Source organism: Acidimangrovimonas sediminis, assembly GCF_002871005.1.
Classification (GTDB): Bacteria; Pseudomonadota; Alphaproteobacteria; order Rhodobacterales; family Rhodobacteraceae; genus Acidimangrovimonas; species Acidimangrovimonas sediminis.
Window position 1 is genome coordinate 1 of record NZ_PHSN01000028.1, and the last position, 56,080, is coordinate 56,080.

54 protein-coding genes (1 of these 54 cut by a window edge) are annotated in these 56,080 nt (G+C 67.6%); 12 read left to right on the plus strand and 42 right to left on the minus strand.

Annotation, left to right across the window (positions count from 1 at the left end):
• Window positions 1-76: 76 nt before the first annotated feature.
• The 11 genes from CVV76_RS20835 to CVV76_RS20885 form a co-directional block, all read right to left on the minus strand.
• A complete protein-coding gene (locus CVV76_RS20835; RefSeq protein ID WP_233193070.1) occupies window positions 77-991 on the minus strand; it encodes a sugar phosphate isomerase/epimerase family protein in 915 nt (304 codons plus the stop codon).
• Window positions 992-1,004: 13 nt separating this feature from the next.
• On the minus strand, window positions 1,005-1,289 hold the full coding sequence (locus CVV76_RS20840; RefSeq protein ID WP_102226620.1) for a putative quinol monooxygenase: 285 nt from the start codon (window positions 1,287-1,289) through the stop codon (window positions 1,005-1,007).
• A 55-nt stretch (window positions 1,290-1,344) separates the two neighbouring features.
• Entirely contained in the window at window positions 1,345-2,373 is a 1,029-nt protein-coding gene (locus CVV76_RS20845) for a Gfo/Idh/MocA family oxidoreductase (protein WP_102226621.1), read from the minus strand.
• A gap of 15 nt (window positions 2,374-2,388) precedes the next feature.
• Window positions 2,389-3,330 (minus strand): sugar phosphate isomerase/epimerase family protein, encoded by a 942-nt coding sequence (locus CVV76_RS20850; protein ID WP_102226622.1) that lies wholly within the window; start codon window positions 3,328-3,330, stop codon window positions 2,389-2,391.
• A gap of 26 nt (window positions 3,331-3,356) precedes the next feature.
• A complete protein-coding gene (locus CVV76_RS20855) occupies window positions 3,357-4,529 on the minus strand; it encodes a Gfo/Idh/MocA family protein (RefSeq protein WP_102226623.1) in 1,173 nt (390 codons plus the stop codon).
• A 19-nt stretch (window positions 4,530-4,548) separates the two neighbouring features.
• A complete protein-coding gene (locus CVV76_RS20860) occupies window positions 4,549-5,574 on the minus strand; it encodes a Gfo/Idh/MocA family oxidoreductase (RefSeq protein WP_102226624.1) in 1,026 nt (341 codons plus the stop codon).
• Window positions 5,571-6,476 carry a sugar phosphate isomerase/epimerase family protein gene (locus tag CVV76_RS20865; protein WP_102226625.1) on the minus strand — a complete coding sequence of 302 codons (906 nt, stop codon included), beginning with the start codon at window positions 6,474-6,476 and terminating at the stop codon, window positions 5,571-5,573. The genes CVV76_RS20860 and CVV76_RS20865 overlap by 4 nt, the downstream gene beginning before the upstream one ends.
• A gap of 31 nt (window positions 6,477-6,507) precedes the next feature.
• Window positions 6,508-7,320 carry an ATP-binding cassette domain-containing protein gene (locus CVV76_RS20870; RefSeq protein ID WP_102226626.1) on the minus strand — a complete coding sequence of 271 codons (813 nt, stop codon included), beginning with the start codon at window positions 7,318-7,320 and terminating at the stop codon, window positions 6,508-6,510.
• 10 nt (window positions 7,321-7,330) lie between these two features.
• A complete protein-coding gene (locus tag CVV76_RS20875) occupies window positions 7,331-8,329 on the minus strand; it encodes an ABC transporter permease (protein ID WP_102226627.1) in 999 nt (332 codons plus the stop codon).
• A gap of 10 nt (window positions 8,330-8,339) precedes the next feature.
• Window positions 8,340-9,395 (minus strand): ABC transporter permease, encoded by a 1,056-nt coding sequence (locus CVV76_RS20880; protein ID WP_102226628.1) that lies wholly within the window; start codon window positions 9,393-9,395, stop codon window positions 8,340-8,342.
• Between the two features lie 140 nt (window positions 9,396-9,535).
• Window positions 9,536-10,510, minus strand: a complete 975-nt coding sequence (locus tag CVV76_RS20885) for a sugar ABC transporter substrate-binding protein (RefSeq protein ID WP_102226629.1) — start codon at window positions 10,508-10,510, stop codon at window positions 9,536-9,538.
• Between the two features lie 161 nt (window positions 10,511-10,671).
• On the opposite strand from CVV76_RS20885, the gene CVV76_RS20890 reads away from it, so the two are divergent.
• Complete coding sequence (locus CVV76_RS20890; protein ID WP_102226630.1) at window positions 10,672-11,706, plus strand: LacI family DNA-binding transcriptional regulator; 1,035 nt, start codon at window positions 10,672-10,674, stop codon at window positions 11,704-11,706.
• A gap of 23 nt (window positions 11,707-11,729) precedes the next feature.
• Here the strand turns inward: CVV76_RS20890 and CVV76_RS20895 are convergent, their stop codons facing one another.
• From CVV76_RS20895 to CVV76_RS20925, 7 genes are all read right to left on the minus strand, one after another.
• On the minus strand, window positions 11,730-12,356 hold the full coding sequence (locus CVV76_RS20895) for a cysteine hydrolase family protein (RefSeq protein ID WP_102226631.1): 627 nt from the start codon (window positions 12,354-12,356) through the stop codon (window positions 11,730-11,732).
• 18 nt (window positions 12,357-12,374) lie between these two features.
• Window positions 12,375-13,706: a glutamine synthetase family protein gene (locus tag CVV76_RS20900; protein ID WP_102226632.1), complete on the minus strand. Its 1,332-nt coding sequence runs from the start codon at window positions 13,704-13,706 to the stop codon at window positions 12,375-12,377.
• An 84-nt stretch (window positions 13,707-13,790) separates the two neighbouring features.
• A complete protein-coding gene (locus tag CVV76_RS20905; protein ID WP_102226633.1) occupies window positions 13,791-14,978 on the minus strand; it encodes an ABC transporter substrate-binding protein in 1,188 nt (395 codons plus the stop codon).
• Between the two features lie 5 nt (window positions 14,979-14,983).
• Entirely contained in the window at window positions 14,984-16,033 is a 1,050-nt protein-coding gene (locus tag CVV76_RS20910; protein WP_102226634.1) for a branched-chain amino acid ABC transporter permease, read from the minus strand.
• The gene (locus tag CVV76_RS20915; RefSeq protein ID WP_102226635.1) at window positions 16,030-16,932 is read right to left on the minus strand and encodes a branched-chain amino acid ABC transporter permease; all 903 of its coding nucleotides are present in this window, start codon (window positions 16,930-16,932) and stop codon (window positions 16,030-16,032) included. Before CVV76_RS20915 ends, CVV76_RS20910 begins: the two co-directional genes overlap by 4 nt.
• A complete protein-coding gene (locus CVV76_RS20920; protein ID WP_233193071.1) occupies window positions 16,929-17,675 on the minus strand; it encodes an ABC transporter ATP-binding protein in 747 nt (248 codons plus the stop codon). Before CVV76_RS20920 ends, CVV76_RS20915 begins: the two co-directional genes overlap by 4 nt.
• On the minus strand, window positions 17,662-18,438 hold the full coding sequence (locus tag CVV76_RS20925) for an ABC transporter ATP-binding protein (RefSeq protein ID WP_199178665.1): 777 nt from the start codon (window positions 18,436-18,438) through the stop codon (window positions 17,662-17,664). Before CVV76_RS20925 ends, CVV76_RS20920 begins: the two co-directional genes overlap by 14 nt.
• Window positions 18,439-18,646: 208 nt before the next feature.
• Between CVV76_RS20925 and CVV76_RS20930 the strand changes: the two genes are divergently transcribed.
• Complete coding sequence (locus CVV76_RS20930) at window positions 18,647-19,528, plus strand: MurR/RpiR family transcriptional regulator (RefSeq protein ID WP_158243210.1); 882 nt, start codon at window positions 18,647-18,649, stop codon at window positions 19,526-19,528.
• Between the two features lie 20 nt (window positions 19,529-19,548).
• On the opposite strand, the gene CVV76_RS20935 is transcribed toward CVV76_RS20930, so the two are convergent.
• Window positions 19,549-20,232 (minus strand): cysteine hydrolase family protein, encoded by a 684-nt coding sequence (locus CVV76_RS20935; RefSeq protein ID WP_102226637.1) that lies wholly within the window; start codon window positions 20,230-20,232, stop codon window positions 19,549-19,551.
• A 118-nt stretch (window positions 20,233-20,350) separates the two neighbouring features.
• Here CVV76_RS20935 and CVV76_RS20940 point away from each other — a divergent pair, with 118 nt between their 5' ends.
• The 7 genes from CVV76_RS20940 (at window position 20,351) to CVV76_RS20970 (ending at window position 28,316) form a co-directional block, all read left to right on the plus strand.
• Window positions 20,351-21,130: an N-formylglutamate amidohydrolase gene (locus tag CVV76_RS20940; protein ID WP_102226638.1), complete on the plus strand. Its 780-nt coding sequence runs from the start codon at window positions 20,351-20,353 to the stop codon at window positions 21,128-21,130.
• 75 nt (window positions 21,131-21,205) lie between these two features.
• Window positions 21,206-22,162: a helix-turn-helix domain-containing protein gene (locus CVV76_RS20945; RefSeq protein WP_102226639.1), complete on the plus strand. Its 957-nt coding sequence runs from the start codon at window positions 21,206-21,208 to the stop codon at window positions 22,160-22,162.
• A 171-nt stretch (window positions 22,163-22,333) separates the two neighbouring features.
• The gene (gene adh / locus CVV76_RS20950) at window positions 22,334-23,854 is read left to right on the plus strand and encodes an aldehyde dehydrogenase (RefSeq protein ID WP_102226640.1); all 1,521 of its coding nucleotides are present in this window, start codon (window positions 22,334-22,336) and stop codon (window positions 23,852-23,854) included.
• Window positions 23,855-24,131: 277 nt separating this feature from the next.
• Window positions 24,132-25,457, plus strand: coding sequence for a sn-glycerol-3-phosphate ABC transporter substrate-binding protein UgpB (gene ugpB / locus CVV76_RS20955; RefSeq protein WP_102226641.1), 1,326 nt, complete (start codon window positions 24,132-24,134; stop codon window positions 25,455-25,457).
• A gap of 67 nt (window positions 25,458-25,524) precedes the next feature.
• Window positions 25,525-26,403 (plus strand): sn-glycerol-3-phosphate ABC transporter permease UgpA, encoded by an 879-nt coding sequence (gene ugpA / locus CVV76_RS20960; RefSeq protein WP_102226642.1) that lies wholly within the window; start codon window positions 25,525-25,527, stop codon window positions 26,401-26,403.
• A 10-nt stretch (window positions 26,404-26,413) separates the two neighbouring features.
• Window positions 26,414-27,262 (plus strand): sn-glycerol-3-phosphate ABC transporter permease UgpE, encoded by an 849-nt coding sequence (gene ugpE / locus CVV76_RS20965; protein WP_102226643.1) that lies wholly within the window; start codon window positions 26,414-26,416, stop codon window positions 27,260-27,262.
• A gap of 4 nt (window positions 27,263-27,266) precedes the next feature.
• A complete protein-coding gene (locus tag CVV76_RS20970) occupies window positions 27,267-28,316 on the plus strand; it encodes a sn-glycerol-3-phosphate import ATP-binding protein UgpC (protein WP_102226644.1) in 1,050 nt (349 codons plus the stop codon).
• Between the two features lie 66 nt (window positions 28,317-28,382).
• Here the strand turns inward: CVV76_RS20970 and xseA are convergent, their stop codons facing one another.
• The gene (gene xseA, locus CVV76_RS20975) at window positions 28,383-29,966 is read right to left on the minus strand and encodes an exodeoxyribonuclease VII large subunit (RefSeq protein ID WP_102226645.1); all 1,584 of its coding nucleotides are present in this window, start codon (window positions 29,964-29,966) and stop codon (window positions 28,383-28,385) included.
• An 82-nt stretch (window positions 29,967-30,048) separates the two neighbouring features.
• Here xseA and purD point away from each other — a divergent pair, with 82 nt between their 5' ends.
• Complete coding sequence (purD, locus tag CVV76_RS20980; protein ID WP_102226646.1) at window positions 30,049-31,311, plus strand: phosphoribosylamine--glycine ligase; 1,263 nt, start codon at window positions 30,049-30,051, stop codon at window positions 31,309-31,311.
• Window positions 31,312-31,504: 193 nt separating this feature from the next.
• Here purD and clpX read toward each other — a convergent pair whose 3' ends face one another.
• From clpX to CVV76_RS21075, 19 genes are all read right to left on the minus strand, one after another.
• Window positions 31,505-32,776: an ATP-dependent Clp protease ATP-binding subunit ClpX gene (gene clpX / locus CVV76_RS20985; protein ID WP_102226647.1), complete on the minus strand. Its 1,272-nt coding sequence runs from the start codon at window positions 32,774-32,776 to the stop codon at window positions 31,505-31,507.
• Window positions 32,777-32,934: 158 nt separating this feature from the next.
• A complete protein-coding gene (locus tag CVV76_RS20990) occupies window positions 32,935-33,567 on the minus strand; it encodes an ATP-dependent Clp protease proteolytic subunit (protein WP_102226648.1) in 633 nt (210 codons plus the stop codon).
• Between the two features lie 423 nt (window positions 33,568-33,990).
• A complete protein-coding gene (locus tag CVV76_RS20995) occupies window positions 33,991-34,473 on the minus strand; it encodes a hypothetical protein (RefSeq protein ID WP_102226649.1) in 483 nt (160 codons plus the stop codon).
• A gap of 2 nt (window positions 34,474-34,475) precedes the next feature.
• A complete protein-coding gene (locus CVV76_RS21000) occupies window positions 34,476-34,862 on the minus strand; it encodes a response regulator (RefSeq protein ID WP_102226650.1) in 387 nt (128 codons plus the stop codon).
• Window positions 34,853-35,761 (minus strand): CheR family methyltransferase, encoded by a 909-nt coding sequence (locus CVV76_RS21005; protein ID WP_102226651.1) that lies wholly within the window; start codon window positions 35,759-35,761, stop codon window positions 34,853-34,855. Before CVV76_RS21005 ends, CVV76_RS21000 begins: the two co-directional genes overlap by 10 nt.
• Window positions 35,758-36,267, minus strand: a complete 510-nt coding sequence (locus CVV76_RS21010) for a chemotaxis protein CheW (protein WP_102226652.1) — start codon at window positions 36,265-36,267, stop codon at window positions 35,758-35,760. The genes CVV76_RS21005 and CVV76_RS21010 overlap by 4 nt, the downstream gene beginning before the upstream one ends.
• A gap of 4 nt (window positions 36,268-36,271) precedes the next feature.
• Window positions 36,272-38,500, minus strand: a complete 2,229-nt coding sequence (locus CVV76_RS21015; protein ID WP_102226653.1) for a chemotaxis protein CheA — start codon at window positions 38,498-38,500, stop codon at window positions 36,272-36,274.
• A complete protein-coding gene (locus CVV76_RS21020) occupies window positions 38,497-38,877 on the minus strand; it encodes a response regulator (RefSeq protein WP_102226654.1) in 381 nt (126 codons plus the stop codon). Before CVV76_RS21020 ends, CVV76_RS21015 begins: the two co-directional genes overlap by 4 nt.
• The gene (locus CVV76_RS21025) at window positions 38,874-39,185 is read right to left on the minus strand and encodes an STAS domain-containing protein (protein WP_102226655.1); all 312 of its coding nucleotides are present in this window, start codon (window positions 39,183-39,185) and stop codon (window positions 38,874-38,876) included. The genes CVV76_RS21020 and CVV76_RS21025 overlap by 4 nt, the downstream gene beginning before the upstream one ends.
• 219 nt (window positions 39,186-39,404) lie before the next feature.
• On the minus strand, window positions 39,405-39,947 hold the full coding sequence (locus CVV76_RS21030) for a chemotaxis protein CheD (RefSeq protein WP_102226656.1): 543 nt from the start codon (window positions 39,945-39,947) through the stop codon (window positions 39,405-39,407).
• A 94-nt stretch (window positions 39,948-40,041) separates the two neighbouring features.
• On the minus strand, window positions 40,042-42,744 hold the full coding sequence (locus CVV76_RS21035) for a methyl-accepting chemotaxis protein (RefSeq protein WP_102226657.1): 2,703 nt from the start codon (window positions 42,742-42,744) through the stop codon (window positions 40,042-40,044).
• 64 nt (window positions 42,745-42,808) lie between these two features.
• Complete coding sequence (locus CVV76_RS21040; RefSeq protein ID WP_233193072.1) at window positions 42,809-43,405, minus strand: hypothetical protein; 597 nt, start codon at window positions 43,403-43,405, stop codon at window positions 42,809-42,811.
• Window positions 43,406-43,536: 131 nt separating this feature from the next.
• Complete coding sequence (locus CVV76_RS21045) at window positions 43,537-44,349, minus strand: ABC transporter permease (RefSeq protein WP_102226658.1); 813 nt, start codon at window positions 44,347-44,349, stop codon at window positions 43,537-43,539.
• On the minus strand, window positions 44,346-45,224 hold the full coding sequence (locus tag CVV76_RS21050; RefSeq protein ID WP_102226659.1) for an ABC transporter permease: 879 nt from the start codon (window positions 45,222-45,224) through the stop codon (window positions 44,346-44,348). The genes CVV76_RS21045 and CVV76_RS21050 overlap by 4 nt, the downstream gene beginning before the upstream one ends.
• Before the next feature lie 7 nt (window positions 45,225-45,231).
• Complete coding sequence (locus CVV76_RS21055; RefSeq protein WP_102226660.1) at window positions 45,232-46,488, minus strand: polyamine ABC transporter substrate-binding protein; 1,257 nt, start codon at window positions 46,486-46,488, stop codon at window positions 45,232-45,234.
• A gap of 56 nt (window positions 46,489-46,544) precedes the next feature.
• Window positions 46,545-47,633 (minus strand): ABC transporter ATP-binding protein, encoded by a 1,089-nt coding sequence (locus tag CVV76_RS21060; RefSeq protein WP_199178666.1) that lies wholly within the window; start codon window positions 47,631-47,633, stop codon window positions 46,545-46,547.
• 408 nt (window positions 47,634-48,041) lie between these two features.
• Complete coding sequence (locus CVV76_RS21065; RefSeq protein WP_102226662.1) at window positions 48,042-49,079, minus strand: NAD(P)-dependent alcohol dehydrogenase; 1,038 nt, start codon at window positions 49,077-49,079, stop codon at window positions 48,042-48,044.
• A gap of 115 nt (window positions 49,080-49,194) precedes the next feature.
• Window positions 49,195-50,046 carry a formate/nitrite transporter family protein gene (locus CVV76_RS21070; protein WP_102226679.1) on the minus strand — a complete coding sequence of 284 codons (852 nt, stop codon included), beginning with the start codon at window positions 50,044-50,046 and terminating at the stop codon, window positions 49,195-49,197.
• Window positions 50,047-50,120: 74 nt separating this feature from the next.
• Window positions 50,121-50,471, minus strand: coding sequence for a helix-turn-helix transcriptional regulator (locus tag CVV76_RS21075; protein WP_102226663.1), 351 nt, complete (start codon window positions 50,469-50,471; stop codon window positions 50,121-50,123).
• A 167-nt stretch (window positions 50,472-50,638) separates the two neighbouring features.
• Between CVV76_RS21075 and CVV76_RS21080 the strand changes: the two genes are divergently transcribed.
• Window positions 50,639-51,847 (plus strand): MFS transporter, encoded by a 1,209-nt coding sequence (locus tag CVV76_RS21080; protein WP_102226664.1) that lies wholly within the window; start codon window positions 50,639-50,641, stop codon window positions 51,845-51,847.
• Window positions 51,848-51,961: 114 nt separating this feature from the next.
• Window positions 51,962-52,867, plus strand: coding sequence for a LysR family transcriptional regulator (locus CVV76_RS21085; RefSeq protein ID WP_102226665.1), 906 nt, complete (start codon window positions 51,962-51,964; stop codon window positions 52,865-52,867).
• A 31-nt stretch (window positions 52,868-52,898) separates the two neighbouring features.
• Here CVV76_RS21085 and CVV76_RS21090 read toward each other — a convergent pair whose 3' ends face one another.
• The 3 genes from CVV76_RS21090 to CVV76_RS21100 all read right to left on the minus strand — a co-directional run.
• Complete coding sequence (locus CVV76_RS21090; RefSeq protein WP_102226666.1) at window positions 52,899-54,482, minus strand: gamma-glutamyltransferase; 1,584 nt, start codon at window positions 54,480-54,482, stop codon at window positions 52,899-52,901.
• A gap of 252 nt (window positions 54,483-54,734) precedes the next feature.
• On the minus strand, window positions 54,735-55,892 hold the full coding sequence (locus tag CVV76_RS21095; protein ID WP_102226667.1) for a GGDEF domain-containing protein: 1,158 nt from the start codon (window positions 55,890-55,892) through the stop codon (window positions 54,735-54,737).
• Window positions 55,889-56,080, minus strand: partial view of a heme NO-binding domain-containing protein gene (locus CVV76_RS21100; protein WP_102226668.1) — the 3' end only. The gene runs 450 nt beyond the window's last position; only the last 192 of its 642 coding nucleotides appear in the window; the start codon falls outside the window, past its right edge — the gene reads right to left on this strand; the stop codon is at window positions 55,889-55,891. The genes CVV76_RS21095 and CVV76_RS21100 overlap by 4 nt, the downstream gene beginning before the upstream one ends.

A 56,080-nucleotide genomic window follows, 5' to 3' on the forward strand; every position in this document is an offset into this window, starting at 1 on the left:
CGACCTGCGCGCCGTAAAGGTCAACTCCAGCCCGACCGATCGTGATGACATCAAGTTTCTTCGTCATGGTCCTTCCTCAGAATCCTGTCTTGCGAAGGAAGTCGCGGCTGGCCGCGAGATCCGAGAGAACGGAGCCGCCGTTTTGCGGGTCGCGCTCCTGTTCGATGGTGATGTAGCCGCCGTATCCCAGCGCGGTCAGCGTTGCGCGCACGGCCCGGTAGTCGAGGCAGCCGTGCCCGATCGGGCACATGACGCCCTCGGCGCAGGCCTCGAAGAAGCGGATCCGGCGCGTCATGATGTCGGCCTGTACTGCCGGGTCGATGTCCTTGAAGTGGAGGTAGTCGAGGCGGTCGGCATAGGTCTTCAGGATCGTCACCGGCTCCATCCCGGCATAGGCGAGATGCCCGGTGTCGAGGCAGAACCCGGCCTCCTCGACCGCGATGTCGCGCGCCAGCCGCGCGATCTCGTCCTCGAACTCGATGTAGCCGCCGGCATGGGGATGGATCACGGCCCGCACCCCGTGGCCGGCCGCCCGTGCGGCGATCGCGCGGATCGTGGCGATCATCCCGTCCCAGGCGGCATCGGCCAGACGCGGTGCGCGGTCTGAGTGGCCCGCGGCATAGTCGCGTTCGTCGTGGCCCCAGTCCATCACCGTCAGGTAGGGCGCGGCAAAGCGCTGCCCCGGATGCGTCGCCGGACGCGGCAGGGCGGTGATGAAGGCGCAGATCTCGTCGGTCTGACGCAGCAGGTTCCCGCGGTTCGCCGGATCCACGAGATCGTCGAAGATCGTGCCCGCGACGATCGACAGGCCGCGCGCCGCGAGCGCCCCGCCCACCTGCGCCACGTCGAGCGGGATGTAGCCGTAGGGGCCCAGTTCCAGCCCGCCGAACCCCGCGCGCGCCGCCTCGTCAAGCACCTTGTCCCATGCCGGCAGATGCGGGTTGGACAGGTCGTCCACCCCCCAGCAGCACGGCGCGCAGGTCACGGTCACGGGATTTTTCATGTCACGCGGCCGGGTTGATGGTCTCGAAGACCAGCTGGCGGTGGAATTGCTCGTGATACGCGATGAAGTCCTTGGTGTGCTGCTGGTCCATGTGAAAGGCATGCGCCGCCTCGTCGCGCCAGCTCTCGACGAAGACCAGCTTTTCGGGGTCGTCGGTGCAGGTGAAGAAATCGTAGGAAAGGCAGCCCGGTTCGGCCCGGGTCGCGGCCTGCGCCGCGGGCGCGCGGGCAAGGATCCTGTCGCGCCCGCCCGGCACGCAGTCGATGGTGATGATGAAGCGGTACATGTGCGTCTCCTCTCCCTTTTCAGGGCCTTGCCCGGACCGTGCCCGGCGCTTGCCGTCAGTCCACGTCCATCGTCCGCCCCTCGACGGCGGAACGGCGCGCCGCGTCGAGCACCGCCAGCACGGCAATCCCCTCCTCGGCCGTCACGGGCAGGGGGGCGCCGTCGCGCACGGCCCTGCCGAAAGCTGCGTAGTAATCGTGGTAGCGGCCCTGTTCGGACGGGACCTTCACGCAGCCCTCCGCCGTGTTCAGCGTGCCCCAGCGTTCCTCGACGTCGTAGCCCCAGCCGGCAAGGTCGTCGGCCGGGCGCTTGCCGGCAAAGATCGCCTGCGCCTGCACGTCGGTCCCCTGCGCCACGTAACTGCCCGCCGCGCCATAGGCACGCAGTTCGCGGCAGACCAGCTTGTTGAGCTTGCTGGCCGAGATATGCGAATGCTGGCCGCTGGTGTGGCGCAGGGTCAGCACGAAGCCCGCATCGGTCGGCCCCTCGGGCAGATCCACCATGTCGAGCTGCGCGTCGACCGAGGCGACGGGCCCCAGCAGCAGCATCGCCTGGTCCACGACATGGCTGCCCAGATCGCGCAGCAGGCCCCCGGTCGGCCCGGCCTCGAGCGTCGCCGGATCGTCGAAATCCATCCGCGAATGCAGCCGCCAGACCGGGCCGAGGCGACCATCGTCGATCACCTTCTTGAGCGTGCGGATATCGGCATCCCAGCGGCGGTTGTGGAACACGCCCAGGAGGACACCCCGTTCCTTCGCCGCGGCCGACAAGTCGCGCGCGGCGGCGGCCGAGGGGGCAAAGGGCTTGTCGGCGATCACGTGCACGCCCGCCGCGATCGCCTCGAGGACAAGTGCCTGGCGGGTCTGCGGCGGCGTGGTGATCGTCACCGCGTCGACCCCGGCGGCAAGCATCTCGGTCAGACTGGCAAAGACCGGCACGCCGGGCAGGTCGGCGCGCGCCTTGGCGACCGTCGCCGGCGCGCGTGCGACCACACCCGCCAGCTCCACCCCCTCGGCGGCAGCGATGAAGGGGGCGTGGAAGTGCTGCCCCCCGGTTCCGTATCCGACGACGCCGATCCGTACCATCTGTCTCTCCTTCGCTTACCGGATGATCGTGGCCTGCAGTGCGTCGATCGACGACTGGATGCCTGCGTTCGTGGACATGGTGAAATCTTCCATCTCCAGCGAAACCCAGCCGTCGTAGCCCATCATGCCCACGACCGAGAAGAACTCCTTCCACCATTGCAGGTCATGGCCCGCGCCGACGGCGACGTAGTTCCACGAGCGGTTCGCCACGTCGGTGACGTCCTTGAGCTCCAGCAGGCCGTTCACGTCGGCCAGGCCGCGTTCGATCCGCGTGTCCTTGCCGTGGACGTGGTGGATCGCGTCGCCAAGGGCGCGGGCCACCGCGATCGGGCAGGCCCCCTTCCAGAACAGGTGCGAGGGGTCGAGGTTCATGCCGACCATCGGGCCCACCTCGTTGCGAAGCCGGAACAGGGTTTCCGGGTTCCACACTAGCATGGCCGAGAAGTTCTCAAGCGCATATTTCTCGACACCGTTGGCCTTGGCATGCGCCACGAGGTCGTGCCAGAGCGGGAAGGCGCGGTCCTCCCACTGGTAGCGGTCGCGCTCGGGCATCTCGGCGGGCCAGGACTTGGTGTAGACCAGCCAGTTGGGTACCATGTCGCCGGGCGCCGCCTCGGGCAGGCCCGACATGGTGACGATCTTGGTCACGCCGATCTCGCCGGCCAGCTGGATCGTCTCCTTCATCTCCTTCAGGTGCCGCTTGCCCATGTCGCCGGGATCGAGCGGGTTGGCCGAGCAGTTGAGCGCGGCGATCTGCAGGCCGCGCGCCTCGATCTCCTTCAGCTTCGACTTCAGCAGACCCTTGTCGGAGAGCAGTTCGTCGGCCCGGAAGTGCGGCGCGGGGGACCAGCCGCCGCCGGTCATCTCGATCCCCTCGACGCCCAGATCGACGCATTTGTCCAGCATGTCGGTGAACGAGAGGTTCCCCATGACATCGGTGCAGATGGAAAGCTTCATGCCTCTAACTCCCTGACCAGAGACGGTTATTCGAAATCGACCCAGGCGGCGCCGGAATCGGCCGACCGCACGCAGTTCTCCAGCCAGCGCACCCCTTCGGTGCCGGCATGGATGCCCGGGTAATGGTGGGTTTCCAGGAACGCGCGATCGCCCGCATCTGCCGCGGCGATGGCCTGCGCGATCCACAGGTAGATATTGGCCCAGCTGTCGCCCAGCCCTTCGGTGTGGAGCGCGCCCATGCGGTCGGCGGCGAGGCTTTCCTCCTCCAGATACGGCATGCCGTGATGCAGGATCCGCTCGGGCTCTCCCTGCACCTGATAGACGATCTGGTCGGGGTGGCTGTCGGACCACGCCACGCTCGCCTTCGAGCCGGTGAAGCGATAGCGCTGCGACCCCATGTTGCCCGCATCGACCGAGCTGACCCAAAGCCGCGCCCGCGCCCCGTTGTCATAGTGCATCAGAACCGTCGCGTGATCTTCCAGCGGTGCGCGCGAGGGGATGAAGGCCTTGCGGTCGCACAGGAGCTTCTCGACCTTGAGGTGCGGCAGCACGACCTCGGACAGGTAGTAGAGGTGGGTGCCGATATCGCCCAGCACGAAGGTCGGACCCGCCGTCCTCGGGTTGGTGCGCCAGACCACCGCCTCGGGCGCGCCGGTGTCGTCGCCCGCGTTGAAGCCGTGGGTATAGGCCATGTCGACCAGCCGGATCTCGCCCAACATTCCCCTGGCCACCATCGCCGCCATCTGGTGCACCATCGGGTGGCCGGTGAAGCCGTAGGTGACGCCGACGATCAGGTTCTTCGAGGCCGCAAGTGCCGCGATCTCGTCGCATTCGGCCACGGTGAAGAACAGCGGCTTTTCGCAGATCACGTGGAAGCCCGCCTCCAGCAGCGCCCTGGTGATCTCGTAATGGGTGAAGTTGGGCGTGGCGACCGAAACGACCTCGACCCCGTCCTCGCGCCCCGCCTCGCCGGCGATCAGCTCCTGATACGTCGCGTAGCAGCGGCTTGCCTCGACCCCCAGGTTGACTCCGAAATCGCGGCCGCGCGCTGCGTCCAGATCGAAGGCCCCGGCCACCAGCCGGTAGGTGCCGTCGCGCAGGGCGCCGGTGCGGTGCTTGTAGCCCACCTGACCTGTGCGGCCGCCACCGACCATTCCCCAGCGCAGCGGGCGCGGGATTCTGCGTTCTCCGTTGATCATCTTCTTCGTCCTTCGCGCCTCAGGCTGCGGCCACCTTGGCCGCGGTGTCGTAAAGTGCAGGCTTGTCGCGCATCGCGATCTCTTCCCGCCCGCCGGAGGTCACCGCGCGCAGCGCGGCGTCGGCGACCAGCGTCGCGGCATAGCCATCCCAGGCCGATGGCCCGGTCGCGGTGCCCTGCCCCGCCGCGACGATCCATTCGCGGAACTCCTGGTCGTAGGCCTCGATGAACCGCTCGCGCCAATCCTCGGGGATCGCCTGGCGGATGCCGAACTGGTCGGACACCACTGGCGCGGGCCGGTTCGGCAGCGCGGCGAGCCCCTTCTCGCAGCTCACCTCGCCGCGGATGTCGTAGCCGTAGGCGATGTTCACCGAGATCTCGACGTCGACGATCGCGCCCGATGCCATGTGCAGCAGCACGAGATGCGGGTCGCGCAACTCGCCGCCCTGACGTGACCGGCGCGGCAGGCGAACCTCGACCGAGGCGATCTCGTCCGACAGGAGCCAGCGGGAGATATCCGCGTCATGCACCAGCGTGTCGTTGAGCGGCATGTCCGAGGTGTAGAGCCCCTCAGGCACCGAGGCGTTGCGATGCTTGGAATAATACATCAGCGGCAGACCCAGCGTGCCACCGTCTATTACCGCCTTGAGGCGCCGGTAATCGGCGTCGAACCGGCGCATGAAGCCCACCTGCACAAGGCGCCTGCCAAAGGCCACCTCGGCGTCGATCACCTTCAGCGCGGCGGCCTCGGAGGTGACCATCGGCTTTTCGCAGAACACCGGCTTGCCGACCGAGATGCAGTCAAGCAGCTGTTCCTCGTGCGCCGGCCCCCAGGAGCAGATCAGCACCGCCTGCACCTTGTCCGAGCGGATCAGCGCCTGCGGCGTGTCGAACACCTCGGCCCCCGCGGGCGCGGCCTGGCCCGCACGGGTGCGGTCGATATCGCTGACCGCCACCACCTCGGCCCCCGACAACACGCGCGTCAGGCGGCGAATGTGGTCCTGACCGATCATCCCGGTCCCGATAACCCCGACTGCCAGGCTCATTTCGTCCCCCAGTACTTGTCGACGTAGCGTTGCATTTCGCTGCGCATGAAGTGGCCGCTCTCGTCCGCCTTCTCTTCCCAGGCGAAGACGCAGGCGGTCATGATCCCGTCGAAGCCGACCTCGTGCAGGGTGCCGAAGAAATCGTCCCACGGGACCTCGCCCTGACCGATGTTCAGGTGCTGGTGGATGCGCGCATTGGTGCCCGGCGGGTTGAGGATGTAGCGCAGCCCGGATGAGGCCTTGTGGTTGAACGTGTCGGCCACGTGGACATGGGCCAGCACGTCAGCGCATTCGCGCAGCATCGCCTTCACGTCGTCACCGAAATGGTAGGTATGCGGCGCGCAGTAGAGGAATTTCACGCGGTCCGAGTTCACCGTGCGGATGATGTCGACCGAGGGCTGGAGCGTTTCCACCCAATCCTCGGGGTGCGGCTCGATATGCAGGTTGATCCCCTCGCGCTCGAAGATCGGCACGAGTTCCTCCATCGAACGCCACCAGGCATCCTCGCAAGCCTCGATCATGGAGCCAGTGTGGCAGCAGTAGCACGAGCCCTTGTCGGGATGCGGGCCGCGCCCGAATTCCGAGTTCATCGTGTCGACTTCCATCTCGATCGCGATCTCGATGGCGCGCTTCCAGTGGCGCACGGCGGCCTGGCGCTCTTCCTCGTCATTCGAGGCCCAGCGGTACATCGGAAGCAGCGTGGCGATGCCGACGTTGGCGTCCTTCAGCGCCTTCTTGAACCGCTTGATGCGGTCGGGGAAGACGCGGGGGGCCTTGAACCATTCGAGGAAATCGCCGCGCGGCGACATCTCGATCCAGTCGAAGCCCAGCTCCGCCACCTTCGAGGGAAGCTCCTCGAGCGACAGGTGACGGTGCATGAACGGGTCAAGCGCGATCTTCATTCTGGTCTCTCCTCCCGGTATCCTGTCGGCCTCAGCTCACCAAGTCCGGCGCGTGGCCGTCGTGGCTTTCCATGTACGCATCGAGATCGGCGAGCGCCTCGCCGCCCGCCATCAGGTCGGTGATCTCCTCGCGGCTCTTCTCTCCGCGCATGAAATTGGCGGCCAGCGCGCCGCGGATCAGCACCGCGAAATGGTCGCCCACGGCCATGGCGTGGGTCACCTGGTGGGTGATGAAGATCACCGCGATGCCACGCTTCTTGGCCTCAAGCACGATGCGCAGGACGTGGCTTGCCTGCTTGACCCCCAACGCGGCGGTGGGCTCGTCGAGGATCAGCACGCGGGCGCCGAAATGCACCGCGCGCGCGATCGCCAGCGACTGGCGTTCCCCGCCCGACAGCCCGCCGATCAGCCGGTCGCCGTCGTCGATGCGGGTGATGCCGAAGCTCTGCACCGCCTTCACCGCAACCGCGTTGGCCTTCTTGCGGTCGAAGATCTTGAACGGGCCCCAGCCCTTCGTCGGCTCCACGCCCACAAAGAACGACCGGCCGATGGTCATCAGGGGAAAGGTTCCGCCGAACTGGTGCACCGTGGCGATGCCCCGGTCGGCCGCGTCCTTGGGCCGGTCGAAGCTGACGCGACCGCCATCCATCCAGATCTCGCCGGTGGTGGGCTTGTGCACGCCCGCCAGCGTCTTGATCAGCGTGGACTTGCCCGCGCCGTTGTCGCCCAGAAGGCACAGAACCTCGCCCGCCTTGACCTTGAGGGATATGTCGTGAAGCACGTCGATCGGCCCGAAGGACTTGTTGACGTTGCGAAGTTCCAGAACCGGGTGTGTATCGGTCATTGTTCCGTCCTCACTTCTTCTTCCGGGGCGCGTAGTTCAGCGCGAATTGGCGGAAACTGTTGTTCATCAGCACGGCGAGCAGGAGCATCACGCCGATGATCAGGCTCGACCAGTTGCGATCGATGTCGGTGAAGTAGATGCCCTGGGTGACCACGGCGAAGGTGATCGCGCCGAAGAAGATCCCCACGATCGAGCCGAAGCCGCCGGTCAGCAGGACCCCGCCCACGACCACCGAGACGATGGTGTTGAAGATGTAGTTCATGCCCCCCGACACCTGGGCCGAGTTGAACAGGATCGCGCCGCACATCCCCACGAAGGAGGCCGAGGTCGACGACAGCACGAACAGCAGGATGGTCATGCGGTCGGTCGGGATGCCCGCGTTGCGCGCGCTGTCCTTGTCGCCGCCCATGGCGAAGATCCAGTTGCCGAAGCGCGAGAAGTGGATGAAGAAGACGTAGATCGCCGTCAGTGCCAGCCACCACAGGATCAGCACCTGGTAGCTGCCGCCGAAAAAGTGGCCGAACAGGAACTTGGCCCATTCGGGTGCCTTCAGGGCGACGCCCGCGCTGCCCGTCAGCAGCACCGACCCGGCCAGCACGAGGCCCTGCATCGCCACCAGCGACCCCAGCGTGATGATCAGCGAGGGGACCGATGTCTTGATCGTCAGCAGGCCGTTGATCAGCCCCACGATCACGCCCAGCCCCAGCGCCACCGCAATGCCCAGCTCGATCGGCAGGCCGTAGTAGCCCGAGACGATGGCCACGCTCATCGAACCCGCCGGGATCATCGCGCCGATGGAGATGTCCAGCTCCCCGGCGATCATCAGAAGGCCGACGGGCAGCGCCACGATCCCGAGGTTGGCGGCCAGGTTCACCCAGCTTGCCGCGCCGAGAAAGCGGTCGATCTGCACGCCGCCGAAGATCACGAAGAAGGCGACGACCAGCAGCAGGCTGACGATGGAGCCCGCCTCGGGGCGCCGCGCCAGTGATCCGAAGGAAAGGGAATTCATCTTGCCGCCCTCACTTCTTTTTCTTGGTGATTGTGGACAGGGCGAGCGCACGGAACGTGTCGTTCATCAGCACCGCGACAAGCAGCAGCGCGCCGATGATCACCGACCCGAGGTTCGGGTCGAAGTTCGTGAAGTAGATGCCCTGGTTGACGATGGCGAAGGTGATCGTGCCGAAGACGATGCCCACGATGGAGCCGAAGCCCCCGGTCAGAAGCACCCCACCGATCACCACGCACATGATCGAGTTGAAGATGAAGCTCTGCCCGCCGACGACCTGCGCGCTCTGATAGATCATCACCTGGCAGACGCCCAGGAAGGCGGCCGAGAAGCCCGAGGTCATGAACAGGCCGATGGTCACCTTGTCGGTCGGGATGCCGGCGTTGCGCGCGCTCTCGCGGTCGCCGCCCAGGGCGAAGATCCAGTTGCCCCAGGGCGAGATGTGCAGCACGTAGGCCAGGATCGCGACCGAGAGGATCCACCAGAAGATGGTGATCTCGAACATGCCGCCGACGAACTGGCCGAAGATCGCCTTCCAGAACGGGGTGGGCACCAGCGCGGTGCTGGTCGCCCCGGTCAGCAGGACGGCGAGGCCCAGCGTCAGCCCCATCACGGCGAACATCGTGCCGATGGTGACGATCAGCGACGGCACCCTGGTGCGCAGCACGAGGACCCCGTTGACGAACCCCACGGCCAGGCCGAAGGCCAGCGCGGCGGCGACGCCCAGGATCTCGGGCAGGCCGTAATAGCCCGAGATGATCGCGACCGTCAGCGATGCGGCCGGGATCACCGAGCCGATCGACAGGTCAAGCTCCCCGGCGATCATCAGAAGGCCGACGGGCAGCGCGACAAGGCCGACCTCCGCCGCGACGTTGAGCCAGCTCGCTGCGCCGGCGGCGCCGATGAACTGCGCCCCGCCGAAGATGGCGAAGAACACGAAGACGACGATCATCCCGATGAACGAACCGGCTTCGGGCCGGCGGGCGAGCCCGCCGAGCGCCTGGAACACGCCGGGCTTGCCGGCTTGCGCCGGTCCGTCGGCGGGCTTGGGGGATGTGGCAGTGGCCATGTGGATCTCCCGGGTGCAAGAGAGGGATCGGCCCCGGCGGGCGCGGACGCCACAACCTGATGGGGCAGCCTCGCGGGGCCGATCTGGCCGCCCGGCGGAGGACGCGCGGGCAACCTTGGCGGTTCAGGCGTCGGACGGCGTCAGCGGACGCCGGCGTTGACGCCCTTCAGGGTGACCTCGACGTTCGACTTGTCGATGATCGCGGGCCCGGTGAGGATCTTCTTGGTCGGGATCGTCATGCCGTAATTGACGTTGGCGTTGAGGATCGAGACCGCGAGATAGCCCATCATGTAGCCCTGCTGATCGACCGCGCAGAGCTGGCTGCCGTTCTTGATGTTCTCGAGGATGGTCTTGTCGATGTTCATCCCGCAGACCTGCACCCGGCCCTTCTTGCCGGCCTGCATGATGCCCGAGATCGCCGAGGTGGTATCGACGTTGCCGACGGTGAACACCGCGTTGACCTTCGGGTTCTTCAGCAGGTAGCCCTTCAGCGCCTGCGCCACCGCGGTGGACGAGCCGAACGAGGTCGCCGGCAGCGGCAGCACGTCGCCCTTGCCGCCGTTCTTGGTGACGCCCTCGCTCATGCCCTTGCAGAAGGCCTCGACGTTGGCGACGCCCGGCAGCGTGTTCAGGCAGACAGCGTCCTTGAGGTCATGCTCGGCGAAATACTTGCCCGCGGCGAAGCCCGAATCGTAAGGGTCGCTGCCGATGTAGTTCATCGCGCCCAGACGGGTCGCGGTCTCTTCGTCACCGGCGTTGTAGATGATCAGCGGGATCTTGTGGGCGACCACGTCCTTGAAGGCCGGCTCCATCGCCTCAGGCACCCAGTCCGGGCCGACGACCGCGTCAGCGCCCTGGCTGATCGCCTGGCGGATCAGTTCGGCGGCATCGTTGCCCAGGTTGTCGTAGTTCTGCGGCCCCAGCCAGGTGACGGATCCCCCCTCGGCCTTGACGACCTTGCCGGCATCTTCGGCCCCGCGCTTGACGACCGACCAGAACGGGTCGTCCGGCTTGCCGCCGATGACGAAGATGTTCGCGGCCATGACGGCGCCCGCTGTACACGACAGGATCGCGGCAGCCGAAACGGTGGCCGCAATGCGGCTGAATGTATTCATGGGTTCCTCCTCCAGTGCCCCGTCCCAGCGACCGGGCGTTCCTCCTGAGCGCTGTGTAGCGGAACCTTGATATTCGTGAAATATTCATTAACACTTGATGTGTCAGAAGTGTCAATTTATGTCATTCAAGATGATACGGGGACTGGCTCAGGGAGGACATCATGAACCGGCCGACGATCGCGGATCTTGCTGAAGAAGCAGGGGTTTCCGTCTCGACCGTGAACCGCATCCTGGGCGGGACGACTCCGGTGCGCGGCAGCACAATGCAGCGCGTCCAGGCCGCCGCGGAGAAGATCGGGTTCTACGGTCTCGGCGCGATCGAGGACCGCATGCGCAAATCCGCGCCGCAGTACCGGCTGGGCTTCCTGCTGCAACAATCCTCGCGCGAGATCTACCAGATCTTCGGCCGCCAGATCGTCGCGGCGGCGCGCAGGCGTCATGCCGAAGTCGTTGAACCGCTGGTCGATTTCGTCGATCTGCTGACGCCCGAGAACATCGCGGCGCGGCTCAAGGCGCTGGGGCGCGAATGCGATGCCGTGGCGGTGATCGCCGCCGACCACCCGGTGATCGGCCACACGATTCGCGATCTGCGCGAGATCGGAAAGCCCGTGGTGTCCTACATCACCGACCAGTCCGCGCCGGAACGCGCGGCCTATGTCGGGGCGGACAACTGGAAGCTGGGGCGCACCGCCGCGTGGCTGATCGCCCAGACCACCCACCAGCCCGGCCGGGTCGCGGTGTTCCTGGGCAACCACCGTTACCAGTGCCAAGACGTGTCTGACGCCAGCTTCCGCTCCTACATCCGCGAGCACGCGCCCCACCTGACGGTCGAGGAAAGCCGCCCGACCCACGAGGAACCGGCCGAAGCCTACCGCATGGTGACCGAACTGCTGACCAAGACCGACGATCTGGTCGGCATCCTGATCGTCGGTGGCGGCATCTCCGGTGTGCTGCGCGCCCTGCGCCAGGCGCCCGAGACGCGGCGGCGCAATATCCGCGTCGTCTGCCGCGACATCGGCCCAGAAACCCGCAAGGGCCTGTCGGAGGGGCTGATCACCGCCGCGCTCTGCCACCCGCTGGAGGCCAGCTCAGACCAGCTGGTGCAGACGATGATCGAGGCGATCGAACAGGGCGAGGGTGCGGCGACGATGCAGCGCACGATTCCATTCGAGATCATCACGCCCGAGAATGTCTGAGCGCCCCGGCCAGGGGCGCGCCACTACCCCGCCGCGAGGGCGGCCAGCGTCTCGTCGACCGTCATGACCCGGCAATAGCCGCCGAAGGCCTTGAGCGCGGTGGCATGCCGTTCGGCGGTATAGGTGGCGCAGGCGTTCTCCGCGCAGATCATGTAATAGCCGCGATCGGCCCCATCGCGCACCGCCATGTCGACGCATTGATCGGTGAGCAGCCCCGCCACCACCACGTTCTCCACCCCCAGGTTGCGCAGCACGTAGTCGAGGCTGGTGGAGTTGAAGACCCCCGACGAGGTCTTGGGCAGCACGATGTCGTCCTCGGCGGGTGCCACCTCGGGCAGCACCTGCGCCTCGGCCGAGCCGCGCGCGAAATGGATACCCGAGAGCTTGTGGTCTAGCGACCGGTCGCGCCCGTCGCGGGTGAGGGATTCGATCACCGTGTAAACGATCTCGGCCCCGACCGCCCGCGCGCCGTCGATCAATTGCCGCATCGCGGGCAGCGCCCGGCCCTGCAGCGCGGCCCAGTATTCCGGGTGGTCGGTCCGGTGCGCCTCGGTCGCCTCGCCGCATTGGGCATCGACGATCAGGACGGCGGTCGCGCCAGGCAGCAGGGGCTTGTCACGGCGCAATTGCAGCGGGTCGAAGGGGGGCATGTGGCTTCCTTTGGGGCGTCAGTACATCTCGAGGTATTCAGCGGTTTCCCAGTCGGTGACATGGCCGCGGAAGCGGTCAAGCTCGAACCGCTTCACGGCGGTGAAGACGCGCACGAACTCCTCCCCCAGTGCGGCGCGGAACGGCACGTCGGCCTCCAGCGCATCCAGCGCGGCCTCCAGCGATCCGGGAAATTTCGCCAGCGCCGGGTTGTCCTCGCTGGTGGTGCGGCGGTCCTGTGCGCGCAGCTCCGCCCCGCTCTCGATCCCCAGAAGGCCCGCGGCCAGCAGACCTGCCGCCGAGAGGTAGGGGTTCGCCGAGGCCGAGCCCGCGCGAAGCTCGATATGGGTGCGGTTGTCGCGGCTCGCCTTCACCCGCACCATGGCCGAGCGGTCCTGGAAACCGTAGCTGACGTTCGAAGGGGCGAATGTGTAGGGCTTCACCCGGTGGTAGCAGTTCGGCGTTGGGTTCACGAGCGGCATGATCGCCGCGCCATGGGACAGCGTGCCCTCGATGAACGACCGCGCGATGGCGGAAAGCCCGTCCTGCCCCTCGGGGTCCAGAAAGGCATTGGCACCGGTCTTGCGGTCCCACAGGCTCAGGTGCAGGTGGCCGCCACTGCCCGCGCCGCCGGCAAAGGGCTTGGCCATGAAGCTGGCGATCAGGCCGTTGCGGTGCGCGATCTCCTTCATCCCGTTCTTGAAGGCAAAGGCCTTGTCGGCGCCGGCAAGGTTCATTCCCGTGCCGTAGACGGTTTCGAACTGCGACCCCGCGTATTCGCAATTGTGGGTGATGACGTCGATGCCATAGGCGCGCAGCGTCGGGACCAGCGTGTCGAGGAACGGGGTGTAGGCGTTGCGCAGGGTGTTGAAGATGTGGATGCCGCCGAACAGCGGCCCCTTCGTCGCGGCATCGAGCAGGTAATATTCGTATTCGTGCCCCAGCATCACGTCGTAGCCCATCGCGTTGGCACGCTTCACCAGCTCCGAGAAAACCCAGCGCGGCGCGGCCTCCTGCGGGGTGCCGTCCTCCCAGTAGCCGAGGCAGACGACGCTGGCCGTCTTCTCCAGCCACGGGATGATGCGCAGCGACGCGGGATCGGGAAAGATCTCCTGATCGGCATAGTCGCGATCGCCATGCAGGCCGCTGGCGGGGACCACGTTCGACGAGGTGTCGAGCCCCAGCACCCCGCCGTAGAAATTCAGCCCCTTGCGCGCGAAGCTTTCGACCTTGTCCACCGGCACGGTCTTGGAACGCGAGGTGCCGTGCATGTCGGGCAGCTCGAAGCGGAGGTATTCGATCTCGTGTTGCTTCAGCGCCGCCATCAGGTCGGCGATTGCGTCCTCGGCCATGGGATGCGCCCTTTCTCGTGCCAGTCGTTTTCAGGGGTCCGGGCGGCGCGCAGGTGCCGCCCGCCCGGACCTTCTCGTTCCGTGTTACGGCTTGGGGATGAAGCTGGGCGTCACCTCGCCGGCGAGGAACAGCTTCTCGTCCTTCACCCCGATCATCGTCACCGTCTTCTGCGGCACGCCCTGCCCGTCCGGATAGGTGATGGAGCCGGTGATGCCCGGGTAATCCTTGGTCGCCGCGATGGCATCGCGGATCTTCGCCGGATCCTCCGACCCCGCCCGCTTGATCGCGTCGGCGATCAGCCCCGCGGTATCGTAGCCCAGCGCCGCAAAGGCGTTCTCGGGCACCGTGCCATAGGCCGCCTTGTAGGCCTTGTAGAACTTGTCGATCGCGGGGGTGGACTCCTCCGAGATGAAGGCGTGGGTCGAATAGTAGGTGTCGTTCGCCGCCTTGCCGCCGACGCTGATCAGAAGCGGCGTGTCATAGCCGTCGCCACCGACGATCGGCTGGGTCACGCCCGCCTGCCGCATCTGCTTGACGATCAGGCCGATGTCGTCGGGCATCGCTGAAATATAGAGGACATCAGGCTTTTCCGACATCGCCTTGAGCTTGCTGATCTGTGCGGTGAAGGACTTGTCGCCCGACTTGTAATCGTTCCGCGCGATCACCTTGCCGCCGTCATGGGTGAAGGATTCCTCGAAATACTTCGCCAGCAGCGTGGTGTATTCGGTCGAGTTGTCGCGTAGCAGATACGCGGTCTTGGCCTTCAGCTTGTCCTTGATGAACTGCGCGCCCGCCGCGGCCTGAACGTTGTCGCCGAAGCAGGCAAGGAAGATGTCGTTGCCGATCTGCGAGGGCAGCTTGGGCGAGGTTGCACCCGGGGTGACGAAGGGCACGCCCGCCTGCTGGAAGATCGGACCCAGCGACAGCACGCTGTCGGAATCGGTGAAGCCCATGGCGACCGGCACCTTGTCCGACCCCAGAAGCTGGCTTGCGACCGAGGCGATGACCGTCGGGTCCGACTTGGTATCGTAGATCACCAGGTCGATCTTCTTGCCGCCGATCCCGCCGGCGTCGTTGATCTCCTTCACCTTCAGCTTGGCGCCGTTCAGCGCCGGCGCATCCAGAGAGGACAGCGCCCCGGTGACGTTGAAGGGCGCCCCGATCTTGATGGTGTCGGCCGCGCTTGCCGTACGGAGGCCCAGCCCCGAGGCAAGGCCCGCCCCCGCGGCGACGGTGGCACCCCGGATGATGAATTGACGTCTGTCGATCATTGTTCTTACTCCCTTTCTCCTGTTGGCTTGCGTCGGAGGAACAGCCCCGGCGACACTTCGCGGTCGCCCATCAGGCCGCTCGGACGGAAGATCATGACGAGGATGAACATCATCCCCAGCACGATCTGGCTTGCGCCGTAGAGCGGGGGAATATGGATCACGCCAAGGTCCAGACCCCGCTCCAGGTTGCGCAGGACCTCACTCGTCACGGTGACTAGCACGACGCCCAGAACGGCCCCGCTGATCGAGCCCATGCCGCCGATCACCAGCATGGAGACCAGGGCAAAGGTGTAGGGCAGGTAGAAGCTCGCCGGTGAGAACGCGCCGAGGTAATGGCCGTAGAGCGACCCGCCGACTCCGGCGAAGAAGGCGCCGACGATGAAGGCCGATAGCCGCACAGGCAGGATCGACAGGCCCACGGCCCGCGCTGCGATCGGATCCTCGCGCACCACGCGGAAACGGCGGCCGAAGGGGGAATAGGCGATCCGCGCCAGCACCGTCAGCGTCACCACCATCCAGCCCATGGCCCAGGGCAGCGTGGTCTGCAACGGCACGCCCGCGAAGGTGCGGGCGCCGCGGGTAAAGTCGCTCGCGTTGATCAGCACGACGTTCACGATGATCAGGAAGCCCAGCGTCGCGACCGAGACGAAATAGCCCGAAAGCCGCATCAGCGGGGCGCCCACCACAGCCGCCAGCGCGGCACAGACAAGGCCCGCGGCGATCGTGGCGGGCAGGAACGGCAGGCTGAACGACGCCAGCCAATGCGGCAGGTCCGGCAGGAAGGCGTGCTTCATCGTCACCGGCAACGACAGGATGCCCGAGGTATAGGCCCCCACCGCGACAAAGCCGACATGGCCCAGCGAGAACACCCCGGTGAAGCCGTTGCCCAGCCCCATCGAGGCCACGAGAATGACGTCGATGCACATCACGATCACCACCCGCACGAGGTAGTTGTTCACCATGTGTGGCAGCGCCAGCGTCACCGCCGCGACAAGGATCAGCACCGCCCCAAAGACGATCAGCCCCGCGGGGCGCGACAGCGCCGGCCCGCTCATAGCTTCACCTCCTGCGGGCGGTTCATCAGGCCGTTGGGCTTGAACAGCAGGAAGACGATCAGCAGGCCGAAGACGATTGCATCGCGGTAGGGCGAAACCGAGGACGGCAGGAAGGCCACGATCAGGATCTCCAGCGCGCCAAGGACATAGCCCCCCACCAGCGCCCCGGAGATGGAGCCGAACCCGCCCACGATGGCCGCCACGAAGGCCTTGAGCAGCGGGGTGAACCCCATGTCGGGCTCGACGATCCCCGATTGCGCGGCCCAGAGCACCCCCGCAAGCCCCGCGAAGGCCGAGGCGATGGCGAAGGCCACGACGATCAGGCGATCGACGTCGAGGCCCACCATCTGCGCCGCCCCCAGATCCTCGGCCGCGGCCCGCATGCCCAGACCCACGTCGGTGCGGGTGACAAACCAGCCCAGCAGCGCCAGCGCCGCGACGGTCAGCGCGATGGTCACCACGTTGATCGCGGTGAAGGTGATCTGCCCGCCCGCCAGCTGGATCGCCGAGTTCATGATGTCGGGGATCGGAAAGTTCCGCGGCGAGGAGGAGAAGATCAGGATCCCGAGGTTTTCCAGGATGTAGGTCACCGCAAGGCTGGTGAGCAGCAGCGTCACGTCCGGCGCGCCGCGCACCGGGCGATAGGCCAGCCGCTCGACGATCACCCCGGCCGCCGCACCCACCGCGACGCCGCAAAGCGCGGCCAGCCAGAACGGCGCCCCCGCCGCATTGATCAGGAGGGTCCCGAACGCGCCCACCATCATCATGTCGCCATGGGCGAAGTTGGTCATCCTGAGGATGCCGAAGACCATCGACAGCCCGATCGCCACCAGCGCGTAGAGCGACCCAAGCGAGACCGCGTTGATCCCCTGCTGGACGATGTAGAGACCCATGTTCATCTGCGCACTCCCAGATAGGCGGCGGCGACCTCTTCGTAGTTCCGCTTCAGATCCGCGGCCGGCCCCTCGAGGCTGATCTCGCCGGTCCGCAGCACGTAGGCGCGGTCGGCCAGACCCAACGCCACGTTGATGTTCTGCTCGACCAGCAGCATGGTGACGCCGGTCTCCTTCAGCTCGGCGAGACTGGCGAAGATCTGCTGCACGATCAGCGGCGCGATCCCCAGGGACGGTTCGTCCAGCAGCAGAAGCCGCGGCCGCGCCATCAGCGCGCGCGACAGCGCCACCATCTGCTGTTCGCCCCCGGAAAGCGTGCCCGACTGCTGCTGCGACCGCTCGCGCAGGATCGGGAACAGATCGTACAGCCGCTCGCGGTCGGCCTCGACATTCTCGCGGTCGCGTCGCTGGGCGGCGCCAAGGCGCAGGTTCTCGGCCACGGTGAGCGATCCGAACAGGCGCCGCCCCTCGGGCGAATGCGCCACCCCGCGTGCCACGATCTGCGACGGGCGCAGTCCGTCGATCCGGTCGCCCTCCAGCCGCACCTCGCCCGCCCGCGGCCGCACCACACCCGAAATCGTGCGCAGCATCGTGCTCTTGCCCGCGCCGTTCGCCCCCAGCAGCGCCACGACCTCGCCACGCCGCACCTCGATCGAGAGGTCGCGCAGCGCGGTGACGGCGCCGTAGGTCACGGTCAGCCCGCGCACGCCCAGGACCTCGTCAGTGTCGATATGATCAGCCGTGGCCAAGGTAGACCTCCCTCACCGCGGGATGGGCCTGCACCTCGGCCGGGGTGCCCTCGAAAACCTTGCTGCCGTGGGCCAGCACCTGGATCCGCTCGCACAGGTTCATGATCAGGTCCATGTCGTGCTCGACGATGATCACGGCGAGGTCATAGCGGGTGCGGATCTCGTCGATCAGCCCCAGGAGCACCTTGGTCTCGCTTGCATCCATGCCTGCCGCGGGCTCGTCGAGCAGCAGAAGGCTTGGCCGGGTGGCCAGCGCCCGGATGATTTCCAGTCGCCGCTGGTCGCCATAGGGCAGATCCCGCGCCCGGTTTTCCTGCCGCGCGGTCAAGCCCACGAGATCCAGAAGCTCCTCGGTGATCTCCTCGACCGCGGCCTCGGCCCGGCGCCGCCGCCCGCCCCCCAGAAGCGCCGCGGCAAGACCCGTGCGCTGGCGCAGCTCCGCCGCGGCGCGCACGTTGTCGGCCACGCTGAGCGCCTGGAAAAGCCGCGTGCCCTGGAACGTCCGGGCGATCCCCAGCCGCACGATCCGGTCCGCCGGCTGCGCGACGATCGGCGCGCCGGCAAAGCGGATCTCGCCGGAATCCGGCTGCAGGAACCCGCTGATGAGGTTGAAGAACGTGCTCTTGCCCGAGCCGTTCGGACCGATCACGCCGACGATCTCGCCGCGGTCGACCCGGATCGACTGGTCGCTGAGCGCGACGAGACTGCGGAACGACTTGGTAAGCCCCCTCGTCTCGAGCAGCGGTCCGGCGTCGGAAACCACGCGGCTGATCCTTTCGCATCGTCAGGCCAGGCGAAAGACAACAGGGAATATGGGCGCGAAGCAGCACTTCGCACGGCATTGCGCGACCCAGCGGCCGCCTCCCTGTCGCCCCTTCACCCGGGGTTTGTTCTTGTAATAAAAATTTCCATGCTGGATCAAATGTGTCAATCCTGTAATGTATGAGTTGGATCCACGAGGCGGTCGAGCGATGAAAGAAGAGGCGGAATTCACGGGCCGGTCAGTGGCGGAGCGGATTCGCAACACCCTTGGCCGACTGACCGCATCCGAGCGGCGCCCGGCACTGACGCTTCTGGAAAGCTACCCCGTCGCGGGGCTGGAGACGGTGGCGCAATTCGCCCGCCGCGCAGGGGTCAGCGGCCCGACGATCCTGCGGCTGACGGCCAAACTGGGCTTCGACAGCTACGCGGGATTTCAGCAGGCACTGCGCGACGAGCTGGAAAGCCGCCTTCAGGCGCCGCTGTCGAAGGCGCCCGTCGCCTCGACCCGGGCCGAGGGGCGCGACTTCATCGGCGATTACACCGAGGCGATCGTCGGCAACATCCAGACCTCGATGGCGCAGATTCCGCGGGCGGAATTCGAGGCGGCGGCCGGCCTTCTGGGCGACGAGAAGCGACGCGTGGTGACGATCGGCGGGCGCTTCACCCACAGCCTCGCGCAGCACCTCTACCTTCACCTGCGCGAGCTGCGCCCCCGGGTCGCGCTGGTCGGCGACCAGACCGCGACCTGGCCGGAGCACCTGCTCGACCTTGCGCGCAACGACGTGCTGGTGGTCTTTGACATCCGCCGCTTTCAGGACGACGTGGTGCAATTCGCCAAGCAGGCGGCGGCGGGTGGCACGCATGTCATCCTGTTCACCGACACCTGGGTTTCGCCCGTGGCGGCGGTGGCGACCCATGTCTTCGCCGTGGAAACCGCCCTGCCCTCCAGCTGGGAAAGCTTCGGCGCGATGATGGCGCTTTCCGAGGCGCTGATCGCCCGCGTCCATGCCGAACGCTGGGGCAGTGCCAAGTCACGGATGGAGCGGCTGGAACAGATCCGCAGGAACCTGTTCCGGGCGGAAGGCCAATGAGCCGCGCGTTGCCCGAACGGCTAGACCTCCGCCCCCCACCCCGACTCCGCCAGCAGCCCCAGCCAGCCCGCGCTGTCGAGCATCCGGCAATAGCCGCGAAAGCAGTCGAGCGCGGCGCGATGCCGGTCCCAGGTGTCGGCCATGCAGGCATCTTCGACGCAGGTGACGTAATAGCCCCGGTCGGCGCCGTCCTTTACCGTGTGGTCGATGCACTGGTCGGTCAGGAAGCCGGTGACGACGATCTCGTCGATGCCGATGTTGCGCAGCAGATAGTCGAGGTTGGTCGAGTTGAACAGGCTCGACGAGGTCTTGGGCAGCACCAGCTCGTCACGCGCGGGTGCCAGCGCGTCGATCACCCGCGCCTCCCACGAACCCTTGGCGATGAAGAAGTCCGACAGCTTGTAGTCGAGCGACCGGTCGCGCCCGTCTTCGGTGAGATTCTCCATCACCGTATAGATCACCTCGACCCCGGCTGCGCGGGCGGCGGCGATCAGCCGCCCGAGGTTCGGCACCACGAGGTCACGCGCGGCGGCGAAGAATTCCGGCCGGATCGCCTCCTGCGCCGGATTGTATGTGTGGTTCTGCACGTCGACCACCAGAAGGGCCGTGCGCCCCGGCACGACCCCGCGGTCGCGTGTCAGCCCCGCGTCGCGGACCCTCGGGCGATGGCGGGTGGGGCCGGAGGAAGGGGAACCTTGGGTCATCGTCGTCTCGCAGGTTGGATAGTTACGGAACATGGGGGACGGGACGGGGCCAGACGGCCCATGATCAGGCGGCACGGGATACCACCAGCCATAGCGCGCAGATGAAGGAAGGGAAAGCATGACAGCCGACACCCCAAGGTTGCTGGCCGCAGACGAACCCGCGCCGGTGCGCGTCACGCGGCCCGGGGGCACCTCTGCCTTCTTCCTGACCTGCGACCATGGCGGGCGCCGCTTTCCCCGCGCGCTCGGCGATCTCGGCGTATCCGAGGCCGAACAGGCGCGTCACATCGGCTGGGATATCGGCGCCGCTGCGGTGGCACAGATGATGTCCGCGGCCCTGGATGCGACGCTGATCGAACAGATCTATTCGCGTCTCGTGATCGACTGCAACCGCACGCCCTCCGTCCCCTCCTCGATCCCCGAGATCAGTGAAACCACCGAGATCCCTGGCAATCGCGCGCTATCCCCCGCCGCCCGGCAGGCCCGGATCGACGAGATCTTCGCCCCCTACCACGACCGCACACGCGCACTTCTGGATGCCCGCGCGGCCGCCGGGCGCCCGACCGTGCTGATCGCGGTGCACAGCTTCACCCCGGTCTACAAGGGCGTCGCGCGCCCCTGGGACATCGGCATCCTCTACAATCGCGACGACCGCGTCGCCCGCCCGCTGATCGCCGTTCTCGGGGCCGAGGGCGACCTGACGGTCGGCGACAACGAGCCCTACCACGTCGGCGACCAGACCGATTACGGCATCCCGGTGCACGGCGAAAGGCGCGGCCTGCTGCATGTCGAGCTGGAGATCCGCCAGGACCAGATCGCCGACCCCGCGGGACAGCAGGCCTGGGCCGACCGCCTGGTCCGGCTGTTGCCCGCGGCCATGGCCCGGCTGGGCGGCTGATCGGCAATCCGCAGGCGCGCAGCATTTGCCAGCGCGCAACGCCGGCGCTACCCTCGGATCCGAGGAGACAGCGCCATGTCACGTACCCGCAGCCATGTCGACACGGTGGTCAGCACCGTCACCTCCGGCTCCGCCGCCGCGCGGTCGGGGCTGGCGGCGTCCTGGCACCGCTCGATGCAGCACCACCGGCTGGACCCCGCACGCCCGCAGGCGGCACGGCGGCTGAGCGGGGGCGAGCTGGCCGAAAGCCGCGCCCGACTCGACCGGTTCCTGCAGGTGGCGGCGCCGAAGCTTGACCAGCTTTTCGGCCTCGTGGGCAATTCCGGCTGCGGCGTGCTGCTGACGGACGAGCGCGGGATCGTCCTCGACCAGCGCCGTGCCGACGCCGATGCGCAGGTCTTCGATGCCTGGGGCCTGACCCCCGGCGCCGACTGGAGCGAGGCGAGCGAGGGCACCAACGGCATCGGCACCTGCCTGACAGAGCGGCGCCAGATCACCATCCACCGCGATGAGCATTTCCTTGCCCGCAACATCGGCATGAGCTGCATGGACGCGCCGATCTTCGGTGCCGACGGCAGCCTTCTGGCCGCGCTCGACGTCTCCTCCGCCCGGGCCGACCAGACTGCGGGCTACAACCGGCTGATCGCCGCCATGGTCGCCCAGACCGCCCGCGCGATCGAGGCCGACCATTTCCGCGCCTCCTTCCCCGGCGCCCGGATCATCGTCGCCGACACCGGGGAAACCGACGCGGCCGTGCTGCTGGCCGTCGACGGCGACGACCTCGTCGTCGGGGCGACCCGGGCGGCGCGGCGGGCCTTCGGCCTGGAACCCCAGGGGCTGCTCCGCCCCCGCCCTGCCTCGGACCTCCTGGGGCGCGACGACGGCGCCTCGGGTTTCGAGAAGGCCGAGCGCGCGGCGGTGATGCGTGCGCTCGCCCGCACCGGCGGCAACGTGTCCGAGGCCGCCCGGGCACTGGGGGTCGGCCGCGCCACGCTCTATCGCCGGATGAAACGGCTGGGCATCGGGGATTGAGGGCGGCGATTGAGGGCGGGGAGGAAGGGCGGCGATTGATCCCGCCCCCTGTCTCGGATCTGAGACAAGGCCGCCCCCTCGCCCGCCCCGACCGGGCTGCGCCAGGGCACCGAAAGGCCCATTCTCCGAAGTAACCGGGTGGAGGACCCGGCGCATGAGGAGGAGATTTCCATGAACGAGATGACGCAGCCGGCGGGCCTCTACACCTCGCCGTTCAAGAACCGCTACGACAACTTCATCGGTGGCAAATTCGTGGCCCCCGTGAACGGGTGCTACTTCGACAACATCACGCCGATCAGCGGCGCCAAAGTGTGCGAGGTCGCCCGCTCCGACGCCGCCGATGTGGAACTGGCGCTGGATGCGGCCCATGCCGCGCGCGAGGCCTGGGGCAAGACCTCGGCCGCCGAACGGTCGAACATCCTTCTGAAGATCGCCGACCGGATCGAGGAGAACCTCGAGCTGATCGCCACCGCCGAGACCTGGGACAACGGCAAGCCGATCCGCGAGACGACCGCCGCCGACATCCCCCTGTCGGTCGACCATTTCCGTTATTTCGCCGGTGTCCTGCGCGCGCAGGAAGGCAACATGTCCGAGATCGACCACGACACCGTGGCCTATCATTTCCATGAACCGCTCGGCGTCGTCGGCCAGATCATCCCGTGGAACTTCTCGGTGCTGATGGCGGCGTGGAAGCTGGCGCCGGCGCTGGCCGCAGGCAATTGCATCGTGCTGAAACCGGCCGAGCAGACGCCTGCCGCGATCATGGTGCTGGTCGAGAAGATTGCCGACCTTCTGCCGCCCGGCGTGCTCAACATCGTCAACGGCTACGGCGCCGAGGTGGGTGCGCCGCTGGCCCGCAGCCCCCGCATCGCCAAGATCGCCTTCACCGGATCGACCGAGACCGGGCGCAAGATCATGCAGGCCGCGACCGAGAACCTGATCCCGGTGACGCTGGAGCTGGGGGGCAAGTCGCCCAACATCTTCTTCTCCGACGTGATGGCCGAGGATGACGCCTTTCTCGACAAGGCGGTCGAGGGCTTTGTCCTTTTCGCCTTCAACCAGGGCGAGGTCTGCACCTGCCCGTCGCGGGCGCTGATCCAGGAAGACATCTACGAGAAGTTCATCGAGCGCTGCATCGCCCGGGTCAAGGCGATCAAGCAGGGCGATCCGCGCGACATGGCGACGATGGTCGGCGCCCAGGCCAGCCAGGAACAGCAAGACAAGATCATGTCCTACCTGACCATCGGCGTCGAGGAAGGCGCCGAGGTGCTGGTGGGCGGCGATGCCGCGCGGTTCAACGGCGATCTGGCGAACGGCTTCTACGTCCAGCCGACGATCCTGAAGGGCCACAACAAGATGCGGGTCTTCCAGGAAGAGATCTTCGGCCCCGTCGTCTCGGTTACCACCTTCAAGGACGAGGCCGAGGCGCTGGCGATCGCCAACGACACGATGTACGGCCTCGGCGCCGGGGTCTGGACCCGCGACGGCACCCGCGCCTACCGCTTCGGCCGGTCGATCGAGGCGGGCCGCGTCTGGGTCAACAACTACCACGCTTATCCGGCGCACGCGGCCTTCGGCGGCTACAAGCAGTCGGGCATCGGGCGCGAGACGCACAAGATGATGCTCGACCACTACCAGCAGACCAAGAACATGCTGGTCAGCTACAACCCCAACAAGCTCGGGTTCTTCTGACCCGGGCCTGACCGGACAGGATGCGCCTACCCTCCCGTGCGCATCCTTACCCCGGCCCCGCGCGCTCCTCCTCCCGATGCGTGCGGGGCCACCCCTTTCGGCCACGTCGCGGCTGAGCAGGCCGCCCCTCCCCTCACGGGATGGGCGGCCTGCCGCATTTTCGGGCAGAGAACGAAAATCAACCGTTGTCAAACATACGCAAAACGAACACAAATGTGTCACAGACGAAGATTAGTCGTGACCCCAGTTCACGCGATCCTCAAAGGGAGGAAGTCCAATGATCCGCACTACCCTCGTCAGCGCGATGGCGCTGGCGGCCTCGATGAGCATGGCCCAGGCCAAGACCACCATCACCTGGTGGCACGCCATGGGCGGCGAGCTTGGCCAGAAGCTCGACCAGATCGTGGCCGACTACAACAAGAGCCAGGACCAATACGAGGTCGTCGCGACCTACAAGGGGTCCTACCCCGAGACGATGACCGCGGCGATCGCGGCGTTCCGCGCCAAGAAGCAGCCCGACATCGTGCAGGTGTTCGAGGTCGGCACCGGCACCATGATGGCCGCCAAGGGCGCGATCTATCCGGTCTACAAGCTGATGAAGGACACCGGGACCGAATTCGACCCGAAATCCTACCTGCAGGCGGTGGTTGGCTATTACACCGACACCGACGGCAACATGCTGTCGATGCCGTTCAACTCCTCCACCCCGATCCTCTATTACAACAAGGACGCCTTCAAGAAGGCGGGCCTCGACCCCGATCAGCCGCCCAAGACCTGGGCTGAAGTGGTGGACGATTCGAAAAAGATCATGTCCTCGGGCGCGGCCAAGTGCGGCTTTACCACGGGGTGGGTCTCGTGGGTGCAGACCGAGAACTTCTCGGCCTGGCACAACCAGCCGATCGGCACGATGGAGAACGGCTTCGGCGGGCTCGACGCCCGGCTGGTCTTCGGCAAGGACGAGGCGCTGGTGAAGCACTGGGCGAACCTTGCCAAGTGGCAGAAGGACGGGATCTTCAAGTACGGCGGCCCGGTGGGCGGCAACGACGCGCCGCCGATGTTCTATTCGGGCGATTGCGCGATGTACATGAACTCCTCGGCCTCGCGCGCCGGTGTCCTGATCAACACCAAGGGCAAGTTCGAGGTGGGCTACGGCATGCTGCCCTACTACAAGGACGTGAAGGGCGCGCCGCAGAACACCATCATCGGCGGCGCCACGCTGTGGGTGCTGGGCGGTCACGACAAGGCCGAATACAAGGGTGTCGCGGACTTCCTGCACTACCTGTCGTCCGCCAAGGTGCAGGCCGACTGGTCGCAGTTCTCGGGCTACCTGCCGATCACCCAGGCCGCCTATGACCTCGGCAAGAGCCAGGGCTTCTACGAGAAGAACCCGGGGTCGGACGTCGGGATCAAGGAAATCACCCTGAACACCCCGACCGCCAATTCCAAGGGCCTGCGCTTCGGCAACTACGTCCAGGTGCGCGACATCATCGACGACGAGTTCCAGAAGCTGCTGTCGGGCAGCGAGACCGCGCAACAGGCGCTCGACAACGTTGACAGCCGCGGCAACGACCTGATCGCCAAGTTCGAACAGGCCAACAAGTAAGCCTGGCACCAACATCTCGGGCCCGCGCCACGGCGCGGGCCTTTCCGCTTTCGCATCCGGCGCCCAGATGAAACGAACCCACTTCCGAAACAAGATCCTGCCCTACCTGCTGATCGCCCCGCAGCTGGCGATCACCATCGTGTTCTTCCTCTGGCCTGCCGGCGAGGCGGTGCTGCAGAGCTTCCAGCAGGAGGATGCCTTCGGGCTGAAGACAAGCTGGGTGGGCCTTGCCAATTACAGCGACCTGTTCAGCGACCCGGTCTACATCCAGTCGCTCGAGGTGACGGTCGTCTTCACCATCGCGGTGACTGCGGCGGCGCTGATCGTGGCCCTGCTGCTGGCGCTGGCCGTCGACCGCGCGGTGAAGTCGGGCCCGGCCTACACCACGCTGCTGGTCTGGCCCTACGCCGTGGCGCCCGCGGTGGTGGGCGTGCTGTGGTGGTTCCTCTTCAACCCCACGATCGGCATCCTGCCCTACCTTCTGTCGCTGGTCGGCTACCACTGGAACCACGCGCTGAACGGCACAGACGCGATGATCCTCGTCGTGATCGCCTCTGCCTGGCCGCAGGTCAGCTACAACTTCCTGTTCTTCGTGGCAGGGCTGCAATCCATTCCCGCCTCGATGCGCGAGGCCGCGGCGATCGACGGCGCGGGCCCGGTGAAACGCTTCTTCACCATCACCCTACCGCTCCTGTCGCCGACCACCTTCTTCCTGACCGTGGTGAACTTCGTTTACGCCATGTTCGCGACCTTCCCGGTGATCCACGCCACCACCAAGGGCGGCCCCGCCGGATCGACCGACATCCTGGTGTTCAAGGTCTACAACGACGGCTTCATCGGGCTGAACCTCGGCTCCTCGGCCGCGCAGTCGGTCGTCCTCCTGGTCATCGTCATCGCGCTAACCGTGATCCAGTTCCGCTTCGTCGAGCGGCGCGTCCAGTATTGAGGAGGCCCAGATGGTCGAAAAACGCCCCTTCCTGAACTTCCTCGCCCATGCCGTGCTGGTGCTCGGCGTGCTGATCGTGGCCTTCCCGATCTACGTGGCCTTCATCGCCTCGACCCACGGACCGACCGACTTCCTGTCGGGGCTGATCCCGCTGACGCCGGGCGACAACATGGTCAATACCTACGGCAAGATGATGACCGACGGCATGGCCTCGGCCGGCATGCCGCCGCTGTCGTTGCAGATGTTCAACTCGCTCATCATGGCCCTGACCATCGCGATCGGGAAAATCGCAATCTCCATCATCTCGGCCTATGCCATCGTCTATTTCCGCTTTCCCTTCCGGGGCCTTGCCTTCTGGCTCATCTTCATCACGCTGATGCTGCCGGTCGAGGTGCGGATCCTGCCGACCTACCACGTGGTGGCCTCGCTGGGCATGCTGGATACCTACGCGGGCCTGACGATCCCGCTCATTGCCTCGGCCACCGCAACCTTCCTGTTCCGGCAGGTGTTCCTGACCATTCCGGACGAGTTGATGGAGGCCGCGCGGATCGACGGCGCGGGGCCGCTGAAATTCTTCTGGGACATCCTCTTGCCGATGTCGCGCAACAACATCGCGGCGCTGTTCGTGATCCTCTTCATCTATGGCTGGAACCAGTATCTCTGGCCGCTGCTGGTGACCACGGATCCCTCGCATTACACCATCGTCATGGGCATCAAGCGGATGGCCGACGTGGTCGATAGCCAGCCGCAGTGGAACTACATCATGGCGACCGCCATCCTGGCCATGCTGCCGCCCGTGCTGGTCGTCATTCTCATGCAAAAGCTCTTCGTGAAGGGCCTGATCGAGACGGAGAAGTAAGACGATGGCGGCGATCACGCTGAAATCGGTCGGCAAGACCTATGCGGGCGGCGTCAATGCCGTGCGCGGCATCGACCTCGACATCGCCGACGGCGAATTCCTCGTGCTGGTCGGCCCTTCGGGCTGCGGCAAGTCCACCCTACTGCGCATGGTCGCCGGGTTGGAGACGATCACCGACGGCGAGATCGCCATCGGCGGCCGCGTCGTGAACGAGGTCGAACCGGCCGAGCGCGACATCGCGATGGTGTTCCAGAACTATGCGCTCTACCCCCACATGTCGGTGCGCCAGAACCTTGCCTACGGCCTGAAGAACCGCAAGATGGCGAAGGAGGAGATCTCCCGGCGGGTGGACGAGGCCGCGCGGATCCTGGAGATCGGCGCCTTCCTCGACCGCAAGCCCAAGGCGCTTTCGGGCGGGCAACGGCAGCGCGTGGCCATGGGCCGCGCCATCGTGCGCGAACCGTCGTGCTTCCTGTTCGACGAGCCGCTCTCGAACCTCGATGCCAAGCTGCGCGTGCAGATGCGGGGCGAGATCAAGCAGCTACAGGCGCGGCTGGGCACAACCTCGATCTACGTCACCCACGACCAGCTCGAGGCGATGACGCTGGCGCACCGTCTCGTCGTGCTGAACGGCGGCAAGGTGGAACAGGTGGGCACTCCGCTGGAGGTCTACCGCCGGCCGGCCTCGACCTTCGTGGCCTCGTTCATCGGCTCGCCCGCGATGAACCTCATGCCCGCCCGGGCCGAGGGCGCCGTGGCGCATGTCGGGGCCGCCCGGGTGCAGCTGGAGATCCCAGCCGAGGGCGCGATGACGCTGGGCCTGCGCCCCGAGGACCTGCGCGCGGTGGTGCCGGGGACGGAGGGCGCGCTGCATCTGAAGACCGCCTATGTGGAGGAGCTGGGCGCCCAGCGGCTGGTGCACGGCACGGTAGAGGGCACGCCCTTCGGCTGCGCCATGCCATCGGACGCGGCGCTGGCGGACGAGCTGTATCTGGCAGCCGAGCCGGGGGCGGCCCATGCGTTCGACGCGCAGGATGGCCGGCGGCTGGGTTAGCTTCGGCGGAAGGAGCGGGGGTTTCGCACCCCCCTACCCCGTGGAGTATTTTCGCCACGATGAAGATCAGAAGAGGGATCCCTGTTCGGGAGGCTCCTCCTTCGGCTTCTTCGGCGCGGCGCGCGAGGGGGCGGGCGTGGCGGCCCCTGCGGTCAGGCGGCCGTCATGGAACTCGATCTCGAGCGACTGAGCGGCCTCAGCTGCGGATTTCGAGGTGACGACATGGCCGTCGCCCCGAACTACGGCGAAGCCGCGTTTCAGGGTTTCCTGGTAGCCCAGCGTCGCCCGCATCCGGTCGAGCGCGTCGAGGCGGGTGCGCCAGCCCTGGGTCTGCGCCTCGGCGGCGATGGTCAGGCGGCGGGTCAGGCGGTCGAGATCGGCGCGCTTGCGGCCAGCGTCACGCAGCAGCGTGTCGGGGGCAAGGCGTTGGCTCAGCCGGCCAAGGTCGCGCCGGCCCTGCGCCGTCTGGCGGGTGAGCGCCGGCGCCAGGCGGTCGGCCCGGGTCTGGACACGCTCGGCGAGGCGCCGGGTCAGGTCGGTCAGCAGGCGCGGCCGGACGTGGGCCGCACGGGTGTTGAACTCGGCCCGCTTGCGGCCGGTGGCCTGGGTAAGGCCGGAAAGCAACCGGCCGGACCAAAGGTCGAGCCTTTGCCCCGCGGCCTGTGTCAGGGCCTCGGGCTGCGGCAGCAGGCGGCCCAGATCGCGCAGCCGCTGGCCGCGCCAGTCGAGCCCGCGCGACGTCGCCTGCCCGAGGCGGGCGTGAAAGGCATCGAGCGCCGAGAGCAGGTCGCGCCGCACCGGCACCGCCATCTCGGCCGCAGCGGTGGGCGTGGGCGCGCGCCGGTCGGCGGCGTGGTCGATCAGCGTCGTGTCCGTCTCGTGCCCCACGGCCGAGATCAGCGGAATGCGCGATTCGGCCGCGGCGCGCACCACCGCCTCATCGTTGAAGCCCCAGAGATCCTCAAGGCTGCCGCCACCGCGCGCCACGATGAGTACGTCGGGGCGCGGCACCGGCCCGCCCGGCTCGATCGCGTTGAAGCCGCGAATCGCCGCGGCCACCTCGGGCGCGCAGCGTTCCCCCTGCACCGCCACCGGCCAGATCAGCACATGGCGCGGGAAGCGGTCGCGCAGCCGGTGCAGGATGTCGCGGATCACCGCGCCGGAGGGCGAGGTCACGACCCCGATCACCTGCGGCAGGTACGGCAGCGGGCGCTTTCGCTCAGCGGCAAAGAGGCCCTCCGCCGCCAGCCGCTGGCGCAGCTTTTCCAGCATCGCCATCAGGGCGCCGGCTCCGGCGGGCACTATGTCGTCGACGATCAGCTGGTATTTCGACTGGCCCGGGAAGGTGGTCATCCGCCCCGTGGCGATCACCTCCATCCCCTCCTCGGGCTTCACGGTCAGCCGCGCGGCCTGGCCCTTCCAGCTCACGGCGGCCAGAACCGAGCGGTCGTCCTTCAGGTCGAAATAGACATGGCCGGAACGCGGCATCGATACGCGGCCCACCTCGCCCCGTACCCGGACGCGGCCGAACTCCCCCTCCACCACGCGCTTTACGGCGCCCGACAGCTCGGACACGGTGAATTCGGGGGCGTTCCCCGCCGTGTTTCCGGCGGTCGCCCCGGGCTCGGGGTCTTCGAAGAGGTCGGACATGCGCCGCTCGCTTGTGAACTGCTCGCGGGCACCTTAGAACGGCGCCGGAACGAGGGGAACCCATCGGAAAGAGGCGGCGGCGATGAACATCCTGATCCTGGGCGGCGGCGGGCGCGAACATGCGCTTGCCTGGGCGGTCAAGCAGAACCCGAAATGCGACCGGCTGATCGTTGCGCCGGGCAATGCGGGGATCGCGGCGATCGCGGAATGCGCCGATCTCGACATCATGGACGGCGCCGCCGTGGTCACCTTCGCCGAGGAGAACGCCGTCGATTTCGTCATCGTCGGCCCCGAGGCGCCGCTGGCAGCGGGCGTGGCCGACGCGGTGCGCGCGGCGGGCCTTGCCTGCTTCGGCCCCTCGCAGGAGGCGGCAAAGCTCGAGGCCTCCAAGGCCTTCACCAAGGCGGTCTGCGACGCCTGTGGCGCGCCGACCGCGGCCTATGCGCGCTTCACCGAAGCCGAACCCGCCAGGCGCTATGTCCGCGAACAGGGCGCGCCCATCGTGATCAAGGCCGACGGCCTCGCCGCCGGCAAGGGCGTGGTTGTGGCGATGACAGAGGCCGAGGCCCTCGAAGCGCTGGACGACATGTTCTCCGGCGCCTTCGGAGAGGCCGGCGCCGAGGTCGTGATCGAGGAATTCATGGAGGGCGAAGAAGCCAGCTTCTTCCTCCTCTGCGACGGCGAGACGGTGCTGCCGATCGGCACGGCGCAGGACCACAAGCGCGTGGGCGAAGGCGACACCGGCCCGAATACCGGCGGCATGGGCGCCTATTCGCCAGCCCCGGTGCTGACCGATGCCATAGCGGAACGCGCCCTGGATGAGATCGTGCGCCCTACCGTGGCCGAACTCGCCCGCCGCGGCACACCGTTCCAGGGGGTGCTCTACGCCGGGCTGATGATCAGGGACGGACAGGCGCGGCTGGTGGAATACAACGTCCGCTTCGGCGATCCGGAATGCCAGGTGCTGATGCTGCGCCTCGGCGCGCAGGCACTCGACCTGCTGCTGGCCTGCGCGCGCGGCGAACTGGCCGGACGCAAGGCACAATGGGCCGACGACCATGCGCTGACCGTGGTGATGGCCGCCGACGGCTACCCCGGCAGCTACGAGAAAGGCACCGAGATCAAGGGGCTGGACGACCTGCCCGAGGACAGCTTCCACATGGTCTTCCACGCCGGCACGGCCGCGCGCGACGGCAGGATCGTCGCCACCGGGGGCCGCGTTCTGAACGTCACCGCCCGCGGCACGACGCTGGCCGAGGCACAAGCCCGCGCCTACGCCATGGTTGACGGAATCGACTGGCCGCAGGGCTTCTGCCGCCGCGACATCGGCTGGCGGGCACTCTGACCCGCCGTCATCGCTGGAACCGATGGCACACCGACACCGCGGGGGTCCTTTCCGATCTGAAAGACCCCGTCATTTCTTCTGAGCGGAAATATCCCGGGGGGATGTCAGTGGCGCCCGCGCCAATGACAAAGGGGGGCAGCGCCCCCCTTCCCCTTCGCAAAAAGCTTGCGCGCCCACGGCGCGCTCCGCCGGATCAGCCGGCCGTCGCGGGCTCGCCCTTCTGGGACTTGGCGTAGATCAGCAGCGGTTTCGCCTCCGAGGCGGTCACCGCCTCCTCGTTCACCACAACTTCCTCGACGCTGTCCATGCCGGGCAGTTCGAACATCGTGTCAAGCAGGATGTCCTCCATGATCGACCGCAGGCCGCGGGCGCCGGTCTTGCGTTCGATCGCCCGCTTGGCGATGGCCTTCAGCGCGTCGTCGGTGAAGGTCAGCTCCACATCCTCGATCTCGAACAGCCGCTGGTACTGCTTGACCAGCGCGTTCTTCGGCTCTGTCAGGATCGTCACCAGCGCCGCCTCGTCGAGGTCGCCCAGCGTCGCCAGAACCGGCAGACGGCCGACGAATTCCGGGATCAGGCCGAATTTCAGCAGGTCCTCGGGCTCCAGCTCCTTGAAGATCTCGCCGATGCCGCGGCTGTCGGTCGCCTTCACCTCGGCGCCGAAGCCCATGGCCGAGCCCTTGTTGCGCTGCGCGATGATCCGGTCCAGCCCGGCGAAGGCGCCGCCGCAGATGAACAGGATGTTCGTCGTGTCCACCTGCAGGAATTCCTGCTGCGGATGCTTGCGCCCGCCCTGCGGCGGGACCGACGCGACGGTCCCTTCCATGATCTTCAGAAGCGCCTGCTGCACCCCCTCGCCCGACACGTCGCGGGTGATCGAGGGGTTGTCGGACTTGCGCGTGATCTTGTCGACCTCGTCGATGTAGACGATGCCGCGCTGCGCCCGCTCGACGTTGTATTCCGACGCCTGCAGAAGCTTGAGGATGATGTTCTCCACATCCTCGCCCACGTAACCGGCCTCGGTCAGCGTGGTCGCGTCCGCCATGGTGAACGGCACATCCAGGATCCGCGCCAGCGTCTGCGCAAGCAGGGTCTTGCCGCAGCCCGTCGGCCCGATCAGCAGGATGTTCGACTTGGAAAGTTCGATATCCGCCGACTTGGCCGAATGGTTCAGACGCTTGTAGTGGTTGTGCACCGCGACCGAGAGCACGCGCTTGGCATGCTCCTGCCCGATGACGTAATCGTCGAGCACCTGGCAGATCTCGCGCGGGGTCGGAACCCCTTCCGAGCTTTTCAGCCCGGCGGATTTCGTCTCCTCGCGGATGATGTCCATGCACAGCTCGACGCACTCGTCGCAGATGAACACTGTCGGTCCTGCGATAAGCTTGCGCACCTCGTGCTGGCTCTTGCCGCAGAAGGAGCAATAGAGGGTGTTCTTGCTGTCGCTGCCGGAGTTCGTAGCCATATCCATCCTCTGCGGCTGCCTGCCGGGCCCCTTGTCGTGCGGGGACCCCTTGCCGTTCCACCCGGGTTGGGGGCGGTCGGGTCAAAGTCTAGGGCAGCCACATAACCTTCACAATGCCCAATTTCCCGATCCGCCCGGGACGCCCCGGCGGACCTGCTTCACGATTTCTCGTCTTCCGCCTTGCCGCGGTCGGCCACGATCTCGTCGACGAGGCCCCATTCCTTGGCCTGTTCGGCCGACATGAAGTTGTCGCGCTCCAGCGCCGCCTCGACTGTCTCGTAGTCGTTGCCGGTGTGACGCACGTAGATCTCGTTCAGGCGCTTCTTCAGCTTCTGCGTTTCCTGCGCATGGATCATGATGTCCGTCGCCTGGCCCTGATACCCGCCCGAGGGCTGGTGCACCATGATCCGGCTGTTCGGCAGGGTGAAGCGCATCCCCTTCTCGCCCGCAGCGAGGAGGAGCGAGCCCATCGAAGCCGCCTGCCCGATGCAGACGGTCGATATCTTGGGCTTGATGTATTGCATGGTGTCGTAGATCGCGAGGCCCGAGGTCACGATGCCCCCGGGGCTGTTGATGTACATCGAGATTTCCTTCGAGGGATTCTCGGCCTCGAGGAACAGGAGCTGGGCCACGATGATGGTGGCCATCTCGTCCTGCACGGGGCCGGCAACGAAGATGATCCGCTCCTTCAGCAGGCGCGAGAAGATATCGTACCGGATCGAACCGCGGGCATTGGTCTCCTCGACGGTCGGGATGATGAAGCTGGTGAGTTGGCCAACGGGATCGAACATGTCCTGCCTCGACTTTGGGGCGTAGCTAGCCCGGCTGCGTTAAACGAGTCTTAGTGGTGCGCGCGCCCCCCTTCAAGGGCAAGCGGCGCCGACGGGCCGATCTCGGCCCAGCGGCGCACCCCGGAAAGACCCTTGCGCGGGCCCTGGCGGCGCGCGGCTGGCACCGGGCAGGTCAACGCGATGCCCCCCGGAAATCGCGATTTCGGACCGACGGGCGTGACCCGCCCCACACTGCCCCACACGGGGGCCAAGCTCCGCGTGCCCGAGCTGCGGCATACCCGCGCCCCCTTTTCAGAGCGGCAGACCCGTCCCGATTTCCCTCTACCGGTGCTCACTCCGAAGGCGCGGGGGGGCGGCGGGCGCCACCGTTCGGCATCACCTCTGCGGCCAGATCCCCTGTGGCATACGGCCACCGCGGGGGCCCTAGAAAATGCAGAGATCCTCATCCCCCCCGGTGGACGCCGCCGCCCGCGGCTGGGTGGGCCACGCTTCGCCCGGCGGATCGAGCAGCGCCCGCGCGAGGTCCCGCAAGAGGATTTCCTGCCGTGCCGCCGCGGTCTCGACCAGCAGCTCGCCGGGGATCGCCTCGGCCAGCACCGCCATGAACCGCGCCATGTTGTCGAGGACCTGCACGAGGCGGTCAAGCTCCTGCAGCCCCCGGGCCGGGCCCTGGTGGCCGGCCGCATCGGTGGCGGCGCGGACGGCGCGGAGCGCGTCGGGGGGGATCGCCCGGATCATGTCGCCATAGCTGTCCTCGACCAGCCGCCCGGCGGCATGGGCGGCGGCCAGCACGTCGGACACCCGAGCGGTCAGGGTCGACAGTTCGGCCCTGAGCGACCCTGTCACGTCGGCATCGGCGCACGCGGTTTCGGGGGGCGCGGTTTCGGGGGGCAGAACGGCGCGCATCCTCACAACGCCCCCACGACGGCCTGAATACAGGCGCGCATCTGCTGCGTCGAGAAGGGCTTGCGCAGGAAGTTGTTCATCCCCAGCCGCTGGCCGGTCTCGATGATCTCGCGGTCGGCGCGGCCGGTGACCAGGATGAAACCGATCCGGCTGGTCGCGCGATTCTCACGTAGCGCCTTGAGCAGGTGCAGCCCGTCCATCTGCGGCATGTTGTAATCCGAAATCACGAGGTGAACCGGGTTGGCCGCCAGCTTCGCCAGGGCCGATTTGCCGTCGGCGGCGTAATCGACCTGGCGGATGCCAAGCTCATCCAGCGCCTGCATCAACAGGCCCCGGCTGGTCGACATGTCGTCGACCACCATGATGCGGATGCTGTCCCTCAGCGCCATGTCTTTCTCCTTTCGGCATCCGCCGGATCTTGGGTCTCGTCGGCCATGCGGTAGCCGGTCGTACAGGTTGCGGTGAACTGGGCGGCAAGCGCCGGAGGCAGCCGCTCGGAATGGCCGATGTACAGGTGGCTGCCCGGCCGCATGACCCCCATGAAGCTGGTCCAGACCTTCTGCTGCGTCTCGGCGTCGAAATAGATCGTCACGTTGCGGCAGAAGATCGCGTCGAACGGGCCGCGCATCGGGAACGGGCGGATCAGGTTGAGCGGCCGGAAGTCGACGATCCGGCGCGCCGCATCGCCGATCCTCATCCCGTCCGGGCCGCGCACCGCCATCTTGGCGTCGACCCAGGCGGGCATCTGCGCCGAGGCCTCGCCCGAATACTGGCCCTTGCCGGCCGAGGCCAGCACCTCGGGATCTATGTCCGAGGCGAGAATACGCAGGTCGCAGCGTGCCGCCTCGGGCAGCGCGCGCAGCACGGTGAAGGCCAGCGAATACGGTTCCTCCCCGCTGGCGCAGCCCGCCGACCACAGCCGGACCCGCCCGCCGGCGCGGGCCCGCGCCACCAGGTCGGGCAGGACCTGCGTGCTGAAATGTTCGAAATGATGGGGCTCGCGGAAGAACCGCGTGACGTTGGTCGTCAGAGCCGAGATCATCTGGCGCTGTTCCTCGACGCCTTCGGGCCCGTCGAGGCGCCGGAGGTATTCGCTGAAAGTCGACAGCCCGAGCGCGCGCAGACGCCGCGACAGGCGGGAATAGACGTGATCTTGCTTGGCCGGCGGCAGCACGATCCCCGCCCGCGCATGGCACAGCGCGGCGATATGGCCGAAATCCTCGGGCGTATAGGCATATTCCCGGGCCAGCGGCCCAGGTTCCCCACCGGAGGGCGGCGCGTGGATCATGGTTGATCGCCCTCCTCGGCGGGCAGCAGGCGACCAAGGTCGATCAGCCGCAACAGGCGCTCGCCCTCGCAGATCACGCCGGCGATGAAGCTGCGCGCGACCTCCGAGGCGACCTCGGGCGTGGGGCGGATCTCCTCCTCCGGGATCGACAGGATGTCCGAGACCGCCTCTACCAGCAGACCGGTCATCTGCGGCCCGACCATGGCGATGATGATGACGTGGCGGTCGTCGCCCTGGGTCGCGCCAAGGCCGAGCCGGCGTGACAGGTCGACCACCGGCACGACCGACCCGCGCAGGTTCATGACGCCGAGCACGAAGTCCGGCGCGTGCGGCACGATGGTGGCGGCAGTGAAGCCGCGGATCTCGCGGATCGACATGATGTCGACGCAGAAGTCCTGCCCGGCGGCGCGGAAGGCCACCAGCTCCCGCAGCGCACCGTCACGACCCTCGCGCGGGGGGGCGGCCTCGCGGGCAGTCTGAGTGTCGGTCTTTTCCAGGGTCGTCATGGGGTTACCTCGCGGGTGTAAGGGCGGCGGGTTGGCTGGAAGGCGGGGCGGAGGCAGCCACGGCCGCCGCCACCGGAGAGACCGGCGCCGCCTGTGCCACCGCCTCTTCCGGGTCGATGATCAGGGCGATCCGGCCATCGCCGAGGATGGTGGCGGCCGAGATGCCGGCGACGTGGCGGTAATTCCCCTCGAGCCCCTTGATCACCACCTGGCTCTGATCCTTGATCGCGTCGACGGCCAGGGCGTAGCGGTTGCGGCTTTCGGTTTCGACCAGCAGCAGGATGTCCTGCGAGCAGGTGCCGGGCAGGCCGAAGACCTGGCCCAGGTCGACCACCGGGACGACCGTGTCGCGCACGGTGACCACGCGCTGATCGGGGCCGATTGCGTGGATGTCCTTCGGTCCCGGGCGCAGGGTCTCCACCACCGCGGTGATCGGCACGACCATCGTCTCGCCGCAGACCTCGATCAGGATGCCGTCGAGCACCGCAAGCGTCAGCGGCAGCGAGATCGAGATCACCGTACCCCTCCCCGGCGTCGAGTTGATCGAGATCCGCCCGCCGATCGCCTGGATCGTGCGCTTCACCACGTCCATCCCGACGCCCCGGCCCGACAGGTCCGAGACCTCGGTCGCGGTCGAGAAACCGGGCATGAACAGCAGCCGGTCGACCTCGGCCTCGCTGAGTTCGGCCGCCGGGTCGATCAGGCCCTTCTCGATCGCGATCGCGCGGACCTTCTCCCGGTTGATGCCGGCGCCGTCGTCGGCCACCTCGATCACCACGCGCCCCGAGCGGTAGGTCGCGGAGAGCGAGATCACCCCGCTGGCCGGCTTCCCCGCCGCGACGCGCTTTTCCGAGGTCTCCAGCCCATGATCCACCGCGTTGCGCAGGATATGGGTCAGCGGTTCCGCCAGCCGTTCGATCACGGTCTTGTCGACCTCGGTCGCCTCTCCCTCCGTCCGAAGCTGCGCGGTCTTGCCCGAGACCGCCGCGGCCTCGCGCACGATTCGCGCCATGCGCTGGAACAGCGGCTTGATCGGCTGGGCACGGATCGCCATCACCCGTTCCTGGATCTCCGAGGTCAGGTTCCGGAACGCATCGAACCCCGCGCCGATGTCGGAATTCCACGCGACGCCCGCCTCGGCCAGCTTCTGCGCGATCATCGCCTGGTGAATCACCAGCTCCCCCACCGCGTTGATCAGCCCGTCCACGCGCTCGAGATCCACCCGGATGGTGGCCGAGGCGGGCGGGGCCGAGCTGGCGCCCTGCGCGGCGCCGGGCGCGGATTGCGACGCCGGCGGGGCCGCGGACGCCGCGGTCGGGGCGACGGGGGGCGCGTCGGGGGCCACCCGGGCGGGAGCAGGCGGCGGCGGGGTGGCATCGGCCGAGCCTTCCGCAACGGTCGCCGGGTCTCTCGGGGCTGGCGCGATCTGCGGCCCGGCGTCGATTCCCTCCGCCCCGGCGGGTGGATCCTCATCCTCGCAACGGATCTCGATCTCGGCCAGGCCCTCGACGAATTCGAACACCTCCTCGATCGCGCCGCGGTCCTGTTCCGTCTCAAGCGTCAGCGCCCAGTCGAGATAGCCCTCCTCGGGGTCCAGCGTCGTCAGATCCGGCAGGCGCGCGGCCGAAACCGCCACCTCCAGCGTGCCGATGGCCGAAAGCGCCTCGAATAGGATCAGCGGGTCGTGGCCGTTCGCGTAAAGCCGGCGCGAGGCGGCAAAGGCGATGTGGAAGCGCTGCGCCCCCGGCCCCTCAAGCTCGAACGGCAGGGTCATCGGGACGAAGCCGAAATCTTCCTCTCCGCCCTCGTCTTCGGCAGCGGCCGGCGCCTCGGGCGCGCCGGACACTGCGGCCAGTTCCGCCATCAACGCGGCGACCGCGGGATCACCGGCATTCTCGCGCCCCTCCCGCGCAGCCGTGACATGGTCGGTCAGCATGTCGCCCGCCCGAAACAGCAGCGCCACCAGATCCTCAGTCGCCGGGATCTTGCCCGATCTGAGCAGGTCGAGCACCGTCTCGAAGGCATGGGCAAAGCGCACCAGCGCGTTCAGGCCAAAGGCCCCTGCCCCGCCCTTGATCGAATGCACGGCGCGAAAGATCGCGTGCAGTGCCTCCGGATCGGACGGCCCGCCCGCCACCTGCTCCTGCACCGATGCGAGACCGTCATTCAGCGCCTCCAGAAGCTCGTCGCATTCCTGAAAGAACGTGGTGCGGATATCGGGGGCGCCACTCATCCCGCGGCCCTCATCCCGGCGACGCGGTGGATGGCCGAGATCAGCCGCATCTCGTCGAACGGCTTGACGATCCAGCCTGTCGCACCCGCGTCGCGGGCCCGCGCCTTGAGGTCGGCGGCGCTTTCCGTGGTCAGCACGAGGATCGGCACCGCGCGGCTTTCATCCCGCGCCCGCGCGCCCTCGATGAAGCCGAAGCCGTCCAGCCTGGGCATGTTGATATCGGTGATCACCACGTCCGGCGCGGTCTGGCTCAGCTTGTCGAGCCCGTCCTCGCCGTCGACGGCGAGGTGGACCGAGAAGCCGGCAGCCGACAGCGCGGCGTTGAGCATCTCTCGGATGGTGCGGGAATCGTCGATGGCGAGGATCGTCAGGCTCATGTCGGGGCTCCTTCGAGGAAGGGGGTGAAGTCGAGGCCGAGCATCGCGGCCGAGGCCGCGAACCCCTCGGAGGCCCCGGCGATGGCGAAGCTCAGCCCATCCGCCTGCCAGCTGAGCGCGGCGGCCATCAGGACCTGCTGGCCGAGGCCGCCGATCCGGTCGACGGCCTCGGCCTCCACCGTCAGGGGCGCCCCCCGCGCGGCGTCGAGTTCGGCCTTGAGCGCGGAGGCACGCGGCAGGTCGATGACCGCGGGAAGGGTCAGCCGGCCTGGCGGCGCGGTCTCGGTCTTGCGGGGTCGCTGGGTCATGGCAGTCTCACGGGTTCTGGCGTTCGAAATCTGTCGTTCTGGGGTCTGGTATCTTGCAATCTGCGACCTGGATCCGGGCTTCGGCTTTTGGGCCCTCTGGGCCCGTCTGGTGGTTCGGTCCACGGCTCGGATCCGGTCTTTGGGGCTCGTATTTCGGCGTTCGGGCTTCGGCTTTTGGCTCGGCGCATCCTGCCGGGCCTGCGATCCGCCGCGCCGGTTTCAGAAAAAGGTGACGTCGTCCGGCGGGGCGCTCTTGAACGGGGCAGGGCGTTCCTGCGGAATGCGGGCATAGTCCTCCATCAGCTTGATCTGGGCCCGGCCCGTCGCGGGCCAGAAACGCACCCTGCGTCCCTGGCGCCCGCCCAGGCTTTCGGAGAGCAGCGCGATGCCTTCGGTCTGCAGGAACCGGTGGGCGAAATCGGCATTCGCCCGGCCGATGTCCTGCAGGCCATCGTGCATCTGCGCACCGCCAAACAGCTTGGCCTCCAGCCGCGCCTTGCGCGCCCCCACCTTCAGCAGTTCGTTGATCAGAAGTTCCATCGCCTGGGGGCCATAGCGCAGCAGGTCTCCCTGCCCCGGGCCGCCCTCCGGCAGAAGGAAGTGGTTCATCCCGCCTACGCCAGCGACCGGGTCGCAAAGGCAGGTCGCGACGCAGGACCCGAGGATCGTAGTGAACGTGTCGGCGGGATCCCCCGATACCAGGAAGTTTCCCTGGATCACGTGGCGCACCCGTCCGGTGGCGGGCTCGGACAGCGTGTTCATCAACAGATCTCCCCTTGTGCGGCGCGGTCATGCCGCCGGGTTGCGGTCTTCATCTCGTCCCTCCCTGACGGCTCCGGGCTTGCCGGCACGGCCCTCAATATTCGCTCCAGCCGTCGGGATCGGCTTCGACCAGCTCATCGCCGGCGCCGACGGCAAGCCGCGAGGCGGCCCGTGCGGGCGCCGACGCGGCAGCCTTCGGCGCAGGTGCCGCGGGGGGCCGCGCCACTGTTTTCGACTGCGGCTGCGCCACGGGTTTCGTGGCGGATTTGGAGACGGGTTTGGCCGCATCCTTTGCGTCCGCGCCCTCGGTCGTGCCGCCGTCACTGGCGGCGCGCCCCGGATCACGGCGGGAGGCAAAGGAGACCACGGTCTCGGCAGCGGCCGTGGTACGCCCGATCTGGAAATGCGACACCGCCTCGACCATCGACATCGCGTCGTTCGTCAGGCTCTGACTGGCCGCCGTCGTCTCTTCCAGCCGCGCGGCGTTCTGCTGGGTCGACTGGTCGAGGTCGTTGACCGCCGCGTTGATCTCGGCCAGGCCCGCGCTCTGCTGGCGGGCGGATCCCGCGATCTCGGACACCAGGCTGTTGATCCCGGTGATCGAGCGAACGATCTCGCGCAGCGCCTCGCCGGTCTGGCCGACGAGATCGACGCCGTGCTTCACGTGGCTGCCGGAATCGGCGATCAGCTCGTTGATCTCGCGTGCGGCCTCTGAACAGCGCTGCGCCAGGGCCCGCACCTCCGAGGCGACGACGGCGAAACCGCGCCCCGCCTCACCCGCACGGGCCGCCTCCACCCCCGCGTTCAGGGCCAGAAGGTTCGTCTGGAAGGCGATATCCTCGATGACATTGGTGATCGATGCGATCTTGTCCGAGGAGGTGGAAATTCGGTCCATCGCCTCCACCGTCTCGACGACCACCTCGCCCCCCTTCTCAGCGCGCCGGCGTGCCTCGCCGACCTCGTCGTCGGCCTTGGCCGCGCGTTCCGCCGCCGTCCGGACCGAGCCGGTGAGCTGATCCAGCGCGGCCGCCGTCTCCTCGAGCGTGGCCGAGGTGCTCTCGGTCCGGCGCGACAGCTGGTCCGCGGTCGAGGAGATGTCGCGCGCCTCGGAGAAGATGTTCGACGCATTGTCGGCAATCTCGCCCAGAGCGCGGGCCAGGGTTTCGAGCGTGGCGTTGTAGTCGCCGCGCAGTTCCTCGTATTGCGCGGGGAACGGTTCCGACATCTGCAGCGTCAGGTCACCCTCGCGCATCCGGCGCAGGCCGACGCGCAGCGCGTCGACGACACGCCCCTGCGCCTCCGTCATCTCGACACGGGCGGCCTCGGCCGCGGCGACACGGCGTTCCTCGGCGGTCACGTCGCGGCCTAGGAACAGCAGCCGTTCGGCCTTGCCCTTTGGATCGCGGACCGCGACAAGGCCGCAGTCGAAACTGACGCTGCCGCCGTCGGGGCGGCGCAGCGACAGCCGCCGCGGGGCCGGCTCGCCGCGCGCCAGACGGGCCGCCAGCCCCTCGTCCCTCTCCGTGCCCGAGACGATGCGCATATCGTCGAGCCCGGCGCCGACGAGGGCCTCCTCCGGACTGGCCATCGCCTCGGCGAAGCGGGCATTGCAGAGGACGAGCTTGCCATCGGCGCTGAACTCCGCCCGGCACTGATCGGCATTGATCGCGTCCAGCATGGCGGCGTTGAGCGCGTCGTCGGTGACGTCTTTCCATTCCATCACCGACCCAAGCGTGACGCCCGCACCATCGCGGAACATCGCCGTCGTCAGTTGCAGCCGGCGCCCGCCGAGCGTCAGCGTCATCGTCGCGGCGCCCTTCTCGGACTGGGCCATCAGCTGCCGCATCGGGCCCGGATCCGCGTGGAACTGCTCGACGCCGGAGCCGATCAGGGTGTCGGGCTGGAACTTCGGCGAGACCGCGCGGATCGCGGGTGCGAAATCGTTCAGCACACGCTGCATCGCCGGGTTCACGTGGCGCACCATGCCATCCTTGTCGATCAGCATCAGGGCCGCCGAGGATCCTTCGAAGGCCGCCCCCTTGTAACGGGCTTCGACGGTGGCCGCCTCGGCCTGGGCGAGTTGAACGCGCAGCTCCTCCAGTGCACGGGCGATCTCGCCCACCTCGTCGCCGCGCCCGCGGCCCGGCACATCGGAGGTGTAATCCCCCTCGGCGATCCGGCGCACCGCACCGCGCATCCGCTCCAGCGGTCGTGCCATCCCGAAGGACAGCACGACCAGCCCCAGGATCATCGTGCCGAGGAACACCCCCCCCGTCGCGGCGAGGTCACGGAAACGGTTCTCCCTCAGGATGTTGCCCGAGGCCATCATGTTCCAATGCGCCGACACGGCACCAACGACGGTGCCCGCGGTGCCGTAGCGCACCGGGTAGGCCACAGTGAGCCCGTCCTCGCCGACCTGCGGCAAGCCGGTCTTCACCGCGACCTTGGCCAGCCCGGCCAGCTGCACCATCTGATCGGTATCGTAGCCGATATTGGCAAGCGTCTTGCCCTCTGCGTCGATCGCCAGCGCGCCGTCCTGCTCGGTCTGCGACAGGTCGACCGCTTTCTGGAGGATGCCGGTCAGGATCTCTTCCTTGCCGAACTTGATCGCCCCGCCGCTGAGTTCGGCGGTCATCGCGGTCACCTCCTGCGCCCGGTGCAGCAGGCCGCCCCGCGCAAGGCCGGTGGCCGATTTCTGCGACAGGACCGCAAGCGTCGCAGTCGACGCCCCGATACAGAGCAGGAGCACGAAGAGGCCCTGCCCGAAGATCGACTTGAAGGGGTTGAGATACTTCATGTGAATTTTCCTCGACGAGGCGGGGCGGAGGAGGGCACGGCCGGGCGGGCCGTCGGAGCGGCGGTTACTGCAGCGCCTCGGTGTTCAGGCCGATGGTGATCGCGCCGATCGGCGTGCCGCTCTCGGGGTCGGTGATCGTGCTGGAGATCTGGGCGAGGTAGGTCTGGCTGCTCTCGTCGAACTCGACATCGCCGATGTCGACACCGTCCTTGCCCTTGCCGAAGCTGTTCTGGAACTTCGCCTCGTCGCCCTGCCAGTAATCCGAGGTCGGCGCCGCGGCGGCCACGTTCAGTCCCTTGGCATCCATCACGAACACCTCGATGATCCGGCCGTCCGAGGCGGCAACCTTGTCACGCAGGAAACGCGAGGCCGCATTGTCGAGCACGGGCGAGATCGTGGGCGTGTCTTCCTTGCCCACCTCGTGGCTCCAGGCGGCATCGAGCGCGTCGATCTTCGCCTGATCGTAGCCGGCGGTCTTCGCATTCTGCGCCTTGACCGCGGCGACGATCACCGGATCCTCGATCCAGCGCGACAGGGTATTCGCCAGTTCGGCCCGCATCTGCGGTGCGAAATCGTTGTCGGCGGCGGCGCTGCCGGCGGAGGCCGCGCACAGGGCACCGCCGAGCAGGAGCGCGGCAATCGGGGCCAGAAAATTCTTCATGGGACTCACTCATCGGATGCTGCGGTTCCGCGGCACCCTAAGAGCGATGTCCTTATGATCGGTTAACCGCGCCAGTGGTATCGGGCGCGGTCAAGAAGACAGGAACGGGCACGCCCGTCATCTACACCCCGTCAGCTGCGCCCCGACCGGTGCGCGACAATGGAATTCGCCACCGCCAGTGCCGCGCCGCCCACGAAGATCAGCGTCGACAGCACGAAGACCTGCGGCGGGATCCCGGTCTTCACCGCGCCGTAGACCCAGAGCGGGAAGGTCAGCGTCTGACCTGCGACGAAGCTGGTGATGATCAGGTCGTCGATCGAGAGGGCGAAGGCCAGCATCCCGGCCCCCACGATTCCCGGCAGGATGAGCGGGAAGGTCACCGTCCAGAACGCGACCCAGGGCGTCGCGCCCAGGTCTGCCGCCGCCCGGTCGAGGGACCGGTCGAGCGTCGCCACCCGCGCCCGGATCACCACCACGGCGAAGGCCACGTCAAAGGCGATATGGGCGATGAAGATGGTGAACAGACCCCGTGGCAGGTTCAGCGTCAGGAACAGTGACAGCAGAGAAGCCCCCACCACCACCGCAGGCGCGGCGATATCGGCGAAGATCACCACGTCGGTCACGGTCTTGGCGCGGTAGCGGTAGCGCGCCAGGGCGATCGCCAGCGGCGTCGCAAGCACGACCGACACCACCATCGCCACCAGCGCCACCACGAGGGAATGGATCAGCGCCGTGGTCAGGTCGCCGATGGCGAAGGCGTTGCGGTAGCCGTCGAGGCTGAAGCCCAGCCAGCGCAGGCTCACCCGCCCGTTCGGCGCCTGGTTGAAGGAAAACGCGATCATCACCGCGATCGGCACCAGCGTGTAGATCAGGAACACGCCGGTGTAGATCGCGAGGATCCAGCGCGCCGGGCTCTGCCGGCCTTCGTCAAGCCCGCCGCTCATGCCGCGTATTCCTGGATCTGCTCGGCGCCGAAGACGCGGGCGTAGAGGTAGATCGCGAGGATCAGGAGGAACATCAGGATCGACGACAGCGCCGCCGCCATCGGGTAGTTCTGCGCGTCGAAGAAATTGTACTGGATGATGTTGCCGATCATCCGGGTGCCCGGCCCGCCCAGCACCGCCGCGTTGACGAAATCGCCGACGTTGGTCACGAAGACCAGAAGAAACCCCGCGAAGATGCCCGGCGCCGAAAGCGGCAGGATCACCTTCCAGAAGGTCGCCGAGGGCGAGGCGTAAAGGTCGCCCGCCGCACGCACCACCCGCCGGTCGACCTTTTCCAGCGCGACGTAGAGCGGCAGGATGTAATAGGCCACCGAGTTGTAGACGAGCCCGCCCACCACCGCCGCCGGGGTCGACAGGACATAGGTCGTCTTGGGAAGCAGGTGCAGCGCCTTGAGCGTGCCCAGAAGCAGCCCCTGGTCAGACAAGATGAACTGCCAGGCCAGGGTGCGGATCACGAAGCTCACGAAGAACGGCAACAGGATCAGGAACAGGAACGTTCCCTTGTGCTTGCCGCCGTAGAACGCGATCCAGTAGGCCACCGGATAGGTGATGACCAGCGTGATGAAGGTGGAAAGCGCCCCGTACCAGAAGGACCGGATCAGCTGCGTGTTATACTGCGTCACGGCCTTGCCGAATTCGGCGAAGTTCCAGGCGAAGGCATAGCCCACCAGCGGGTTGCCCTTCGCCAGCGACATCGACAGCATCGACACCAGCGGAATGATGAAGAAAGCCGCCAGATAGGCCCAGCTCGGCAGGCTGAGCAGGTAGGGCGCCGCCCCCCTGCCCAGCCGCCGCACGGATACGGGGTCGCTCATGCCGGCCTCAGCCCTGGACGATCGGGCTGAAGGTCGACTGCCAGAGCTGGTAATCGTCGTAGCTCTTGTAGGCGTAGAACTCGTGCACCTTGGCGTACATCTCGTCGGACGGGAACACGAGCTCGCTGTCGGCCACGTCGGGATCTTTCAGCTGATCCTTGATAAAGGCCTGCGCCGCAGGCACCGGGCAGATGTAGTTGATGTAATCCTCGATCGTGCCTGCCGCTTCCGGCGTGTAGTAGTAGTTCATGTATTCCAGCGCGCTCAGCGGGTTCTTGGCGCCCTTCGGGATCATCATGTTGTCGTGCCAGATCATCCCACCCTCTTTCGGGATGATGAACTTCAGGTCCTTGAAGCCCTTGGCGTTGGCCTGGAACACGTCACCCGACCACGCCTGAGTCAGCCAGATGTCGCCGTTCTCCAGCGCGGTGATGTAGGACTGGTCGTAGTACTGGCGCACCAGACCCTTCTTCTTCTGCTCCTCGAGCTTGGCGGCCGCCTTCTTCCAGTCGTCGGGGGTCGAGGTGGTCGGGTCGATCCCGGCCATCAGCAGGCCGGCCGAACCGAGCTCGCTCAGGTCGGTGAACATGCCGATGTGGCCCGCGAACTTGGGATCGAAGAGATCCTCGAACGAGGTGATCTCGCGCCCTGTCAGCTTGGGGTTATAGGCGATGCCGGTCATGCCCGACTGCCAGACGATCGAATGCTTGTTGTCCTTGTCATAGGACGGGCTGATGACCGAGGGGCTCGCGTTCTTGAAGAAATTCGGGATCTTCTCCTGCCACAGCGGGATCATGAAGTCCTGCATCAGAAGTTCGGTCAGCTGCCAGCCGTTGGTCATGACGATCAGGTCGTTGCCGATCGGCTGGCCCGACTTCAGCACCGGCGCGATCTTGGCGTAGAAAGACGCGTTGTCCTGGATGACCTCGAGGTACTTGACGTCAATCCCGCTCTGCTTGGTGAATTCGTCGAGCGAGGGGTGATCCTTGCCGTCGTCGGTCACGTCCATGTAGTAGGGCCAGTTGGCGAAGACCAATTCCTTGGTCGGCTTCTGCTCCTTCCACCACTTCTCCCACTTGGCGTCGAGCGGGGTCGGCTTGGCGCCGGAATCCGCGCGCGCGAACCGCGGCATCGCCATCGCGGCCATGCCCATGGCGCCGGCGGCCAGCATGCCGCGGCGCGAGATCCGGGGCTGGGTCAGGCCGCGGATCAGCGCCGGGTCATCCAGCCGATAGCGGTTCTTGGGCGTCTTCTCGTCGGTCATGTGTACGCTCCTCATTTCCCTGTTGGGTCTTCTGATCTTGGGTCTTTGCCCCGCGGTCAGCCCTGCTCGGGCGCAACCACGAAGGTGTGTTCGGGGCGCCAGGCAATCCTGACCGCCTCGCCCCGGTCCGGGCCGCGGGCGGCCTCGGAGTTCTGCACGTAGGCCGCGAACTCGTGCCCGGCCGCATCGCGGATCGTGTACTGATGTCCGATGCCGGTATAGACGCTCAGCGTCACCGTGCCCTCCAGCGTGTTCCAGCCCTCGCGCGCGGGTTCCGACACCGGCAGAACCGAGATCTTCTCGGGGCGCACGCCAAGGCGCAGGCGCGTGCCGTGGCCCTCGGCCGCCGCCGCCGGAACCTGAAGCACCGCGCCGCCATCGAGCTTGACCGCGACGTAGTCGCCCGCCTGCCCCGATACCTCGCCCCACATCATGTTCGACGCGCCCAGGAAGCCCGCGACAAACTCCGTCGCCGGGCGGTCGTAGACCTCTGAGGGCGGGCCCACCTGTTCGATCTTGCCTTTCGACATCACGGCCAGGCGGTCGGACATCACGATGGCCTCTTCCTGATCGTGGGTCACGTAGAGGAAGGTGATCCCCACCTCGACCTGGATCCGCTTCAGCTCGATCTGCATCTGCTTGCGCAGCTTGAGGTCGAGCGCGCCCAGCGGTTCGTCCAGAAGCAGAAGTTTCGGCCGGTTCACCAGCGCGCGGGCCAGCGCGACACGTTGCTGCTGGCCGCCCGACAGAAGCGCGGGCTTGCGATTTTCAAACCCTTTCAGGTCCACCAGCCGCATCATTTCGGCCACACGGCTTTCAATTTCCGACTTCGGCACCTTTTTTCGCTTCAGGCCGAAGGCGACGTTCTCGGCCACCGTTAGATGCGGGAAAAGCGCGTAGGACTGGAACACCGTGTTCACGTCGCGCTTGTAGGGCGGCAGGCGGCTCACGTCGGTGCCGCCAAGGTAGATGTGGCCCGAGGTCGGCTCCTGGAAGCCGCCGACCATCGACAGCGTCGTGGTCTTGCCGCAGCCGGAGGAGCCAAGGAGGCTGAAGAACTCGCCGCTCTCGATCACCAAGGACAGATCGTCGACGGCGGTGACCGGACCATAGCTCTTGGTGACGTTTTCAAGCCGCACGTCCATGCGCTGGCTGTTGCCCGCGGCGGGCGCGGATCCGGGACGGGGGGCCGCCCCACCTTGCGGAGCGGGCTGGGACGTCGCGGGTCGTGCGGGCATTCACTTCTCCATCCTGGGGCCGGCGACCCGGCCAGTCACGTGTCGCGCAACCTGCGTTCCGCGCCGCCGTTCCGGGTGGCTTGATGCAAGCCTAAGCGATGGCGGGGATCAAGCGCAATTCCGCGTCAGTTTGGGCGCGGGGCCCGTTCTCAGGGGAGTCTTGCGGCGGAACCCGCTGCGAAAAACATCGCGGACGGGCCCGGATCAGCAGATTGTGACCGGAAGTTTTGTGCAATCGCCCAAAAAACAGGCCGATTCGAAGCGTCCAGAGGGGCGACGGGGCGGCCGACAGGGCCACCCGGCCTGCCCCGCGCGTCAATCCGGCATCCGGATCTGCAGCTTGACGTCGGTGGGCCGCCCCTCGACCGCCCGGTCGAACGCCGCAACGGCATCGGCAAACGGCAGGGTCGCCGAGATCAGCGGCTTGAGGTTCACCTTGCCGGATCCGATCAGCGCGATCGCCCGGTCGTAGACGTTGGCATAGCGGAACACCGTCTCGACCCGCAGCTCCTTCGCCTGGAGGCCGACGATATCCATCGGCACCGGATCGACCGGCATGCCGACCAGCACCACCGCGCCGCCGGGCCGGGCCAGCGCCGGCAGCCCCAAGATCGCCGGCGCCGCCCCCGAACATTCGAACACCACGTCGCAGCCCCATCCGCCAGTCATCGCCGCCACCGCCTCGGCCACCGGCGTCTCGCGGATGTTCACCGTCTCGATGCCATCATATGCGCCGATGATGTCCAGCTTGGGTTGCGCCAGATCGGCGACGATCACCCGCGCGCATCCACCTGCAAGCGCCGCCAGCGCCACCATCATGCCGATCGGCCCGGCACCGGTCACCACCGCCACGTCGCCCGGCTGGATCCGCGCCCTGAGCGCCGCCTGCATGCCGATCGCGAACGGCTCGACCATCGCGCCCTCGGCGAAGCTCACGTTATCCGGGAGCTTGTAGGTGAAGGCGGCGGGATGGATCACCTCGGGCGTGAGGCAGCCGTGCACCGGCGGCGTCGCCCAGAAGGTCACGGCGGGATCGACGTTGTAGATCCCCATCTTCGACGCCCGCGACGTCGGGTCGGGAATACCCGGTTCCATGCAGACCCTGTCGCCCGGGGCAAGGCCGGAGACCGCGTCCCCCACGGCGATCACGGTGCCCGCCGCCTCATGGCCAAGAACCATCGGCGCATTCACCACGAAGGGGCCAATCTTGCCATGGGTATAATAATGCACGTCCGAGCCGCAGATCCCCACGGTATGGGTTCTGATCCGCACGTCCCGCGGCCCCATCGTGCCGCCGATCTCGAAATCCCGCAGGGACAGCCGCCCCTTTTCCTCCAGCACCAGCGCGTCCATCGGATCCTCCTCCCGCTTCTGCCCGCGCCCGATGGAGGGCCGGGCGGTTCTCCTTGGGTGGGACGGATCGCCGCGAAAGTAAAGTGCCGAGGCGAAACGCCGCCGCGCCCCGCGCTCAGGACGCCGCCACCTCGTTCTTCACCTGACCCCAGGTGAGCAGGGTGAAGACCGCGGTGCCGCCAGCCACGTTACCCGCCAGCACCGGCAGAAAGAACTGCCCCGCCAGCGCGCCGAGCGGCGCCTCGCCATGCCACAGAAGCAGGCCCGCCTCGACCGAACCGGCGATCACGTGGGCAAAGCCCGCCGCCGACAACAGCCAGGTCATCACCAGGATGATGAAGAAGGAATTGCCCTGCGCCGCCGGCATGATCCACACCACTGCGGCGATCAGGATCCCGGCGGGCAGCGCACGAAAGAAGTTCTGCGCCGCCGAGCCTTCGACCCCATGCCGCGCGACGGAGAGCAGGCTGTCGCTGAGGTCGCCCGGAATCACATGCGGCAACAGCAGGAACCCCGATGCGATCATGGCGCCCACCACGTTGGCGACCAGCACCACCGACCACAGCCGCACCATCCGCCGGAGACAGTCGAGCGAGCGGTTGGCCACCGTGGGCAACACCGTGGTGATCGTGTTCTCGGTGAAAAGCTGCATCCGGCCGAAGATCACCACCATGAAGCCCACCGAATAGCCGAGGCTCTGCACAAGGCCGGCCCACTCCGTGTCGGGGAGCCCCTTGCGCAGCACCGCCTGCGCGATCACCGACAGGCTGATCAGCACTCCGGCGGCCAGCCCCGACCAGATCAGCGACACGATCGGGCGGTTCAGCTCCTCCTCGCCGTCGCGGCGGATCACCTCGTAGATCAGCCGGGCGGAAAGGCGCGAGGCGTTGAAGACCGAACGTTCCTCGGCCGGCTCCTGAATCGCGTCGGCGCGGTCGTCGTCCTCGGGGGATGTCTGTGCGGGCATGCTGTCCATACCGCCATGAACCTGCCGCGGCGCGAATGGTTCCGCGCGTCCGGCCGTGCCGGTGCGCGCAGGCCTCAGCCCCCCGCCGAGGGGGAGTCGGCCGACAGGACCGCGTCGATCAGGCCGGGAAAGCGCGCCTCCAGATCGTCACGGCGCAGCGTAAGGATGCGTCCGCGGCGCTGCGGATTGGGCAGGTTCCGTATCACCCCCGCCTCGCGCAAGACCTTGAGCATATGGGATTTCGTGGCCTTCGGCAGGTCGGTTCCCGCCGGCGTGCAGGCCGCCGCCTCAAGCGGGCCGTCCTGCAATTGGCGCACCATCGCGCGGCGTCCCGGATCGCTTAGCGCGAACAGCACCTGCGACAGGTCGATCCCGGCGCGGTCGGGATGTGGCAGCTCCGGGCCGGATGCGGCATGATCGCGCACCGTGGGCCCAGGCGCGGGATCCGCGCCGCGCGTGGAGTGTGTCTCGGAATCCATGGTTCGACAATAGTTGAACCATGGACCGAAGGCGAGTAGAAAATGGTTCGAAATGATTCGAACCTTAGCCGCGATCCCGCCCCGGAACGCGCCGCCAATCCGAAAGGTGCCCCATGTCCGCCAGCATCTGCCCCCCTGCCCGTCCGGCCCCGCGCCGCGGACGCGCCGGGTTCGCGCTGACCCTTGCAGGCCTCTTGCTCATGATGGCCGGCGCCAGCGCGCCCTCGCCCTTCTACCCGGTGCTGCAGCAGGAGATCGGCTTCTCCTCCGCCGCCATGACCGGGATCTTCGCGATCTACGCCGGCGCGTTGCTGGCAACGCTGCTGGTGGCGGGCAGCGTCTCGGACCATCTGGGCCGCCGGCCGGTGCTGTCGGTGGGGTTCTTCCTGCTCGCGGCCAGCATGGTCGGGTTCCTCCGTGCCGACACGGTCGGCGCCCTCTTGATCACGCGGGTGATACAGGGAATGGCGAGTGGCCTTCTGCTGTCGACGCTGACCGCCACCTCGACCGATCTGGAGCCCGCCGACCGGCCCGGCGCGGCGGCAGTGGGCAATTCGGTGACGCCGCTTCTCGGCCTCGCGCTTGGCGCCCTCTTCGCCGGGGCGGTGATCGAGGATCTGCCCGCACCGCGCGGACCGACATTCGAGATCCTGGCGGCGGCCTACGCAGCACTGGCCGCCCTGGTCTGGCTTCCGCCCGAAACCGCGCCCCGGCACGAGGGGCTGATCGCCTCGCTCCGCCCCCGCATCGGCGTGCCCCAGGGCGCGCGGGCCGCGTTCCGCCGGGGCGCGCCGGCAATCGTGGCAAGCTGGGCGACAGGCGGCCTTTACCTCTCGCTCGGCGCCCCGATCGTGGCGCGGGTTTTCGGCCAGACCGATGCCGTGGCGCAGGGCGCCGTGGTTACCCTGCTGTCGGGCGCGGGTGCCCTGGCCGCCTTCGCGCTGCGGCGCCAGACCCCGCGGCGGATCACCCTGACCGGTACCGCCGCCCTGTCGCTCGGCACCCTCCTGACACTGGCCGCGATCGCCTCGGGCAGCTTCGCCTTCTACGCGCTCAGCGTCCTCGTCGCGGGGCTCGGCTTCGGCGCCAGCTTCTACGGCGTCATGCGCTCCATCGCGCCCACCGTGGGCGCCGGCGAACGCGGAGAACTGTTCGCCGCATTGTTCACGCTCAGCTACACCGCCTTCGGCCTGCCCGCACTTGCGGCCGGCATCGCCATGCCCCAGCTGGGGCTGACGCTGACGACCTATCTTTACGGCGCGGTCATCATCGTGCTGGCGGGCGGCGCGGGCCTCGCCCGGCGCTTCACCACGACCGACTGATCACTCAGGAACGTCACGGCGGACCCGACAGCCGGGCCCGCCGCCACGCTTGCCGCGTCATGGTTTTCTGCTAGGCTGCCCTCCGACCGCTGCAACATTTGCACCACTCTTCACATGCGCCACCTCCTGCCCCTGCACTACATCGACGCGATCGCCCGCGCAGGCTCCATCCGGAAGGCGGCCGAGACGCTGGCGATCACCTCGACCGCGCTCAACCGCCGGGTCCTGGCACTGGAGGAAGAGCTTGGCACGCCGATCTTCGAGCGGCTGCCGCGTGGGGTAAGGCTGTCAACGGCGGGCGAACTTCTGATCCACCACATCCGCACCCAGATGTCGGATTTCGAGCGCCTGAAATCCCGCATCGCCGACCTCGCGGGGGAGCGTCGCGGCCACGTGGCGATCGCCTGCTCTCAGGCCCTGCTGCCGTATTTCCTGCCCGAGCAGATCGCGCTTTACCGTGCTGCGCATCCTCAGGTGACCTTTTCGGTCTTTCTGCGTGACCGGGCCGCCGCGGAACAGGCGCTGATCGACTACGATGTCGACATCGCGCTGGTGTTCGAACCGGCGCGGCTGGCCGAGGTCCAGGTGCTGGCCACCGCGCGGCAAGTCGTCCACGCGGTGATGCCCCCCGACCACCCCCTCGCGCAGGAAGAGACGGTGCGGCTGGCCGATTGCGCGCAATTCCCGATCGCCATGCCGACAGCGCAATACGGCGTGCGGCACCTGATCGACATCGCGGTGCGGCAATCGTCGGTGGAGCTGCGCCCCGCGGTGGAATCCGACGCCTTCGAATTCCTGCGCCGCTTGCCCGCGCATGAACAGATCGTCGGCTTCCAGATCCCGGTAGGCCTGCCCCGCACCGACGGCGAGGACGGCATCGTCAAGCGACCGCTCGACCGGCGCGACGTGCCCGAGGGGCGGCTCTACCTCGGGCAGCTCAAGGGCCGGACCCTTCCGGTCGCCGCCGCCAAGTTCTCAAGCCAGCTCGAACGCACCCTGATCGACCGCTTCGGCGACTAGAGCGCGCCCCGGCCCCGAGCGTTTCTCCCGCTCAGGCCCCCGGCTCGGTGGCGCCATCCCCCCAGGGCGAGAAGGTCTCGGTCGTGCCCGAATTGCGATCGCCCTCGCGCATCACGCCGGCAGGGCAGGCGAAGGCATAGGGGAACGGCAGACGCTTGGCCGTCGCCGTCTGCATCACCCCCGAAAGCGCCGCCAGCGCCGGCCCGGCCAGGCGCTCGTCCGCGATGCACAGATCGCCGCCCGAGACGTCGATCCGCGGCGCCTCGATCGCCTCGGCCATGGACTGCCCCTGCTCGATCAGCCCCGCCGCGATCTGCGCCACCGCGGGCATGATCTTCCGCCCGCCGCTGGCGCCAAGCGCGAACCGGCGCTGGCCGCCCTGCCCCTCGCCCACCACCGGGCAGACGTTCATCAGGCACTTCTTGGCCGGCGCAAGGGAGTTCGGCCGTCCCGGCTCGGGGTCGAACCACATGATGCCGTTGTTCATCAGCATGCCGGTCGAGGGCGAGACGCAGCGCGACCCGAAGAGCGACAGCAGCGTCTGAGTCATCGCCACCATGTTGCCCTGACGGTCGACGATCGAGAAATGCGTGGTGCAGCCCGGCGCCTTGGGGGATTCGTTGTCGCCCATCCCCTCAAGCCGCGTGCGGTACGCCTGATCCAGACCCTCGGCGCGCGCGGCATAGGCCTCCGGCTCGCCGGCCCGGTGCTGCGGATAGCCCTTCTGCCAATGCGCGATGGCGTCGGCCAGCGTCGGCCCCGCGGTCATCTTCGGCACCGCCCAGAGGCGACCGTCGCGGAACGGGATTTCCAGCGGATCCTGCCACTCGGCCTCATAGCCGGTCAGGTCCTCGCGGCTCATGAAACCACCCTTGGCGGTGACGTCCTTGACGAAGGATTCGCCGATATCACCGTCATAAAGCTCGCGCGGGCCGGCCATCGCCAGATGCTGCAGGGTATCTGCATGGCGCGACTGGTCAAGGCGTTCATCCGACAGCGCCGTCCAGCCCGAGCCGCGCGGCCACTGGCCGTCCTCGAGGAACAGCGCAGCGGCATCCCGATCCTCCGACAGTTCTCGGCAGGCCGAGGAAATGATGAGCGCCGCGTACCAGTCGACATGCAGGCCGCGCCGGGCCGCCTCGATCGCCGGGGTCAGCAATTCGGCCCAGGGCATCCGGCCATGGCGCGCATGCGCCTTTGCAAGGCCGTCCACGACCCCCGGCACCGCCACCGCCGTCGCACCCTTGACGTTGCGGTCGTCGAACACCTGCGCCCAGGGAAACAGGTCCGACGCCTTGCCACGCCCCACCAGCGGGTAGAACCCGACATCGAGCTTGCGCGAAGACCGCATGCCGTAGTTCAGCGCCTCCGCCTTCCCCTCGTCCGCGCGCCAGAGCATCATCGCGCCGCCGCCGAACGGCCCGGACATCCACGGCTCCAGCACGCCGATGACGAAGCTGACCGCGACCGCCGCGTCCACCGCGTCGCCGCCCGCCGCCAGCACATCGGCCCCGGCCCGCGCGGCGATCACGTGTTGTGCCGCGACCACGCCGCCGGAGCTGGCGGTCACGCCGGGCTTTCGTGTGGTCTGGCTTCGGGAAAAGGAACCGCTCATGGCCGGGTCTCCGCTGCTGTCAGGTGGTCCGGGCGGCCGCGCACGCCCCGTTTCGCTTGTGACAGACCTTGTGCCCGGGCTGCAAGCCGCGCCGCGCCCCCCGCGCGAGAGATTGCGCATCGCCCCCACGCCCCCGCGCAGCGAAAAGACCCCAACCCCCCAGCTTTCTTCTGAGCGGAAATATCCCGGGGGGTGCAGGGGGCAGCGCCCCGCCGCCACGCTCTCCACTCTCCGCTGGCCCGGGAAAGGACCCTACCGATCAGCCTCCCCCGCCGTCGGCCGCTTCCTGTGGTCCGCCGCGTCCCCCGCCTTCCCCTCCGGCTCCGTTAGCAGGGCCGCAGCACCCGACGCCCCCTCGTGAAAGGTCCACCGCCCGCGCCCCGCGTGCTTCGAGGCGTAGAGCGCGGCATCCGCATCGGCCAGCAAGCGCGCCGCCTCGGGGCGCGGATAGTCGGATGAGCGCACCACCCCGAGACTTGCCGACACGCGGCAATCGCGGCCCTGGTATTCGATCGGCTGGCCGATCCGCTCGACGATCCGGCCGGCGATCGCCGACAGACGCGCGGGCTGGTCGATCCCCGGCAGCAACAGCACGAATTCGTCCCCGCCGATCCGCGCCAGAAGGTCCGCCGACCGTGTCTCCGCACGCAGCCGTTGCGCGGCGGCGCGCAGCACGTGGTCGCCCGCCGCATGGCCCAGCGTGTCGTTCACCTGCTTGAAGAAGTCGAGGTCGAGGTGCATCAGCCCGAACGGCGTGCCGCGTCGGATCAGCGCCCCCAGCGCCCGGTCGAAGCGGCGGCGGTTGGCAAGGCCGGTCAGCGTGTCGGTCTGCGCCTCGGCCTCGGCATGGCGGCGCCGCGCCTCCAGCCGGCGGGTGAGATCGGTCAGCTCCTCCATCACGAGCGCCTTCGCCTCGGTGAGGTACAACAGCTCGACGGCGAGGTCCGTGGGGGCGAAATCGGCGTCGGTCAGGGCGTGGTCGCGCACCCCCTTCTCCACCTCCAGGCCGAAGGACAGGTTCACCACCATGCCCTTGCCGCAGGCGAGCGGCACCGCAAGGCCGCGAAACGGGGTCCGCGCCCCGTCGCGCAGCTGCAGGTGCAGGCGCGCGCCGGCATGACGTCCCAGCGCGCCGATCGCGGCGATCCCGCGCGGGCGCTTGACCAGGAAGGTCGCGAAGAAGTCGCGTCCCGGCAGGTCCGGCACGGCCAGGATCTTGGCCAGCGTCGGCCCGGCGGCCCGGATCGTGCCGTCCGTCCCCAGCCAAAGGTACATCGGCATCAGCCGCGCCAGCGCCCGGGGCGTCAGGCCCAGGGCAGCCTCCGCCCCGGTATGCGGTTCCGGCGCGCCGGAACAGCCGGGCGGACAGCCGTCGCCGGGGCGCGGCAGGATCGGCCCGGACACGCTCATGCCTCGCCCCCGCTCGCCGCAAGTTCGAACCGGCGGCCAAGCGCATGGGCCGGGTCGAGCAGGTTGATGGCGATCCGTTCCTCCTCCCCCGTGGCGGGACGATCCGGGGGATCCGTGGCCATCTTCGCCGGGGTCGTCGCCACCCCGCTGTCATCGAGCAGCACCAGCGCACCGTAATCGTCGGCCAT

Bases quoted from the DNA above. Each gene is read 5' to 3' on its own strand.
- CVV76_RS20840 (WP_102226620.1), bottom strand. From the start codon at position 1,289: ATGTACCGCTTCATCATCACCATCGACTGCGTGCCGGGCGGGCGCGAC.
- CVV76_RS20845 (WP_102226621.1), bottom strand. From the start codon at position 2,373: ATGGTACGGATCGGCGTCGTCGGATACGGAACCGGGGGGCAGCACTTC.
- CVV76_RS20850 (WP_102226622.1), bottom strand. From the start codon at position 3,330: ATGAAGCTTTCCATCTGCACCGATGTCATGGGGAACCTCTCGTTCACC.
- CVV76_RS20855 (WP_102226623.1), bottom strand. From the start codon at position 4,529: ATGATCAACGGAGAACGCAGAATCCCGCGCCCGCTGCGCTGGGGAATG.
- CVV76_RS20860 (WP_102226624.1), bottom strand. From the start codon at position 5,574: ATGAGCCTGGCAGTCGGGGTTATCGGGACCGGGATGATCGGTCAGGAC.
- CVV76_RS20865 (WP_102226625.1), bottom strand. From the start codon at position 6,476: ATGAAGATCGCGCTTGACCCGTTCATGCACCGTCACCTGTCGCTCGAG.
- CVV76_RS20870 (WP_102226626.1), bottom strand. From the start codon at position 7,320: ATGACCGATACACACCCGGTTCTGGAACTTCGCAACGTCAACAAGTCC.
- CVV76_RS20875 (WP_102226627.1), bottom strand. From the start codon at position 8,329: ATGAATTCCCTTTCCTTCGGATCACTGGCGCGGCGCCCCGAGGCGGGC.
- CVV76_RS20880 (WP_102226628.1), bottom strand. From the start codon at position 9,395: ATGGCCACTGCCACATCCCCCAAGCCCGCCGACGGACCGGCGCAAGCC.
- CVV76_RS20885 (WP_102226629.1), bottom strand. From the start codon at position 10,510: ATGAATACATTCAGCCGCATTGCGGCCACCGTTTCGGCTGCCGCGATC.
- CVV76_RS20890 (WP_102226630.1), top strand. From the start codon at position 10,672: ATGAACCGGCCGACGATCGCGGATCTTGCTGAAGAAGCAGGGGTTTCC.
- CVV76_RS20895 (WP_102226631.1), bottom strand. From the start codon at position 12,356: ATGCCCCCCTTCGACCCGCTGCAATTGCGCCGTGACAAGCCCCTGCTG.
- CVV76_RS20900 (WP_102226632.1), bottom strand. From the start codon at position 13,706: ATGGCCGAGGACGCAATCGCCGACCTGATGGCGGCGCTGAAGCAACAC.
- CVV76_RS20905 (WP_102226633.1), bottom strand. From the start codon at position 14,978: ATGATCGACAGACGTCAATTCATCATCCGGGGTGCCACCGTCGCCGCG.
- CVV76_RS20910 (WP_102226634.1), bottom strand. From the start codon at position 16,033: ATGAGCGGGCCGGCGCTGTCGCGCCCCGCGGGGCTGATCGTCTTTGGG.
- CVV76_RS20915 (WP_102226635.1), bottom strand. From the start codon at position 16,932: ATGAACATGGGTCTCTACATCGTCCAGCAGGGGATCAACGCGGTCTCG.
- CVV76_RS20930 (WP_158243210.1), top strand. From the start codon at position 18,647: ATGAAAGAAGAGGCGGAATTCACGGGCCGGTCAGTGGCGGAGCGGATT.
- CVV76_RS20935 (WP_102226637.1), bottom strand. From the start codon at position 20,232: ATGACCCAAGGTTCCCCTTCCTCCGGCCCCACCCGCCATCGCCCGAGG.
- CVV76_RS20940 (WP_102226638.1), top strand. From the start codon at position 20,351: ATGACAGCCGACACCCCAAGGTTGCTGGCCGCAGACGAACCCGCGCCG.
- CVV76_RS20945 (WP_102226639.1), top strand. From the start codon at position 21,206: ATGTCACGTACCCGCAGCCATGTCGACACGGTGGTCAGCACCGTCACC.
- adh (WP_102226640.1), top strand. From the start codon at position 22,334: ATGAACGAGATGACGCAGCCGGCGGGCCTCTACACCTCGCCGTTCAAG.
- ugpB (WP_102226641.1), top strand. From the start codon at position 24,132: ATGATCCGCACTACCCTCGTCAGCGCGATGGCGCTGGCGGCCTCGATG.
- ugpA (WP_102226642.1), top strand. From the start codon at position 25,525: ATGAAACGAACCCACTTCCGAAACAAGATCCTGCCCTACCTGCTGATC.
- ugpE (WP_102226643.1), top strand. From the start codon at position 26,414: ATGGTCGAAAAACGCCCCTTCCTGAACTTCCTCGCCCATGCCGTGCTG.
- CVV76_RS20970 (WP_102226644.1), top strand. From the start codon at position 27,267: ATGGCGGCGATCACGCTGAAATCGGTCGGCAAGACCTATGCGGGCGGC.
- xseA (WP_102226645.1), bottom strand. From the start codon at position 29,966: ATGTCCGACCTCTTCGAAGACCCCGAGCCCGGGGCGACCGCCGGAAAC.
- purD (WP_102226646.1), top strand. From the start codon at position 30,049: ATGAACATCCTGATCCTGGGCGGCGGCGGGCGCGAACATGCGCTTGCC.
- clpX (WP_102226647.1), bottom strand. From the start codon at position 32,776: ATGGCTACGAACTCCGGCAGCGACAGCAAGAACACCCTCTATTGCTCC.
- CVV76_RS20990 (WP_102226648.1), bottom strand. From the start codon at position 33,567: ATGTTCGATCCCGTTGGCCAACTCACCAGCTTCATCATCCCGACCGTC.
- CVV76_RS20995 (WP_102226649.1), bottom strand. From the start codon at position 34,473: ATGCGCGCCGTTCTGCCCCCCGAAACCGCGCCCCCCGAAACCGCGTGC.
- CVV76_RS21000 (WP_102226650.1), bottom strand. From the start codon at position 34,862: ATGGCGCTGAGGGACAGCATCCGCATCATGGTGGTCGACGACATGTCG.
- CVV76_RS21005 (WP_102226651.1), bottom strand. From the start codon at position 35,761: ATGATCCACGCGCCGCCCTCCGGTGGGGAACCTGGGCCGCTGGCCCGG.
- CVV76_RS21010 (WP_102226652.1), bottom strand. From the start codon at position 36,267: ATGACGACCCTGGAAAAGACCGACACTCAGACTGCCCGCGAGGCCGCC.
- CVV76_RS21015 (WP_102226653.1), bottom strand. From the start codon at position 38,500: ATGAGTGGCGCCCCCGATATCCGCACCACGTTCTTTCAGGAATGCGAC.
- CVV76_RS21020 (WP_102226654.1), bottom strand. From the start codon at position 38,877: ATGAGCCTGACGATCCTCGCCATCGACGATTCCCGCACCATCCGAGAG.
- CVV76_RS21025 (WP_102226655.1), bottom strand. From the start codon at position 39,185: ATGACCCAGCGACCCCGCAAGACCGAGACCGCGCCGCCAGGCCGGCTG.
- CVV76_RS21030 (WP_102226656.1), bottom strand. From the start codon at position 39,947: ATGAACACGCTGTCCGAGCCCGCCACCGGACGGGTGCGCCACGTGATC.
- CVV76_RS21035 (WP_102226657.1), bottom strand. From the start codon at position 42,744: ATGAAGTATCTCAACCCCTTCAAGTCGATCTTCGGGCAGGGCCTCTTC.
- CVV76_RS21040 (WP_233193072.1), bottom strand. From the start codon at position 43,405: ATGAAGAATTTTCTGGCCCCGATTGCCGCGCTCCTGCTCGGCGGTGCC.
- CVV76_RS21045 (WP_102226658.1), bottom strand. From the start codon at position 44,349: ATGAGCGGCGGGCTTGACGAAGGCCGGCAGAGCCCGGCGCGCTGGATC.
- CVV76_RS21050 (WP_102226659.1), bottom strand. From the start codon at position 45,224: ATGAGCGACCCCGTATCCGTGCGGCGGCTGGGCAGGGGGGCGGCGCCC.
- CVV76_RS21055 (WP_102226660.1), bottom strand. From the start codon at position 46,488: ATGACCGACGAGAAGACGCCCAAGAACCGCTATCGGCTGGATGACCCG.
- CVV76_RS21060 (WP_199178666.1), bottom strand. From the start codon at position 47,633: ATGGACGTGCGGCTTGAAAACGTCACCAAGAGCTATGGTCCGGTCACC.
- CVV76_RS21065 (WP_102226662.1), bottom strand. From the start codon at position 49,079: ATGGACGCGCTGGTGCTGGAGGAAAAGGGGCGGCTGTCCCTGCGGGAT.
- CVV76_RS21070 (WP_102226679.1), bottom strand. From the start codon at position 50,046: ATGCCCGCACAGACATCCCCCGAGGACGACGACCGCGCCGACGCGATT.
- CVV76_RS21080 (WP_102226664.1), top strand. From the start codon at position 50,639: ATGTCCGCCAGCATCTGCCCCCCTGCCCGTCCGGCCCCGCGCCGCGGA.
- CVV76_RS21085 (WP_102226665.1), top strand. From the start codon at position 51,962: ATGCGCCACCTCCTGCCCCTGCACTACATCGACGCGATCGCCCGCGCA.
- CVV76_RS21090 (WP_102226666.1), bottom strand. From the start codon at position 54,482: ATGAGCGGTTCCTTTTCCCGAAGCCAGACCACACGAAAGCCCGGCGTG.
- CVV76_RS21095 (WP_102226667.1), bottom strand. From the start codon at position 55,892: ATGAGCGTGTCCGGGCCGATCCTGCCGCGCCCCGGCGACGGCTGTCCG.